This is a genomic window from Embleya sp. NPDC056575 (assembly GCF_042793325.1).
Classification (GTDB): Bacteria; Actinomycetota; Actinomycetes; order Streptomycetales; family Streptomycetaceae; genus Embleya.
The window spans coordinates 113,494-162,888 of record NZ_JBHTVA010000018.1 but is presented as its reverse complement, the minus strand read 5'-3'; the positions used below and the strand labels follow the sequence as shown (position 1 = coordinate 162,888).

The following is a 49,395-nucleotide window of genomic DNA, read 5'->3' as shown; positions in this document are numbered from 1 at the left end:
GATATTATCCGGTATTAGCTCCGGTTTCCCGAAGTTATCCCAGAGTGCAGGGCAGGTTGCCCACGTGTTACTCACCCGTTCGCCACTCATCCACCCCGAAGGGCTTCAGCGTTCGACTTGCATGTGTTAAGCACGCCGCCAGCGTTCGTCCTGAGCCAGGATCAAACTCTCCATTGATGTTCACCGGTAATCCGGTGGAACACAATAAGTGAGCGGCGACTCTCCCGAAGGAATGATCCGGGTATGCCGCCAGCGTCCTTGCTGTGACCTGGGCCCACTGACAGGACCCAGGATTTTCTTCAAAGGAACCACCAACACTGACCGCGACTCCCCGAATGAGGAGACGTTCAGCGCCGGGGGTGTTTCTTTGGCGTTGACTTTTGGCACGCTGTTGAGTTCTCAAGGAACGGACGCTTCCTTCGGTGCGGAATCAACCGCGCCCTCCGGGCGTTTGACGTTCAGTTTGTGTTGCTTTGTGTTTCTCTTTCGCGTCTCCAGCTTAGCACACCGTTTCGGCCGCTTCGCTTTCCTCGCTTTCGGCGTCCGGCGCGTTCCCGCGCTTTCCGCCTTTCAGACTCTAGCAGATCTTCCGACCCGCTTTTCGTCCGTTTGCTTTCCGCCTTCGAAACTTTCGTTCCTTCGGCTTCGGCCCTTCGAGCCTAGCAGGTCTTCCGACCCGCTTCGCCCACCGCTTCGGCTTCGGAAATTTGTTCTTCCCGCTGCTTTCCGCGACCCCCGAACATTAGCGGATCGCATTTCCCACCGTCTAATCGGCGGCAATTCGCGTTCCGGCAATCCGCGGGGGCACCCGAGCACGGAACTACGCGTGTGACGCGCAGGGCGCGGCACACTTCGTTCGAATGATCGGATTCGCCGCCCCGGGACCAGCCAGCGCGAGCATCTGGGCTCGCGTCTGTCTCAGGTCTCCCTGTCGGGCAACTTGGAGGACCTTACCGGTGCCCGGTCCCGACCGCAAACCGGCGCGCACAGGCTCCGTTTCGGGTGTTCGAACGCGAGCAGACTCCCCGCATGGTGACCTCCCGAGCACGACGAGCGAACCCGATCGTGACCGTCATACGCGCCGTGGTCACAGTGATCGTGGTCATCATCGTCCTGCACATCGTTCTGTTCGTCTTCGAGGCCAATCCCGCCAACGACGCGGTGGACACGATCGCCGACTGGTCGGACTGGCTCACCCGCTGGGCGAAGGACTTCTTCACCCCCGACAACCCCAAGGTCCGGGTCACGGTGAACTGCGGTCTGGCCGTTCTCGTGTACCTCGGGGCCGCCGCGCTGCTGGAGCGCCTGGCCCGCCGGGTCTGAGCGCGATCACGATCGGCTCGATACTTCCGTACGGTGGCGGCGCACCAGTCGCGATGATGGGTGCAAGGACCGCATCGCACCGCCACCGACCGGAGGGCCCCATGTCGCTGCTCACCCCGGACAGCCTGGGTGACCTCCTGGGCTTGTTCGACTTCGGGAACGGGTGTGTCACCCGCGTCCACATCGAGGATCCGTTCAGTCCGAACGGCGCCACCGCCCGCGTCCTGGTCGATGCCAGGGATCGCGAACACGGCTGGCCGTGGATTCCCGTGGAGTTCACTCTTGCGGGGCTTCGGGACTACCGGGTCGAACACGGCAAGGGTTTCTCCGGAATGCTCTATTTCGACCCGGTGCTCTCGCGATTCACCGACGAGACCTACGGCGATCTGTTCTATCTGGACTTCGATCCGGTCGACGGGCCCGGAGCCTACGAGCCGGTCGACGCGGGCGACGTCGTCGGTCGGTCGCAGTGCTTCTTCGCCGCGGAGAGCTGTTCGTGGCAGGCCCTGCCGCCCGCGGAGAGCCCTCGACTGAAGCTCATCGGTAACGTTTAGATCTCAAACCTTTCACTCGCTAGGTTCAGCTTCTACGTTCACTCGCACCCGAATCGGCGGCGAGTGTTCGAGTCGTGCACACTCGCCGACCGATTCCTCCGTATTCGGTACGAAGTCGAGTCGAGGACCCATGAAGCTCCAGCGGAAGCGCATCGCCGCCCTGCCCGCCGCCCTCGGCGCGGGCGCCCTGCTCCTGGCCCTGACCGGGAGTGCCGACGCCGCCCCGAAGCACGGTGACCACCGCCGTTCCGTAGCCGGCATGCGGATCCTGCTGAGCAACGACGACTCGATGCAGAACGCCAGGCCGGACGGCGCCGACGGCCGTGGGGTCTACGAAGTACGCCGGGCGCTGTGTGCCGCCGGGGCCGACGTCGTGGTGATGGCGCCGTGGCAGTACATGAGCGGTTTCGGTACCGCGGCCACCGGCGGCGGCGCGCTCACCGTGTCCAGGCGCACCGCGCTGCCGGCCGGCTTCGAGGGCGACTGTGCCGAAGCGCCGAGCAAGGGGGCCGTCTTCGGCGTGTGCAAGGGCGACGCCCCGTGCGGCCCGACGACCCCGAGCGCGACACCGGTGGACACCGTGCGACTGGCCCTGCGCGGCGGTCTCGCCGCCAAGGTCGGCTGGCACGACGGTCCCGACCTGGTGCTCACCGGCATCAACTCCGGGCCCAACGTCGCCTCGGTCACCAACGACTCGGGCACGCTGGGCGCCGCCATCGCCGCGAACGACAACGGCAAGCCGGCCATCGCGCTCAGCGGCGGCTTCGACATGGAGACGTTCAAGGTGACCCCGGCCACCTACCGGGCGTTCGCCGACTTCCTGCCCTCGTACGTGGCACAGCTGAAGGACCGCAACGTGCTGTCGGACCGGTACGTGGTCAACATCAACCACCCGAACGTGGTGCCGGGCGAGCGGATCGGCCGACCGGTCTGGACCGAGATCGGGACCGAGACCGTGGTCGCGATCCGATACACGGCCGAGGCCGACGGCGACACGTTCGCGATCGGCCAGGGCGACTGCGCGTCGCCCGGCACCTTCTGCCGTCCGGAGACCAAGCGGCGGGCCGACTGGACCGAACTGAACAAGGGGAACATCACCGTCTCCGCCGTGACCGGCGACCGGACTCTGCGCGGCGGCGAGGACGACCGCCTGGAGCGATTCGTCACCACCGGCCGCTGACACCGACCGCCCTGCCACGGGGGCGGGGCGCCCGGCGGCTCGATACTGGACCGATGGCAGACAAGCAGCGTCGACGCGGTCGCGCCCCCGAGCCGGTCCGGGCAGAGGTGGCGTCCGGCAGTGTGGAGCTCGAACCCGATCCGGATCGGGCCGGGGCCTGGACGCTGCGGCTGCACGGTTCGCCGCAGTCGCACGTGGATCTGGACGACCCGACCTGGCTGGAGTTCGAGTACGTGCGCCGGCTCGGCCACCTGGTCGACCTGATCGCGGACGCCGGCAAGCCGCTGCGGGTCCTCCACCTCGGTGGCGGCGGGCTGACCCTGCCCCGCTACGTGGCCGCCACCCGGCCGCGTTCGCGGCAGCAGGTGGTGGAGTTGGACGGGGAACTCGTCGAATTCGTTCGGCGCGCGTTGCCGTGGGATCGCACCTGGCAGATCCGGGTGCGCACCGGTGACGCCCGCGAGGTGGCCGCCCGGGCGCCGGGGGCCGCGTTCGATCTGGCCGTGGTGGACGTGTTCGCCGACTCGCGCGTGCCCGCGCATCTGACCTCGGCCGAGTTCGTCGGCGAGGTGGCCCGGACGTTGGCCCCCGGCGGGGTGTACGCGGTGAATCTGGCCGACGGCGGGCCGCTTTCCTTCGTTCGCACGCAGGTGGCCACGATCCGGTCGGTCTTTTCGAACCTGCTGCTCGTCGCCGATCCGGCGGTGTTGCGCGGGCGGCGGTTCGGCAATGTCGTGCTGGTCGCCTCGCACGGCGAACTGCCGATCGCCGAGTTGGCCCGGCGTACCGCCGCCGATCCCTTCCCCGGCCGGGTCGAGCACGGTCCGGCGCTGACCGACTTCACCGGCGGCGCGGCCGTGGTCCACGACACCACGGCGGTCGCGTCGCCGGCCCCGCCCGCGCGTACGTTCGGCAAGAACTGAGCGATGGGCCGGCCCGGACCCGCTACCGTCGCCGCCGGCGCTCCTCCACCCGGCCCTTCAGCAGGCCGACGACCATGAGCACGACCAGGGTCGCGACCAGCAGCACCACGGTGACCGCGGAGCCGAGGAGCACCTTGCCCCGGTCGGTGAGGGTGAAGATCGACACCGGCAGGGTGCGCCACTCCGCCGGGTAGACCATGATCGTCGCGCCCACCTCGCCCATGGACAGGGCGATCGCCAGGCTGGCCGCCGCGGTGATCGAGGGCAGCAACATCGGCAGTCGCACCCGCAGCAGCACCCGAGTCGGGCTCGCCCCGAGCGAGGCGGCGACCTCGGCGAAGGCCGCGTCGGTGCGGTCCAGGCCCGCCGACACCGTCGAGTAGGCGAAGGTCACCACGAGCACCGCGTGCGCCGCGATGACGATCCATTTCGTGCCGTTGAGCAGGATCGGCCCGTCGCTGAAGGCCACCAGCATGCCGAGTCCGACCACCACCGAGGGCACCGCGACCGGCAGGTGGAACACCGCGTCGGTGAGCCGGCGTACCGAGCGCGGCGCACCGCGCGCGGCGATCGCCGCCCACGTGCCGACCACGATCGCGATCAGCGAGGCGCCGAGCGCGGTCTCGATGCTCACCACGAGGCTGTCGTAGTTGGTGCCCGCGGTGGCCTCGCGGATGTTCTCGCTCGTCCAGGACGCCGGCAGCACGCTGTTCCAGTCGCCGGCGAAGGCGGCGATGCCCAGGATCGCCAGCGGGGCGAGCACGAGGGGGGCGAAGACGAGTGCGAACAGCGCCCAGACGAGGGCACGTCCGCTACGCGACCAGACCAGCACGGCCGGCTCCTGTCCGGGAGAAGACGAATCGGTACACGGTGTAGAGCGTCAGCGACAGCGCGACCTCGACCACCGCGACCACACACGCGCCCGGGTAGTCGAAGGTGACCGCGCCCTTGGCGTGCACCAGCATCGGCAGCGTGGTGACGTCCTTGGCGCCGATGAACAGCACGATCCCGAACTCGTTGAGGGTGAGCAGCAGGGTCAGGCTGCCGCCGGCCGCGAGCGCGGGCCATGCCTCGGGCAGCAGCACCTGCCGGATCACCCGCAGCGGGCCCGCGCCGAGCGAGGCCGCCACGTCGAGGCGCTCCCGGGGCACCAGCGCGAAGGCCGCGAGCAGCGGGCGCATCACGAACGGGGTGTAGAAGGTGATCTCGGCCAGCACCACGCACCACGGCGAGTACAGGAAGCCGACCAGCGGCTCGCCCAGGCCGAGCTTGTCCGCCGCCGCGTTGACCACGCCCGCCGTGCCGTACAGGAAGGTGAAGGCGAGCGCGATCAGGAAGGACGGGAAGGCCAGCACGGTGTCCACGATCCTGCTCACCGCGCGCGAGCCGGGGAAGGGCACGAAGGACAACACCAGGGCCAGGAAGAAGCCCACCACCAGGCAGCCGAGCGTGGACAGCACGGCGATCTCGACCGTGTTCCACAGCGCGTCGCCGAACGAGGGCGAGTTCAGTACGTCGCGCCACACGTCGAGACCGACGTTCTCGTTCTTGTCGACGAAGGACTGCTTGACCACGAGCGCGAGCGGATAGAGGAAGAACCCGGCGGCGAGCACGAGCGGCGGGAGCACCCACAACGCGCGGGTCGCGCCGCCGCGGCCCCGCCGCTCGCGGACCGGGGCCGGGGCCGGGGCCGGCTTCGTCGCGATCGGCGGATCGGTCAGCGTCGCGGTCATCCGCCCGCTCCCGCCGGAACCAGGACGCACGGCTCGGCGGGCAGCGCGACGCCCAACCGCTCGCCGAGCGCGGGCACCGCAGCCAGGTCGGTGACGTCGATCCGGATCTCCCGCTCGGCGTCGCCTTCCAACACGCAGGTCAGCCGGTAGTCCGCGCCGCGCCACTGGGTCGCGACCAGTCGCGCGGGCAGCGTGTCCGCCCGGTCGGCCTCGGTCACCCCCAGGGTGTGCGGGCGGGCCACGAGCAGCGCCCGCGCGCCCTCGGCGAACGCCCCGGTCGGGTCGGCCGCGACGGTCAGTCCGCCCACCGCCACCCGCACCGCGTCGTCCCCGGCCGTGCAATGCGCCAGCACCCGCGCGTCGAGCAGGTTGGCCGCGCCCAGGAAGGACGCGGTGAACTCGCTCGGCGGCCGGCGGTACAGCCGGTCCGTCGCGTCGAGGTCGACCAGGCGCGCGTCCCGCATCACCGCGATCCGGTCGGCGAGCGCCAGCGCCTCGGTCTGGTCGTGCGTCACGTACATGATCGCCACGTCGGGCAACTCCCCGCGCAGCCGCTGCAGTTCGCCGAGCAGATCGGCGCGCAGCGTGGCGTCGAGCGCGGACAGCGGCTCGTCGAGCAGCAGTACGGGCGGGCGGATGGCCAACGCCCGTGCGATCGCCACCCGTTGCTGCTGCCCACCGGACAACTCGCGGGGATAGCGCCGCGCGTAGCCGGCCATCCCCACCATGTCCAGCGCCTCGGTGACCCGGCGGCCCACCTCGGCGCGCGAGACCCGGCGGGCCCTGAGCCCGAACGCCACGTTGTCGGCGACCCGCATGTGCGGGAACAGCGCGTAGTTCTGCACCACGACGCCGATGCCGCGCTTGTTCGGCGGCTCGTACGTGACGTCGCGGCCGGCCAGGGTGATCCGGCCCGAGGCGGGCCGGAGGAAACCCGCGACCGCCTTGAGCGCGGTGGACTTGCCCGAGCCCGAGGGCCCGAGCAGGGCCACCGTCTCGCCTCGGGCGACCTCCAGGGTCAGCCCCTCCAGGGCCGTGACGGATCCGTAACGGACCGTCAGGTCCTGGATGCCGATCGCCGATTCGGTCGGCGCGGCACTCGCGACGGCGGACGCGGTGCGCTCGATGGCTGGTGCGGTCATGCGGGTTCCCTCCCTGTCCGCGGTTGATTCCGGACGTGTGCGCCGGCGGTTCAGCGACCGACGGCCTTGTTGTAGGCGGCCAGGTCGGCGTCCAGGTCCTTGAGGACGGTGTCCCACTCCGGCGCCCAGATCTCCACGCCCTCCAGGGCCTTGGTGATCTCGGCGGCGTTCGCGTCGGTCGGCTTGACGTCCTCGCGGACCGGCAGGCCGAGCGCGTCGGCGGAGACCGAGGTCTGCGCCTCGGTGGAGAGCAGGTAGTCCATCAGCTTGCGGCCGTTGTCGGCGTGCGGGGCGCCCGAGGACAGGCCCATGAAGTAGGGCAGCGCGAACGTCGAGGGCTTGCCCGCGTCGTCGGCCGGGAACCAGACCTTGAAGTTGGACTTGTCGTTGTGGATCGACGCCAGGTTCATCTGCAAGTCGCCGTTGGCCACGCTGAGTTCGCCCTTGCCGACCTTGGGCTGGAGCTTGCCGGTGGACGAGGACGGGCCGACGTTGTTGGATTCGAGCCGCTTGAGGTAGTCGAGCGCGCCCTGCTTGCCGTACAGGTGCTGGAGCTGGATCAGTACGGCGGTGCCGTCGCCGGCCTGACCGGGCGTGGAGTACTGGAGCTTGGACTTGAACCGGCCGTCGGTCAGCTCGGCCCACTTGGTCGGCGCGGGCTTGGCGGTGTCCGGGTTGTAGATCCAGGAGGCGTAGTTGTTCACCACGGCGGTGAACCGGCCCTGGGCGTCCTTGCCGGTGGCGGGCACCTTGTCGGAGCCGGCCGGGGTGTAGGCGGTGAGCAGGTTGGCCTGGGCGGCGCGCTGGATGAACGGCGGCAGCGTGATCGCCACGTCGGCCTGCGGGTTGCCCTTCTCCTTCTCCATGCGCGTGACCACCTCGCCGGAGCCGGACTCGACCAGGTTGACCTTGACCCCGGTCTTCTTCTCGAAGTCCGCGAAACGCTTGGTGTACCAGTCGGCGAGGCCGTCCACCGAGTAGACGGTGACACTGCCGGAGCCCTTGGCGGGCGCGCCGCCGGGGGCGGCGTTGGCGGCCGGCTTGGTGTCGTCCGAGCCGCTCCCGCCGGTCCCGCCGCAGGCGCTCGCGCCGAGCACGACCACGGTGGCGGCGGCGGTGAGGCCGAGGATGCGTCGCATGGAGAATCGCCCTTTCGAGACGTCGAATCAGCCCTGGAGCAGGGCGGGAAGATCGCGGATGGAACCGAGTACGTGGGTGGCGCCGGCCGCTTCGAGCGCGGCGCGGTCGTGCGCGCCGGTGAGCACACCGGCGGCGATGGAGGCACCGGAGCGCAGTCCGGTGAGTACGTCGAACGCGGTGTCGCCGACCACGGCGACCGCGCGCAGGTCGTCCACGCCCAGGCGCAGCACCGCGGTGAGCACCATGTCGGGGTGGGGTCGCCCGCGCCCGGCCTCGGCCGGGCACAGGGTGAGGTCGGCGAGGTCGGCCCAGCCGAGCGCGGCCAGGATCGCGTCCTGGGTGGGGCGGCCGAAGCCGGTGGTCAGCGCGACCTTGACGCCGGCCGCGCGCAGGGCGCGGATGGTGTCCTCCGCGCCCTCGATCGGCGCGCAGCGGCCCTCGGCGACCAGGTCGGCGTAGGCGTCCTCGAACGCGAGGTTGGCCGCCCGGGCGCGTTCCTCGTCGCCGTCGAGCAGGGCCCGGAAGACGGTGATCTTGCTTTCGCCCATGGTGTCGTGGACGTAGCCGAGCTTGCGCTCGAAGTCGGCCGTGCCGGGCTCGACGCCGACCGCGCCGATCGCCCGGGTGAACGCCTCGACCACGAGGCCGTCGTCCGCGACGGTGGTGCCGGCCATGTCCAGGACGGCGAGCTGATAGTTCGTCATGAGTGGTGCTCCGGGGGGGCTTTGGACCAGGAGTGGGGCAGGAAGGGGCGGGCGGGTCACAGGCCGACGGTGTCGGCGGTGCGTTCCGCGATCGCGGGCGAGCAGGTCATCCCGCGCCCGCCGGGGCCGGTCACCAGCCAGGTGCCGGGGGCCACCTGTTCGCGGTGCACGACGCGGGTGGTGTCGACGGTCTGCGCGTACACCCCGGCCCAGCGGCGGCGCACGGCCGGCAGTGGTCGGCCGAGCAGGGCCTCGGCCACCTCGACCAGGTGTGCGTAGGGCGCGGAGTCGACGTCGAACGTGAACGGCTCGTCGTACTCGTGGGTGTCGCCGATGGTCAGCCCGCCGTCGAGGCGCTGGACCATCAGCAGCTGCATGCGGTGCTCGGTGGGCACCGGCGCCTGCGGGCGGGCGGCGCGCAGCGCCTCGAGGGCGGTGCCGGCGTAGGCCGGGTAGTAGCGGAAGCTGTCGCCGTCGGCGACCGAGGTGGTCAGCGCCTCGTCGAGCGGGTCGGTCTGCATCATCTGCAGGCGCACCCGGCGCACCGGCAGTGCGGGGGCCAGCTCGCGGACCAGGCCGCTCAGCCACGCGCCGGTGCACAGCACCACCAGGTCGCCCTCGTGCGTGTGCCCGTGGTCGTCGCGCACCCCGGTGCCGGCGGGGAGCAGGTCGCGCACCTCACGCCCGGGCAGCCAGGTGTACCGACCGGAGCCGGCCATCCGGCCGCGCAGCGCGGGCAGCGCGACGCGGGACTCGACCGCGCCGTCGCGCTCGCACCACAGCGCGGCGTCGAAGGCACCGCGCAGGGCCGGGTTGTGGCCGCGCGCCTCCTCCGGGGTGAGCAGCTTCAGGCCGCGTTCGGCGGCGTCCGGCAGGGCGAGCGCCGCCTCGGCGACCGCGACCTCCTCGGCGCCGCGGCACACGGTCAGCGAGCCGTTGGGGCGAAAGCCGATGCCGGGCACGTCGGCGCCGATGCGCTCCCACATCTCGCGGGCCCGCAGCGCGGTGTCCAGTTCGTCGCCGCCGGCGCGGCCACCGATCCACACCAGGCCGAAGTTGCGCACCGACGCACCGCGCGCCTCGCGCTCGCGCTCGATGTGCACGACCTCGTGGCCTCGCTCGATGGCCTGCCAGGCGTGCATGGTGCCCAGCACGCCACCTCCGACGACAATGACTCGCACCGGCTTCCTCCGTGTTCTCGGGGGCGAATGCGACCAGCTTGGGAGTGGCCGATGCCGAGCACACGGAGGCGGTATGTCGTCCGGGTGAACAGTCCGTTAAGGTCCGAACCTGTTACCTCGTCGTTATCAAAGTCGGTCGGTCAGGCCCGCATGCGCGTCGCGAATCCCATCCGATCACCACGAAACAGCGCCCGCACCCGCTCGATGGGCACCCCCTGCGGGTCGTAGGAGGTGCGCATGACCAGCAACATCGGCAGCGCCGGGTTGGTCTCCAGGAGCAGCGCCTCGCGCGGCGCGGCCAGGACGGTCTCCACCGTCTCGTGCATCTCCGCGAAGACCACCCCGAGGTCGTCCTGCAGGCACCTGTACAACGACCCCTCCGGGCGCAGCACGTCCAGGATCGTGGGGAACCGGTCCAGCGGCAGGTAGGTGCTCTCCAGGCCGATCGGCTCGTCGTCGGCGAGCAGCACCCGCTCCACGTGCACGGTCAGGTCGCCGGCCCGGATCCGCAGCCGTTCGGCCAGGTCGGGCTTGGCGACGTGGTGTTCGAGGGTGACCACACGTCGGCTGGGGGTCAGCCCCATCGAGCGCACCGCCTCGGTGTAGCTGCCCATGCTCACCGGCTGCATCAGCTTCGGCGGCGCGACGTAGGTGCCGCGCCCCCGCGCCGAGCGCAGTCGGCCCTCCATCACCAACTCGCCGATCGCCGCGCGCAGCGTGGAGCGGGCGACGCCGTAGTCGGCGGCGAGTTCGCGTTCGGAGGGCAGCAGGGCGTCCTCGCCCAACTCGTCCATGAGTTGGAGCAGGCGCATCTTCACCGTGTGCGACTTGGGCACGCGGCCGTGTTCGGGAACGCCGTCGCGATAGGGACGGGCTGTGGAGTCCGGTCTGGGCACGAAGGGAGCCTATTCGGCCGGCGCCGGGTACGTTCGACCCTTCCACGCAGCACCGCGCCCACGCGCGTGCCGCACCGCCGAGTGCACGGTCATCCCGAGGTAGAGCGTGGCCGCCGCCGGCAACAACACCGCCTCCGCCGCGGGCCGTCCGTAATAGCGCACCATCGGCACATAGGTCGCGGTCATCAGCGCCCACACCGCGAGCCCGAGCAGCGCGAGCGGCACATCGCCGACGACGAGCCCGACGACCAGCGCCACCGGCGCGGCCAGATAGACCAGCGCCAGTCCCACCACGGTGCCGACGAGCAGCAGCCACGAGTGCCGGAGCTGGGCGAACGCGCTGCGCGCGACCATGTTCCACAGGTCGGCCAGCCCCGGATAGGGCCGCACGCTGTCCACGTGCCGCGCCGGACCGTCCGCGAGCACCAGCCGGATCCGGCCGCCGGAGCGCTTGAGCGCAGTGCCGAGGGACACGTCGTCGATCACCGCGTCCCGAATCGCCGCCACCCCGCCGGCCCGCTCCAGCGAGGTGCGCCGCACCAGCACACATCCGCCGGCGGCGGCGGCCACACGGGACGTCGGCCGATTCACCCGGCGGAACGGGAAGAGCTTGCCGAAGAAGTACACGAAGGCCGGCACGATCAACTTCTCCCACCGGGTGTGCGAGCGCAGCCGGGCCATCACCGACAGCAGGTCGAGCCGGTCCCGCTCGGCCTCGCCGACCAGCCGGGCCAGCGAATCGGGCGCGTGCGCGATGTCCGCGTCGGTGAACAGGATCCAGTCCACCTCGCCGACCGACTCCACGCCGTGCCGCAGCGCCCACAGCTTGCCGGTCCAGCCCGAGGGCGGCTCCCCGGGCGAGGTCACGGTCAGCGGCACCCGGGCATCGGCCCCCAGCCGGCGGGCCACCTCGGCGGTCGTGTCGGTACTGCCGTCGTCGACCAGCACCACCCGCGCCCGGCCGGGGAAATCCTGCGCGAGCAGCGTGGGCAGGCTCTCCCCGAGCACTGCGGCCTCGTCGCGCGCGGGCACGATCACCGCCACCGAGGCGCTGCCCGAGGGTGGCGCGGCGGGCCGCGCCAGGCGCACGTCGGTGCGCCAGAACCAGCCGTGAAACAGGGTCAGGTAGACCCAGGCGAGACCGGAAACGGCGGTGATCCACAACAAGACGTCCACATCGGAAGCCTGCCGGCTCCGTCGCGCCACCCGGGCGCTCCTTCCGGGTGAAGTCCGCGCGCGAACGGAGTCCTCCGGTCAAGCGGGCGAGCGCCGGGGCCGATATCGGGTAGGGGAGTTGTCTCGACAGTCGAGGAACTACCCATCGGCAGAAGGGCGGTGCCCGTCATGGGCGACGCGACGACGAAAGATCGGGAGCAGATTCTCGGGGGCGGGGCGACCCGCTGGCAGGGATTCGAGGTCGGCACCCGGGTGCGGGTGCAGGTGGGCCTGAGCACCGGGCACATCGGCGAGGTCTGCGAGGTGTTCGCGGACGCGCACCGGCCGCCGCTGTCCCCGTATCAGTGGTATTCGGTGCGTTTCGCGGACGGCCTGCGCCCGCTGTACCGCCACGACGAGCTGGTCGCGCTTTCGTAGGTCGTCTTCCGCCCGTCCCCCGGCCCCGGCCGGCCGGCCCGCGGCCACCGCGTGCGCCCGCACCCCGACGGCGGGCGCGCGCGGCATGCGGCGGGCCGCGCACGTGCCGCCCGAACGACCCCCTCGGCCGCGTGTCCAACGACACCGTCGGTCGGGTCTTGCGCTCGCACGCCCGCCGGGGCAGGGTGCGGGCACGGGATCTGAAAGGGCGTCAGAATGACGATCAAGCTGGGCGTGATGGCGCCTTTCGCGGACGGTCTGATCACCTCCGGCGGTTTCCTGCGCGACTTCGCCGGCACGCTGGAGGAGTGCGGCGTGGAGTCCGTGTGGACCGTCGAACACGTCGTGGTCGCCGAGGACTACGAACCCCTGTACCCGTATTCGGATTCCGGCCGCACCCCCAGCGCGGCGGGTGTGGTGCCGATGCCCGACCCGCTGGAGACCATCGCCTTCCTCGCGGGCGCCTCGCGCACGCTGCGCTTCGGCACCGCGATGGTGGTCGCGCCGCTGCACAGCCCGGTGGTGCTGGCCAAGCGGGCCGCCACCATCGATCGGCACTCGGACGGCCGGTTGTTGCTCGGCCTGGGCATCGGCTGGCAGAAGGAGGAGTACGCCGCGGTCGGCGCGGCGTACTCCGAGCGCGGCGCCCGGCTCGAGGAGTGTGTAGGCGCGATGCGCGCGCTGTGGGCCGACGCGCCCGCCACCTTCCGCGGCAGGTTCACCACCTTCGAGCGGGTGCACTGTCTGCCGCGCCCCGAACGCGGGGCGGTACCGGTGGTGCTGGGCGGCAACAGCGAGCCGGCGGTACGCCGGGCGGGCCGGATCGGCGACGGCTGGTTCCCGTACACGATCACCCCCGACGAGTTCGAGGCGCGCGCCGAGTTGCTGCGCGCGAGCACGGCCGCGGCCGGTCGGGCCCCGGACACGGTGGAGATCACCGCGTGGCCCGGCTCGTGCGATCGCGACCTCCAGTACGACCCGAACTGGGTGCGCCGGTTCACCGACGCGGGCGCGAGCCGCCTGGTGTTCGCCCCCAACCCGACCGAACTGGCCGGGCCGCGGGGGTTGCGGGTGTTGCGCGAGCGGATCGCGCACTACCGCGAGACCGTCGCGGACAAGCTGTGAACACCCCCGCGGCGCCCGTCCCACAGACCGTGAGCATCCTCGACCACGTGACCCTGACGAACGATCAGGTCGCCTGGTGGCTGGGCCAGTTCCATGATCGTTACCTGCCGGGCGCGCAACGCCGCGGGATGCGCCTGGAGCGGGTCTGGCGCTCGCCCGCGGGTCGGGACGCGACCACCGTGCACATCCTGTGGATCCTGCCGGGGATCCGCGCGTTCTACGCGATGCGCGGCGCCGCGGCGGCCGATCCGGAGGTGGCGGCGTTCTGGGCGGCCACCGACGGTTACGCGCTGGAGCGGCAGCGGCGGGCGCTGCAACCGGCCGAGGGCGGCTCGGGGGTGTCCGCGTGAGGCGGTGGGTGGTCCGGGCGGACGGGCCGCCCGCTCCCGGGTCTTCGGTACTCGCGGCCGAGGGTCTGTCGGCGGGGCCGGATCTGCCCGGCAGCGTCGGCGGCCTCGGCTGGTCGTGGGATCTGCGCGCCGATGCCCGGCCCGAACTGCCCGCGTCCGCCGACGCGATCGTTTTGCGGCCGGTGCGCGCCGGGTTCGTGCCGCTGACCGGTCCGCGGATCAAGCGCACCCTGCTGCTGACCGTGCGCGCGGGTACTCCCGCCGACGTGCTCGCGGAGTTCGAGTCGGATCTGATCGCGATGCCGGAGCACATCGGGACCATCCGCTCCTGGGCGCTGTCCCGGGTGGACCCGGTCGGAGGCGGCACCGCGTGGACCCACGCGTGGGAACAGGAGTACGCCACGATCGAGGGGTTGACCGGCGAATATCTGCTGAACCCGTATCACTGGGCGCACGTGGATCGCTGGTTCGACGGCGAGATACCCGGGGCGATCGTGGAACCCGTACTGGCTCACGTCTTCCGCTGGAGCGAATCCCCGGTGCTCACCGACGATCTGCCCGGAGAGTGACCTGACCGGTCGTCAAATCCGGTGCGAGACAAGGGCAACCAACAGGTGGGTCCACTCACGGTCGGTGAACCGCAGGACCGCGCAGGCCCGTTGCTTGGAATCGCGCACCGCGACCTCGCTGGGCCGCCGGTTCACCACTTCGACGCAGTTTCCCTGCACGCTGCTGTAGGAACTCCGTCGCCACGTCGGTGCGTAGGTTTCCTGCGACCAGGTCGCCATCGGCCCGTCACCCCTGACTTGTCGAGGTCCCGCCGCCGGGCGACACGAACCCCTCCCCCAGGTGGGAGCCGACCTCCATGTGAGGGTCAGGGACATCGCCCGAGCGGGTGAACCGTGTACACGCGGACACCGAAGTGGCGGCGAGAGTTGCACCGCCGGGTTTCGTGGAGCATCCTACCGAGCACCCTCACTTTACGCGCTTACAAGATCACTTAAAGCGACGGAACGGGGCGGGGCCGCTTGCGGGGGCAAACGCAGCCCACGCAACAGGAGGTAGCCGCATGACCACCCTGGCCGATCCGGAAGTGGCGGACGAGGCGGACGAGGTCAGCCCGACCATCACGCTGCCGGCGATGCCCGCGTGCGTGTCCGCCGTGCGGGAGCATGTCCGCGTGGCGCTGCGGGTCTGGGATCTCGACTCCTTGTCCGACACCGCCGTACTCCTCGCCTCCGAACTGGCGACCAACGCCGTGCGTCACGCGGGTCTCGGACGCCCGTTCAGCGTCGTGGTCCGCCGGGATCGCGCGCCCGGCGGGGCCGCCTGCGTGTGGATCGAGGTGCACGACACGGACGCCCGTGCACCCCAGGTGATCGAGGCGGCCGACGACGACACCACGGGCCGCGGCCTGATACTGGTCGAATCGTTGTCCGACGGCTGGGAATCGGTGCCCGAGCCCGGCGGCAAGTGTGTGCGCTTTCGGCTCGCGATGACCGCCTGACCCGCCGCCGGTCCCCGCGTCGGCCCGCGCCGCCGGGTCACTCCCCCGGTACGCCCGCCCGGGACGGCGGGACGTGGACCGGCAGTTCGTGCACGTGCGCCCGGCCCGGCACGAGCGTGTCCACGGCCAGCCGGCCCAGGTGCGGGTGGTGGGTGAAGACCACCACCTGGAACCGGTCGGCCATCGCGTCCAGCACCGCGAGCATCGCCCGGGTGCGGCCGTCGTCGAAGGTCATCGCCACGTCGTCGAGCACGATCGGCATCGCCCGCCCGGCATCGGCGTAGGTGTCGAGCGAGGCCAGCCGCAGCGCCAGGTAGAGCTGATCGCGGGTGCCCTCGCTCATCTCGTCCACCCCGAGCACATCGGCCCCGGACCCGGCGCCCGCGCGCCGCGCGCGCAACACCGGCGCGCCCTTGCGCCCCTCGGTCTCCACCACGAGCCGGTCGAAGCGACCCCCGGTGAGCGCGGTGAAGACCTCCTCCGCCCGGGCCAGGACCGGGGCCTGGTTCTCCTTGCGGTAGTCCTCCATGCACCGCAGCAGCACCTCGCGGGCCAGCCGCAGCCGGACGAACTCCTCGGTGTCCTCGGCGATCGCGGCGACCGTGCCGGCCACCTCCTCCTGCGCCTGTGCGGCGGCCACCGACTCGCGCTCCAGGTCGAGCACGCGCTGCCGGCGTCGGCCCAGCGTCTCGCCGGCTTGCGCGTAGGCGGCGTCGGCCTCCTCGACGCGGCGTGCGGCGTCCTCGATCTCCACGTCGAGTTCGTCGGGGGCGTAGCGTGCGGCCTCCTGTTCGACCTCGGGCGACAGCAACGCGCGGTGCTCGGCCAGCGCGGCTTCCAGGTCGCGCACCCGGGCCGAACGCTCCACCGCGGCGCGCAGGTCGCCGAGGTCGGCGGCACCGGACGCGGCGACCAGCGCGCCGAGTTCGGCCTCGACGCGGGCCGCGGTGTCGCGGCCCGCGCGCAACGCCCGGTCCAGGTCCGCGATGCGCTCGGCGAGTCCGGTACGGGCCGCCTCCACGCCGCGCGCCGCGGTCAGCTCGCGATGCAGGTCGAGGACCGCCGCGAAGGAGGGTCGGCCGGTGGGCTCGCTCGGCGCCGGGCGCCCGCACGCGAGGAACGCCTCGGCCGCGCGGGCGCCGAATCCGGCCACCCGGTCGGCCGCGCGGATGCGCCGTCGGTCCGCCTCGTCGGCTCGTCCGACCGCCGCCGCCACCTCGGCCAGCGTGGCCACCGCGGCGGCGATCGTGTCCGGGCCGCCCTCGGGCAGGTCCAGCTCGCTCGCCAGTTCGTGCCGCCGCCGCTCCCAGGCCGCCCGCTCGCCCTCGGCCCGCTCCGACTCGGCGACCGCCTCGGCGAGTTCGGCCTCGGCCTCGCGCACCGTCGCGATCGCCGCCTCCCGCTCGCGCACCGCGTCGGCCAGCGCGTCGCGGCGCGCGTCGGCCTGCGCGATCAACGCGGGCAGCGTGCTCGTCCCGGTGGGCGCGCCGGACTCGGCCAGCGCGGTGCGGAAATCGGCCACCAGCGCGGCGACCCGGGCCCGCCCGGCGGCCAGCCGGTCGCGCACGCCCCGCGCCTCGACCTCGACCCGGGCCAGTTCGCCGATCGCGTCCAGGACGGCGACGGCGTCGTGCGGGTCGGGCGCGGGCAGGCCGCTGGGCGCCCACGCGCGGGCCCAGTCCGCGTCGAGCTCGGCCGCCCGTTCGGTCGCCGCCGCCCGTTGCTCGGCCAGCCGGGCCAGCGTGCGCTCGTCGTGGGCGAGGTCGGCCTCCAGGCGGCCGCGCCGCACCGCCTCCTCGGCCCGTCGCGCGATGTGTCCGGCGATCTCGTCCGCCGCGGCCACCGCGCGCTCGTAGGCGTCGATCCGGTCGTCGGTCAGCGGCGGGCTCGCACAGATCAGCGTCCACAGCCGGTCGCGCTCGGCCCGGGCCGCCGTCCAGTCGTCGGGGGTGGGCGGCGGGTCGGCCAGGGACGACTCGGCCAGTTCGCGAAGGCGCCGGTCGTGCTCGCTCAGCAGCGCCCGCTCGGCCGCCGTCGTCTCCTCCAGCTCGGCCCGGACCCGCTGCAGCCGGCCCAGCCGGTCGGCGACCCACTCGCGCCCGGGCAACCGCAGCCGCGCCGGGTGCTCGTCGGCGCGCACGTCCAGGTCGGCGAGGCCGTGTCGGCCCCGCAGATCGGCCGCCTCGTGGTCGAGTTCGGCCAGCCGACGCTCGTCGCGCGCGACGTCCTCGACCGGATCGCCCGGCACCGACCGCAACAGCGCGCGCAGCACGGCCGGGTCGGCGGGCTCGGGGATCGCCGCACAGGCCGCGCGCGCCGCGTCGAGCCGGGTCCGGCGGTGCGCGACCTGCTCGACGGCGCCGGCGAGTCGGGCCTCGCACACCGTCAGGTCGTCGCGCAGCGCGGTGACCCGCGCGGCCACGCCCGCGGGCAGCTCGTAGGCGGTCGGGTCGTCGAGGGCGCGGTCCGGGCGCACCCGGGCCAGCAGTTCGGCCGCCACGCCCCGGGCCTCGGTGGCCTCGGCGTCGGCGTAGTCGGCCTGTTCGACCGCGTCGCGGATCGCCGCGACGTCGGCGTGCAGCGCGTCCACGGCGACACCGGCCGCCAACAGGTCACGATCCGCCCCCGGTTCGGCCCACTCGGCGCGGGCCCGGGCCGACTCCCGCTCGATCCGGGCCAGTTCCGCCGCCGCCTCCGCGGCCCGCGCGTCGAGCGCGGTCAGCGTCGCCGCCACGTCGGCGCCCACCGGCGGCCCGCCCGCACTCGTCTCGGCCAGCGCGGCGTCCAGTTCGGCCCGCTTGGCCAGCACCGGCAGCGCCTGGCGGACCCGGTCGAGGCGTTCGAACCGGACCCGCGCGTCGCTGCGGTCGCGGCCCAGCCGGTCGCGTTCCTCCTCGGCGCGCCGGCTCTCCTTGACCGCCTCGCCGAAGACCGCAGGGGCCAGGCCGTCGTCCTGCACCCGCTTGCGCAGCCGGCCGAGTTCGACCAGGCCCGCGTTGATCCGCTGGTTCTTGCCGCGGATCTTGTACAACTGCGCGGCACGTTCCTCGAGGCGGGTCAGCACCTCGCCGAGCCGGGCCGAGGAACGCGATTCGAACAGGGCCCGGCCCACGTCGCCCTCGCCGCGCAGCAGTTCGGCCCCGCCCGCGCGCAGCCCGGCGTGGTCGAGCGCGAACACCCGGCGGAAGTCGTCGCGGCCCACGCCCGCCAGCATCCGGGTCAGCTCGGCCTCGGCCAGGACCGATCCGTCGGCGCGGGTGAGCGGGTCCCGGTCGCGCTTGTGCCGCACCACGTCGAGCACCCGCCCGTGCTCGTCGCGCACCAGCGCGCCGAGCTTGAGGTCGCGCATCGCGTGGACGAAGTCGTACGAGGTCTGTCGGTCCATCCCGTAGAGCAGTTGGTCCAGGGCGTGCCGCACGGTGGACTTGCCGGCCTCGTTCGGGCCGCTGATCACGTGCACGCCCGGGGCGCCGAGTTCGATGTGGCGGTCGGTGAAGCAGCCGAACGCGATCAGGTCGAGCCGGTCGATCCTCACGCGTGCTCCCCGTCGGTCCCGGTGACCAGCGCCGTGAGCAGTTCCACGGCCTGATCGAAGATGTCGGCGCGCCAGGCCGCGTCGGCGGGGGTTATGCCCTCCTCGGCGACCTTCGGGTCGAGCGTGCGCATCCCGGGCACGGTCCGGACCAGTTGCTCCAGCGCGGTCGGGTCGGCGCGCAGCGCCCTGGCCGTCCGGGCCAGGTCCTCCACCAGCGTCGGCACCTCGAACCCGGCGTCGGCCAGGTCGGCGTGCCGGGTCTCGAGGCGGATCTTCTCCAGCCACACCCCGGAGAACTCGGCGGCCAGCGCCCGGGTCTCGAACACGAATCGGCGCTCGTCGCGCCACAGCGCCTCGTGCGCGTCGGTGGCGCCGGTGATCCGCACCCGGCCGGCGAGGAGGCGGTCGCCGGCCGCGCCGCGCTGCTCGGCCAGGGCGCGCCGGACCAGGTCGAGCACGTCGTCGACACCGCCGGCGGTCGAGGCGTCGACGTCCAGGCGGGCCCAGCGCACCACATCCAGGTCGCGGTGCTCGACGGCGGCCCGGCCGTGGTCGTCGACGGTGATCAGCGTCGCGCCCTTGGGCCCGGTCTCGCGCGCGTGTCGGCCCTGGATGTTGCCCGGGAAGACGATCCACGGCTCGCGCTCGTGCACCACCTCGCGCGCGTGCACGTGGCCGAGCGCCCAGTAGTCGTAGCCGCGCGAGACCAGGTCGCCGACGCTGCACGGCGCGTAGGTGGCGTGCCCCTCGGCGCCGGTCAGCGCGGTGTGCAGCAGGCCGACGTTGAACATCCCCCCGCGCGGCGCGGGATAGGCGAGCGCGAGGTTGTCGGTCACGTCCCGGACCGCGAAGCCCTGACCGTGCACGGCCAGACCCAGGTCCTCGAAGGCGACCGTCTCGGGGCGCGCGGTGGAGAAGCGGTGCACGTTGGCCGGCAGCCGCAGCTCCCGGGTGATCCGGCTGTCCGCGTCGTGGTTGCCCGCGACCAGCAGGACGCGGATGCCCGCCTCCTCCAGGCGGCGCATCTGCACGCCGAAGAACAACCCCGTGTGGTAGTCCTTCCAGTCGCCGTCGTAGATGTCGCCGGCGAGCAGCACCGCGTCGACCGCCTCGGCGAGCGCCAGGTCGACGAGGTTGACCACGGCCCGCCGCGCCGCGCCGCGGATCTGTGCCGCGGGGGCGCCCTCGTAGCCGGAGAGGCCGCGGAGGGGGCTGTCGATGTGCAGGTCGGCGGCGTGCAACAGCTTCATGAAGCGGGGCGCCTCCGGTCGGCGATCACGGGCAGCCAGGATAGGCACACGGCACCGACACGGTGGCGGTTTCGGCGGGACCCGGCGCGGGGTGGGGCTGGCCCCACCCCCGATCGGCCAGGCACCTACCTGGTCGCCCGGCGGCCGTCCGGCCAGGCTGGAGGAAACGCGCCAAGCCCGTCCGGGAGTTCACCGTGACAGCTCGACAGACCGACCGCAGGCACCCGATTTCGACCCCGCTCGTCACCTGCGCGCTCTGTGCGGTGGCCGGCGCCGTGTTGTGCCTGGCGGCGGTCCATCGGTCCGGGCTCCCGGCGAATCCGAACCTGATCGGGCTGCTGCGGCAACCGGCGCCACTGGCCACGCTGGTGTTCGGTCTGTCCGGTCTGCTGGTGGCGCTGCGCGGCCGGACCGGGCGCGGAAATCCGGTTGAATCGACCCCGCCGAAGGCCGCACCCTGGAGTCCGCGCCACCCGGCGGTGAGTACGGGTGGGCCGCCCCGTCACGGGGAGGGGGCGACCCACTCACCCGGGGCCGGTTAACCCCGGCGCCACTACTGGTTAAGATGGGCACGCAACTACGCACGCTCGCGTAGCTCAGCGGGAGAGCGCCTCGTTCACACCGAGGAAGTCACTGGTTCGATCCCAGTCGTGAGCACCGATCACTTCGTGATCCTGATCAATCGAGGGCCGCTCCTGCGAGCGGCCTTCGGCACGTTCAGGACCGTGCCCGGCACCAGGTGCTCCGGGTCCGGGCCGATCACGTCCAGGTTCGCCGCGTAGAGCGCCTGCCAACCGCCGATCACGCCGAGGTCGCGCGCGATCGAGGAGAGCGTGTCGCCCGCCTTGACCGTGTACCGCGAGCCGAGCATGCCGATCTGTCGGGCGCACTGCGGCCAGGCCTCCCAGCCCTGCATGCTCAGGATCTGCTCGGCGACGACGATCTGTTCCTCGCGGGTGGCCCGGTCCGGCCGGTCGGCGTACTCCTGTCCGCCCGCCTCGTCCCACGTGCTCGGCAGGATCTGGAGTCCGCCGTAGTAGCCGTTTCCGGAGTCGAGACTCCAGCGGCCGCTGCTCTCGCACTCGGCGAGTTGGTCCCAGACCTCGTCCGAGACCGCCTCGGCGGGTGCGGCCGGCCCCACGACGAGTCCGGCGCCCAGGACGCCGGTGAGCAGGACAACCACGGACGATCGGATGATCAGCTTGGCCATGTCAGCCGACTGTAGGCATCCCGCGTGCCGATCCGGGGACCCCACCGGGGGCGGGCCGCGGAATCACCCGGCTGTCGCAACGCCCGCACCACACCGGGCGGTCGGGCCGTCCCGACCGAGGTCGCTTGCAAAAACGGCCCGTCGATCCGCCCGACCGGGCCTACGGCAGGTCCGGCAGCAGGCCGGTGGGGATGTCGATGTCCGAGGGCAACAACCCGCTCGGCAACACCCCCGAGGGCAGGCCCGGCTGCTTGGGTCCCTGGGTCGAGGGGGTCTTCTTCGGGCCGTCGTCGTCACTGTCCCCGCGGCTGATCAGGATGACGGCGGTCACCACGCCCGCCACCAGCACGAGCGCGATCACCAGCATGATCAGCGGGTTGCCGCGACGACCGCCGCCCTGCGTCGGCGGCGGTCGGTGCGGCTGCTGCGGATACGGCGGCGGTTCGTGGTGCGACACGGGCTTCGACCCCCAAGGCGACCGGTGCCGGGGGCGAACTGTCCCCGAACATCCATGCTGTCACGATCCGGACGTGCCGGAGCCGGTCCACCGAAGTCCGGGCAAAGTGAGCACCGATTCGAGGGAATCCCCACCCCGACCGCCACCGATGCGCGGGCCACCGGACGAACGCGCCGCACCGAACGCCCGGCCGCGTCCCGCCGCGCGGCTCACAGGTCCTTGGTCAGCTCCTCGAACTCGAGGTCGTCGCGCAGCGGCCTGCCGAACCGCTCGTTGCCGTAGGGGAACGGGGTGCGCACCCCGGTGCGGGCGAAGCCGCGCCGCTCGTACCAGGCGATCAGCTCCTCGCGCTGGCGGATGACGGTCATCCGCATGCGCTTGGCGTCCCACCGCCGTACCGCGACCCGCTCCGCCTCGGCGAGCAGCGCTCGGCCCAGGCCGCCGCCCTGGCGACCTGGTCGCACGGCGAACATGCCGAAGTACACGACCGAGTCCGGATGCCGTTCCAACTGGCAGCAGCCGAGCAGTACGCCGTCCCGCTCGGCGATCCACATCACACTGTCCGAGCCCTCGACCACCGCCGCGACGCCGTCCGCGTCGGTGCGCTGCCCTTCCAGGAGTTCGGCCTCGGTGGTCCAGCCCACGCGGCTCGCCTCGCCGCGGTAGGCGGATTCGACCAGTTCGAGCAGGGCAGGGATATCCGCCGGTCCGGCCTGCCGGAAGCCGACGGCGACGACCTCGTCGGGGGACTCCTGCGTTCGGGTCGACGTGTCCTGCGGCACCATGGTTGTCTCTCGCCCCTCGTCGATTCGGCAATGTGTTCCAAGCCGTCCCCGAGCGTACGGCGTGGGTCCCGAGAGGGGCCCTCCGCTTTCGGTCGCGGTCGGGCGGTGACAAGGTGTCCGGAAGCCGGCAACCGCATGGCCCCGCCATGAATCGGGGGTCATCGGGCGAACAACCCGGATCAAACCCGGGAAACACAGAAACTCCAGGAAAACGGGAGAAGCCGTACATGGTGAGGGCAGGCGTTCGCCGGCTGCTGGACATACGGAGGACCAGGCTCTCCCTGGCCCTGGTGGGTCTGTGGCTGCTCGCCGCATGCGTCGCCGTCCGACAGGCCAACGAAGTACTCGACCGACCCGAGGACCGCAGGCTGCCGGACCTGGACGCGTGGCTCGGCCCCGACGGCGTACTGCACCTGCCGGGCTCGCTCTACGACGCCGACGCGCGCGGCAGCACCTTCAATGGCACACCCTTCGCCGGCTGGGTGCTGCGCCCGCTCACCCGGGCGGCGGAGCACACACTGGGCGTCGCCTGGACGGTGGCCACCCTGCTCATCGTGGCCGCGATCGCGGTGGTGGTCGCAGGGGCGGTGCCCGGCCTGCGCACCCGCCGCGCCCGGCTGCTCGCGACGCCGCTGATCATCACCCTGCTCGTGGTGTCCCTGCCGGTGCGCGGCAACCTGTCGCTCGGCCAGCTCAGCCTGCTCCCGGTCCTGCTCGCGCTGCCCGTGATGCTCAGGGCCGCCCCGGGCCGGGCCGCCTCGATCGCGATGGGCGTCGCCGCCGCGCTGCATCCGGCGATGTTGCTGTTCGCCGTCTACCTGTGGCTGACCGGCAAGCAGCGCGCGGCCGCGAACGCGACGGCCACCTTCCTCGGCTGCACCGCGCTGGCCTGGGTCACCATGCCGCACGACTCCTTCACGTACTGGGTGCACCACGTCGCCGGCGCGGGCCTGGGCGGCGACGCCGACGCGCTGTCCAACCAGTCGCTGCACGGTCTGCTGCTGCGGGTCGGCCTGTCCGGGCCGCTGGAGATCGTGCTCGTGGTACTGCTGTCCGCCGCCGTGTTGTGGTTCGGCGTGCCGCGCGCGGTGTCCTACGCCAAGGACGGACAGGCGCTGCTCGGCGCCGCACTGGCCGGCTGTGTGATGGTCGCGGTCTCCCCCGTGTCCTGGCAGCACCAGCAGTTGTGGATCCTGCTCGTCGCGGTCGCCCGGCTCGGCGCCAGGCAGACGGACCGCATGGTGTGGCCGGTCGCGGTCTTCATGATCATGACCTTCGACAGCAAGACGCTGGTCTGGGGCAAGCTGGCCGCCGTCCGCACGATCGCCGACAACGGGCCGCTGCTGCTCGCGATCGCCTCGGCGTGCGCGGTGCCCTTCATCACCAAGGCGTCGGCCGAGTGGAGCCCGCGGGCGGTGCCGCAGGGGGTCGCGGCCAAGGGCCGGTTCGCCTGGATCCCGGCGCTGCCGTTCGGCTGGCGTCCGTTGTCCCGGCCGAACCTGCTGCTCGAACTGCTGATGATCCGGGTCGGCTACCAGGTCTACTCGTTCATCCGGGCGTCGGTGCCCGACCAGCGCCAAGTGGCCGAGGAGCACGGGCAGCAGATCATCGACCTGGAGAAGTTCCTGCACATCGACGTCGAGCGCGGCCTGAACCACTTCGTGGCCCGGATCGGCTGGCTGCAGAGCAGCATGAACTTCTTCTACGAGACGTTCCACTTCATCGTGCCGCTGACCATCCTGGCCATCCTGTACGTGCGCAAGCCCGCCGCCTATCGCTCGGCGCGCACGGTGCTGAGCGTGGCCACCCTCACCGGCCTGGTCGGGTTCTGGCTCTACCCGCTCGCGCCGCCGCGGCTGATGCCGGGCTACGACTACATCGACACCGTGCACGGCGTGCAGGACCTGAACAACCCGGACTTCGGCGCGCTGACCAAGATCTCCAACCAGTACGCGGCGATGCCCTCGCTGCATGTGGGCTGGTCGTTGTGGTGCGGGTTGATGATCCTGGCCATCGCGCCGAAGGGCTGGCGCTGGCTGGGTCTGCTCTACCCGCTGTCCACCACGGTCGTGGTGATGGGCACCGCCAACCACTGGATCATGGACGCGGTCGGCGGCGCCGCGGTGGTCACCCTGGGCTTCGTGGTCCAGTACCTGCTGACCGGCCGCTCGGCCTTCTCGGTCGACCCGGTCGCCGCGCCCGTCGTCGAGCCGGTCGCCGTCGCGGCGGGGTCCGGCCCCGGGGCCGGGGTCGGGGCCGGGGTCGCCGACGCGATTAGCACACCGGTGACGGACGGGGCGGGTGAGTCGGATGTGATCACTCGTTTGCCGGAGTCAAAGCAGGATGATCCCGATTCGCGGGATGATCCCGACAAACAGCCGGTCAGCCGCAAATAGTGACGACACGCCTGCTCATTGCCAACACTTTGCCAACAGCGCCCGCAACCCGATCGTGCTTCGAGCGGTAGTCAGTGTGGTCGGTGCCGGAGGGGCCCGACCTCACCGTGACACCACGAGGAGCACCATGACGCACATCTCGCGCCGCGTAGCCCAGGCCGCCCTGCTGATCGCCGCCGGCGCCGCGCCGATCCTGGGTGCGTCCGCCGCGCACGCGGCGGAACTGCCCACGGGTGGCCTCGGCGCGCTGACCCAGCCGGACGTCGGCGGCCTCGCCGACAAGGTCCCCGCGGCCTCCGAGGGCGCGGGCAACGCGGCCGGTGGAACGGCGTCCAAGGCTGTCCCCGCGGCCTCGAAGACCGCAGGTCAAACGGCCGCCACCACCGCGTCGAACGCGAACAGGACGGTCGGCGACGGCGCCGCCGCGGTCGCTCCCGCCGCCGGCCAGACGGTCGGCCAGGCCGCCCCCGCGGCCGGTCAGCTCGCCGGTGGCGGCGCCCCCGCGGCGCCGTCCCTGCCCGCCGTGCCCTCCCTCGGCGGACTCCCGATCGGGGGTTGATCGAGCCGGTTCTCATTCGTTGAGAGCCCGGTGAAACCGGCGGGGCCGGTGCGGCGTGTCCATTGATGCCGCACCGGCCCCGCCGTACGTCCGAAGCGCGCTTGTCCACCGTTGGGATTAGCAAACGATCGGGTATCCCTCCGTGGGATGACGTACCAAAGGGCCATCGTGCGCATCCAAATTACTTCGTGGGTGTCTACGCTGTTCTGCGAGCGTTACGAAGAGTCGCAATTCTGGACATAGGCCACGAGACTCTTCCACCACCCCACAATCGAGGAGCACGGTGTCTGCCACGACGCGGGCCGCCGCGAACGGCCATAACAAGAACGGCACCGGCACCCCGGCCGCCGAGCGCGTGCGCGGGATCTCGGCGGGGGTGCTGATCTGGTACCTGCGGATCGTGGCGGCACTCGACTTCGTGTCGGCCGTCTCGGTGCCGCTGCGCGACCGGGTGCGTCACCACGACACCGGCGAGTACTACACGCCGTTCCTGGTCACGTCCGGTTTCACGTCGGCCGCGCTGGCCGCGTTCCTCGCCATCATGCTCGCCCGCCGCAAGCGGGCCGCCTGGGCGTTCACGGCGATCCTGCTCGTTCCGTCCACCGCGGTCTACATCTGGGCGCTGTGGTTCGACGACCTGCGGCAACACCCGTTCAACTGGTTCTCCACGATCCTCACGTTCGTGATCTGCGTCGCGCTGCTGCTGAGCTTCGCCGAGTTCGGCGCCAAGGGTGACCGGGGCAACGTGCTCAAGGCGGGCCTGGTGCTGGCCGGCGGCGCGGTGGTCGGTGTGGTCCTGGGCTCGACCCTGGTCAACGCCACCGACGACATCGCCGACTCCAGCATGGGCGACCGGATCCTGTACGCGGTGTTGCGCATCTTCACCCTCGCCCCGGACAGCGACCTGGGCAGCGTCTCGGTGCCGCGCTGGGTCGACATCGTGATCAACGTGGCCGGCGTGGTGTTGTTCCTGCTGGTGCTCTACGTGCTCTTCCGCGCGCCCAAGGGTCGCGAACTGCTCACCCCCGACGACGAGGTGCTGCTGCGCGAGCTGCTCGACAAGCAGGGCGAGCGGGACTCGCTCGGCTACTTCGCGCTGCGTCGGGACAAGGCGGTGATGTGGTCGCCGAGCGGCAAGGCGGCGGTGGCCTACCGCGTCGTGGGCGGCGTCTCGCTCGCCTCCGGCGACCCGATCGGCGACCCCGAGGCGTGGCCCGGCGCGATCGACCGCTGGCTCGCCGAGGCCGAGGACCGCGCCTGGGTGCCGGCCGTGATGGGGGCCAGCGAGGAGGCCGGCACGATCTTCGCCCGGCACGGTCTGGACGCGTTGGAGCTGGGCGACGAGGCGATCGTCGAGGTGTCCGAGTTCAGCCTGGAGGGCCGCGCGATGCGCGGCGTCCGGCAGGCGTACAACCGGGTCAAGCGCGCCGGGTACACCACCCGGGTGCGCCGCCACGAGGACATCCCCGAGGGGGAGATGCGCGAACTGCTCGACCTCGCCGACCACTGGCGCGACGGGCAGACCGAACGCGGCTTCTCGATGGCGCTCGGCCGGCTCGGCGACCCCGACGACGGGCGCTGCCTGATGGTCGAGTGCATGGACGACGAGGGACGGCTGCGCGCGGTGCTCAGCTTCGTGCCGTGGGGTGCCAAGGGCGTCTCGCTCGACCTGATGCGCCGCGACCGCGAGTCGGACAACGGGCTGATCGAGTTCATGGTGCTCGACGTCATAGAAGGTGCCAAGGCGTACGCCGCGGCGAACGCGAAGCCCGCCAAGGGCGGCAAGGGCAGGGGCAAGCCGGCCGAGCCGGAGGCCGAGGCCCCCGCCGAGGCGTCCTCGCCGATCGACATCGAGCGCATCTCGCTGAACTTCGCGATGTTCCGCTCGGTGTTCGAGCGCGGCAACAAGCTCGGCGCCGGGCCGGTACTGCGGCTGTGGCGCGCGGTCCTGGTCTTCTTCTCCCGCTGGTGGCAGATCGAGTCGCTGTACCGGGCCAACGAGAAGTACCGCCCGATCTGGGAGCCGCGCTACATCTGCTTCCGCAAGGCGAGCGAGCTGCCGCGGATCGGCATCGCGAGCGCCCGGGCCGAGGGCTTTTTGACCACGCCGACGCTGCCGCAGTTGTTCGGCGCCCGGCACGAGCAGCGGGTGGCCTCGATGACCAAGCGCAAGGCCGCCGAGGCGACGCCGCCGCTGGACGGCTGGACCGCGGAGCAGCGCGAGCCGGCCGAGCACAAGCGGCCCTGATCACCGGGTTCGGCCGCGCCGACCACGCCGAAGGGCGGCACCCTCGCGGGGGTGCCGCCCTTCGGTCGTTCGGGGCTTCGGGGTGGTTCGGGTCTTCGGGGTCGGCTCAGACCAGGCGGCGGATCTCGCCGCGCACCCGGTAGAACCCGCCGCGCTCGGCCGGGCTGACCGCGTCCACCACGTAGCGCGCGCCCGCGACCCGCACGTTCTTCGGGAACTGCACGTTCCAGCCGCTCTCGTAGCCCGCGGTGACCACGTGCACCCGCAGCCGGCCGTTGCCCTGGTCGACGCACTCGACCACCACGCCGGTGCCGGCCTCGGTGGTGGTGGACACCTCGGTGGTCGGCACCACGGCCTCCATCGCGGCCACCTTGACGTCGCGCACCTGCGGCACAGTGCCGTCCTGGGCCGCCGCGATCGCCGCCTCGCTCACGTCGATGCAGGCCAGCGAGCCGTCGGTGGTGACGATGTACAACTTCTCGTCGTGGTACTGCATGGAGAAGGCCGAGCCGCACGTGGTGCCCAGCTTCCACAGCCGCTTGCCGTCCTCGGTGAAGCAGTACACCGTCGAGGAGCTGTCCCCGGCGAAGACGTACTTGCCGTTCTCGGCGGTGGCGCAGGAGAACACCGACGCGTCGCAGTCGTAGGTGGTGCGGATGGCGCCGTCGGACTTGGCGATCCGGTGCACCTTGTTGCCGGTGGTGCCCGCGTACACGTCGTCGCGCTCCTGCCAGCCGAAGAGCACGCCGCCCCTGGTCTTGGTGGTCCACAACTCCTTGCCGTCGCCGGCGGCGAACGCCTGCACCCCGGCGCTGTGTCCGTGGTAGATCGCGTTCTCGTCGCAGCGCACCATCCACGCGCCGGTGCCGTTGGTGGCCGCGGCCCAAAGCGACTCGTCCTCGTGGTCGATCGTGGTGCAGCCGCCGTTGGAGTCGGACACGCCGAGCACGCCGTCGTGGATGTCCAGCCAGTAGATGTCGATGTTGTCGGTGATCTCGTACGCCACGCGCGGGGCCTTGCCGCCGACGTCGTACACGTTGCCGTTGTCGCACCCGGCGTAGATCCACGAGTCGTCCGCGACGATGCACTTGACGCCGTCGGGCAGTTGGTAGCGGCCGGTGACCTCGCCGGCGTGGTCGAGGAACCAGACGTCGCCGCGCTGGTTGCCGACCAGGACCCGCTCGGAGTCGACGAAGATGCCGAACGCGGAGGAGCCGGTGCGGTAGCGCCACAACACCGGCGCCGAGTTGCGGGCCGTACTGGGCCGGGAGACGATCTCGCGGCGGGTGATCGCCCTGGGCTTGCGCACTCCCTGGACGGCCGGCTCGTAGCCCTTGCGCAGCTTCGCGGCGACCTTCTTCTTGCCGTCGGCCTCGGCCTTTTGCGGCGTCGCGTGGGTGGTCGTCCCGGTCTGGCCCTTGGCCCCGATCCGCCCGTACGTGACCGTGACGTCGCAGCCGTCGACGACCACTTCGTAGTACTTGTGCGCGCCGTCGCCTTCCTCGGACAGCTCAAGGTAGGTACGGGTCTCGGGCATGACGACTCCTGGCTCCGCTGGGTGGGTTGGGGGGTGCCGAACCTCCACGACGGGGCGGGAAAACCATGCTGTTGCAAGGGGGCTGATGCCCCGTCATCCCCGGTGGCGACGACTCGAACACTACTCACGTCGGCCGACAGCGTGGGGGCGGGCGGACGGTTGCCCGGGGGCGGTGCCCATTCCCCCGGCCGGGTGGGCCCGTTCACCCGGCCGGCGCATCTCGGGACCGACGGGCTCGTTGTCGGGCAAAGTGCTCCGACGTACTCCCGACCCCTACTCCGCCGGGAGGATCATCGGGGCCGCGACCCCTCCCCGTGGACGACGTTTCAGCCTCGGGCGCGGGGTTAATCTCCACTCGTCCCGATCACCGGTCGCCGGTTCGACCCCAGTACGGTCGGCCGAAGACCCCGCTTGCCCGAGGAGTCCATGTGGCCGGGCACGTGTTCACGTCATTGGCTCCCGCGGCGTTCGGCGCCAGACCCGCCGGCAAGCGCCTGGAGCGTGTCCGCAGATCGCCGCACTTCCGCGACGGCGCGTTCCGAAATCCCGTGCCGACGCGCCGTGGCAGTCCGGGCGCGCTCGGCAAGATGATGCGCGCGCAGCGGGCCGCGTCCGGACTGCGTCGACCGGCCGGGGCGATTCCCCTGGTCACCGCGTCGGCGGCGGACTTCGCACCGGCACCGGCGACCGGGCTGCGGGCGTCGTGGCTGGGGCACGCGACGGTGTTCGTGGAGATCGACGGGGTGCGGGTCCTGTTCGACCCGGTGTGGAGCACCCGGTGTTCGCCGTCGGCGGCGTTCGGCCCGGCCCGGCTGCACGCGGTGCCGGTGCGCTTCGCCGATCTGCCCGATCCCGACGTCGTGGTCGTCTCGCACGACCACTACGACCATCTGGATCTGGCCACCATCGTGGCGCTGGCCCGGCGTGAGCGGGTGTTGTTCGTGGTGCCGTTGGGCATCGGGGCGCATCTGGAGCGCTGGGGCGTCGCCGAGGACCGGATCACCGAGTTGGACTGGCACGAGTCGGCCGAGGTCGCCGGGCTCACCTTCACCGCGACGCCCGCGCGGCACTACTGCAATCGCGGCGCGCGGGTGCTCGGCACCGTGTTGTGGGCGTCGTGGGTGGTCGTCGGGCCCCGACACCGGGTCTTCCACAGCGGGGACAGCGGCTACTTCCCGGGCTTCGCCGACATCGGCCGCGAGCACGGGCCGTTCGACCTGACCATGATTCAGGCCGGGGCGTACGCGGAGGCGTGGCCCGAGGTGCATCTGCACCCGGAGGGCGCGGTGCGGGCACACGCGGATCTGGGCGGCGGGCTGATGTTGCCCATCCACTGGGGCACGTTCGATCTGGCGCCGCACGCGTGGGAGGAGCCGGCCGAGCGGTCGGTGGCGGCGGCTCGGGCGCTGGGCACCGGGCTTGTGGTCCCGCGGCCCGGCGCGCTGTTCGAACCGGCCCTGGTGGACGGGGCCGAGGTGGAGCCGTGGTGGCGCGAGGTGGCGGCGGCGCCGGAGCGCTGGGCACCGGCGGCGCCGGCCGAGCAGGCGGCGGCGCGGCCGGTGGTGATCGCGGCGGTGTCGAGCGGGTCCGCGGTGCCGGCGGGCTGAGGCGCGGAGCGCGGCCGGCCCCCGGGGAGGGCGGGCGCGGTGGGTCAGGGCGTGGACGGGGCGGGTGTCTTCCAGACGTCGGCCCGGACGCCGCGCGGGAGGACCATGACCGGGGTGCGGGCGTTGCGGACGATCTTGTGCGAGACGTCGCCGACGAACACCCGCTTGACCGGGCCGACCGTGCCGGACGCGCAGATCAGCAGGTCGTCGGCCCAGGTGACGGCGTCGAGCGCGGCACGTACGTCGTCGCCCTCGACCGTTTCGCCGTCGACCGCCCCGTCGAGGTCGGCGAGCGCCGCCGCGAGGTCCTGCCGGGCTCGCTCGCGCACGGCGCGCAACACCTGCTGCTCGGCCGCCTGGTGCTGCTTGCCCGAGTAGAGCCGGACCGGTCGCAACACCAGCGTGAGCAACCGCGCGTCGGCGTCCAGGAGCCGGGCGAACGCGACGCCGCAGGCCGCCACTTGGGCCGACTGCGCGGCCCGCTGGTAGGCGATCGTGCAGCGGGCGACGCGCGGCGGCGGATGTTCGGCGAAGCCGCGCGGCGCCAGCACCACCGGCACCGGCGAGCCGTGCAGCAGTTGGTCCGCGGTGCTGCCGAGCGCGACCCTCCCGGTCCGGCCGCCCGGCGCGGGACCGATCACCACGAACGCGGCGTCGTGCTCCTCGGCGATCCGGGCCAGTCCCCGGCCGCTGCCCCGGTTGTCGCCGATCGCGCGCTCGATCGGCAGGTTCGGGTCCCGCTCCCGCAGCCGCCGCTCCGCGTCGTCGAGCAGCCGATCGGTCTCCTCGTGCAGGAACGCGCGCCACTCCGCGTCCACCGCGCCGACCCCGGCACCGGGCTGGGCGGGTGGGCGGATGTGCGCGAGCACGACGCGGGCACCCGCCTGGCGGGCGAGCAGCGCGCCCAGCGCGAGCGCGTCCTGCCCGCGCGGTTCGGGCCGGCAGCCCACCACGATCCGCATGCCCGCGCTCACCGGCCCGCCTCGGCGCCGGATTCGGCGCGCCAGCGCGAGTGGCGGTAGCCGTACAGGAAGTAGATCGCCACGCCGACCGCCATCCAGACCAGGAAGACCTGCCAGGTGGTCCCGGAGAGCCGGGCCATCAGGTAGATGCAAAAGCCCACGCCGAGCAGCGGGGTGATCGGGAAGAACGGCGAGGTGAAGCCGCGCGGCAGGTCGGGGCGGGTGCGGCGGAGCACGATCACCCCGATGTTGACCAGGGTGAAGGCGAACAGGGTGCCGATGCTGGTGGCCTCGGTGAGTTGGCCGAGCGGGACCAGGGCGGCCAGCAGGGCCACCCACGCGCCGGTGATCAGCGTGTTGGCCACCGGACTCTGTGTGCGGCTGTCGACTCTGGCGAAGATCGGCGGGATCAGGCCGTCGCGCGCCATCGCGAACAGGATCCGGGTCTGCCCGTACAGCACGGTGAGCACGACGCTGGCGATCGAGATGATCGCCCCGGCGGACAGGATGGTCGACGCCCACGAACCGCCGGTGACGTCGGTGACGATCTGCGCCAGCGTCGCCTCGCTGCCCTCGAACTGCTCCCACGGCATGGCGCCGAGCGCGGCGAGGGCGACCGCGACGTAGACGATGGTGACGATGCCGAGCGAGATCAGGATCGCGAGCGGCAGGTCGCGGCGCGGGTTCTTGGCCTCCTCGCCGGCGGTGGAGGCGGCGTCGAAGCCGATGTAGGAGAAGAACACCTGGGACGCGCCGGCGCTGATCCCGGCCGCCCCCAGCGGCGCGAACGGGGTCAGGTTGTCGTGCTCGAACGCGGTGAACGCGATGGCGCAGAAGAACGCGAGGGTGATCAGCTTGATGAAGACCATGATCGTGTTGGCCACGGCGCTCTCCGACACCCCACGCACCAGCAGAACGACCGCGAGCAGCACGACGACGACCGCGGGCACGTTGAACGTGCCGCCGTCGCCCGGGGGTTGGCTGATCACGTCGGGCAGGCGCACTCCGAAGGCCGAGTCGAGCAGTTCGTTGACGTACTGCCCCCAGCCGACGGCGACGGCGGAGATGGACACGCCGTACTCCAGGAGCAGGCACCACCCGCACACCCACGCGATGCCCTCGCCGAGCGTGGCGTACGCGTAGGAGTAGGACGAGCCGGACACCGGGATGGTCCCGGCCAGTTCGGCGTAGGACAGCGCCGAGAACAGCGCGGTGATCGCGGCGAGCACGAACGAGATCACCACCGCCGGGCCGGCCTTGGGCACCGCCTCGGCCAGGATCACGAAGATCCCGGTGCCCAACGTCGCGCCGACGCTGAAGAAGGTCAGTTCGAGCAGCCCCATGGAGCGCCGCAGACCGGCCTCCCCCTCGCCGTGGCCGCTCTCCGCGAGGATGGCGTCCACGGGCTTCGTCCGCAGCACGCCGGAGCGCGGCCGGGGTGCGACATGACTGGCGGGCAAATCCGGCCTCCCTGGAAACACACGGTCCGAGAAGGGAGGGGTGCCCCGACACGGGGCGCTCGAACGGCCTTTCAGCCATTCGGCCCGGGTCCGCCGGCGCCGATCGACGCGCCGGTCGCCGGGGGCTGTCCGGCTTTTGGGCCGAGATCCGCCGGACTGGGCCTAGCCGTGCCGGGCGGGCCCTACGCCGCGGAAGCCGGCGCGGTAGTCCCTGGGGGCCACGCCGAGTCGGCGGGTGAAGTGTTGGCGCAGGGTCAGGGGGGAGCCGAAGCCGCAGTGGCGGGCGATGGCGGCGATCGAGAGGTCGCCGATCTCCAGGAGGCGCTGGGCGGCCAGGACGCGCTGGGTGCACAACCATTGCAGGGGCGAGGTGCCGGTGCCGCGGACGAAGTGGCGGGCGAAGCTGCGTTCGGACATCCCGGCCAGCGCGGCGAGTTCGGTCACCGTCCAGGGGTGGCCCAGGTCGTCGAGCACCCGCCCGCGCAGCCGGTCGAGCGCGTCGCCCGGGTCGGCGGGGGCGGCCGGCACCGGGTTGTCGATGAACTGGGCCTGGCCGCCGGAGCGAAACGGCGCGGTCACCATCGTGCGGGCGATCTCGGCGGCGGCGGCCGCGCCGTGGTCGAGGCGGACCAGGTGCAGGCACAGGTCGATGCCGGCCGCGGAGCCGGCCGAGGTCCAGATCGAACCGTCGCCGACGAACAGCACGTTGGCGTCCACCGCGACGTCCGGGTGGCGTCGGGCCAGGTCCTCGGTGTCCATCCAGTGCGCCGTCGCCCGTCGCCCGTCGAGGAGGCCGGCGGCGGCCAGGACGAAGGCGCCCGAGCACAGGGAGGCGATGGTGGCGCCGCGGGCGTGCGCGGCGCGCAGGGCGGCCAGGACCTCCTCGGGGAATTCCTCGCGGCGTGGCGCGGTCCGGTGTTCGTTGCCCGGGACGACGACGAGGTCGCAGTCGGCCAGGCCGTCGAGGTCGTGTTCGGGCACGCAGACCACTCCCGCGCCCAGTTCGACCGCCGCCCGCCCCGGGCCGCACACGCGCACCTCGAACGGCGGCACGCCCCGGGCGGTGCGGTCGACGCCCCAGACCTCGAAGGCCACCGCGTACTCGAACACTCGAACCGGGTCGAACAGCACGATCCCCACGCGACGCATGGCGGCAACCTATCCCTCACGAAGGTGCGGTGGGTGTGCGCGCCGGCCCGGTGCGAACCGCGAACCGGGGAGGTACACGGTCGCGACCGCGGCCGGCGCGGAGATGCGGGGAACGGCCGCACCTCGATCCGCGACGGCGTGTGTTCGCGGACCCATCCCCTGTGGAGCGCTCTCCTCCAACGACCCCGTGCTCGATGGAGGGAGCGAGCCGATCGGCGTCCTCACCCCGGAGCGCGCCTGCGGTCGGGAGGTGAGCGGGGGGCCTCCGGCTCGCCTCCGATCCTGACCGGTGCGGCGGAGTCGGGGTGAGTGGCGGAAATGCCAACCATGGATGTATTCCCGCCAGGCCCTGTGGACACGAGCGATCACCGATCCGCCGGCCCACCGACAGATCGGGATCCCATCTGTGCATAAGTTATCCACAGGCTGTGGAAATATATGGGGGATGCCGCGCAGCTCCTGTGGACAACGACAGCACCGACAGGACCGCGACCCGCCCGCGTCGGCCGCCGCGCGGGAGTCCCATGGTGGGCCGGGGCGCCGCCGCCGGCGCCGGTGACACGCCGTCAGACGCCCATCCGCGCGGGCACCTCGTCCGGCCCGAGTCGGCGCATGTCGGCGAACCCGTCGCCGGTGGAGTAGCTGTCCTCGCACACCACGAGCGCCTGCTCGTCGAAGGCCCACACGATCGCCATGCGGGTCTCGTACAGGTAGAACGCGTCGGCGTCCGGCACCGACCGACCCATCCCGACCAGGACCCGGCCCGGGTAGGCGATCCGCAGGATCCCCTCGGTGACCACGGTGTCCCGATCCACCGTCAACCGGTCGATGTGGTGGGCGAGTCGGCCGCAGTCGTTCTCGACCACGGCACGATAGAACTCGCGGACCTCGGCGTGGCTCTTGGGGGCCCTGTCCACAACCGACGCGCCCCACTGGTGATAACACGCGTTCGGCGCGACGGTCGCCATCAACGCGTCGAGATCGCCCTCGTGCTCGGCGTGCATGTGCGCGACCAGCGTGGTCAAGATCGCGCGACGGCGCGGATCACGCTCCTCGGCCAGTCGTTTCTCGGCGAGTTCCCAGGTGCGTCGCGCGTCGATCAGCCCCGTCATGTACATACCTTCCGCCGGTCGTCGATTCGCCCGACACCTTGCCCCGAAGTAGTTGACTGTGCAATACAAATCTCCACACGTGTCGCATCCACGGACACGCGGGCAGGACGAGCCACCGCGGTGGCGGACGGGACGGGTGGCCGATGAGTGCCGACACGAGCGAAGTACGGGACGCGAACGCGATGTTCGACCTGAGCGGTCGGGTGGCGATCGTCACGGGGGGCAGTCGGGGCATCGGGCGGGCCATCGCGCACGCCTATGCCGCGGCGGGCGCCTCGGTGGTGATCGCCAGCCGCAAGGCGGACGCCTGCGAGGCGGTGGCGAAGGAGATCACCGACGCCGGCGGCCGGGCGCTCGCGGTGGCCACGCACTGCGGGGAACTGGAGCGGTTGGCCGCTTTGGTGGACACGACCGTCGCGCACTTCGGCGGCATCGACATCGTGGTCAACAACGCGGCGAACGAACTCGCCCAGCCGCTCGGCGCGATCACCCCGCAGGCGTGGGACAAGTCCTTCTCGGTCAACCTGCGCGGACCGGTGTTCCTGGTCCAGTACGCGCTGCCGCACCTGATCGCCTCCGGACGCGGGTCGGTGGTCAACGTGGTCAGTGCGGCCGTGTTCACCCGCGCCGAGGGCAAGGGCCTGTACGCCGCGGGCAAGGCCGGCCTCGTCGCGTTCACCCGCACCATGGCGGGCGAGTTGGCCGCGCACGGCATCCGGGTCAACGCGATGGCCCCGGGCGCGGTGGAGACCGACATGGTCCGCAAGACCGGCCCGGAGACGATGGCCCGGATGCGCGGCGCCGCACCGCTGAACCGGATCGCCGCGCCGGAGGAGATGACCGGCCTGGCCCTGCTGCTCGCGTCCGACGCGGGCAGCTTCATGACCGGCCAGATCGTCAGCATCGACGGTGGGCTGACCGTGCACTGAGCGGGCCCTCGCCTCGCGAACGGCTCCCGCAGACGGGCCCTCGGCCCACCGGCGAGGCCCCGATCACCGGGACCAGCTCCGCCGGCAGCGGATACACCGTCTCGACCGGCGACAACGCGCGGGCGCCGTCGTGATCACCGGCGCGGACCAGGTCGTGCATCCGATGCGCGAGCGCGGTCACGTCGGTGATCCGGCGTGTCCACTCGTCGGCGTAGGCGCGCGTCGCCCACCCGGCCAGCCCGAGTTGCAGCGAACGATGCGCCAACGGCCGCAGGTCGAGGTCACGTTCGGGATCCCACTGGATCCGCACCGCGGTCGCGTGCAGCCGCCGGCCCCACGCGTCGCGGTCGGGGTAGGTGCCGGGCTCGTAGTGGCTCAGGCACGCCCCGGCCAGCGCCGCCTCGAATCCCGCGCGGTCGATCTCCAGGGCGAGCACCCGCTCCTGGCGCGGCTTGCCGGCCCACCCGCAGCGGTACATCATCCACGTGAAGCTGGGCTTGACCCAGGTCATCCGCTCCCGGCTCCAGGTGTCCGGAAATCGCCCGTCCCGGACGGCCGCGTCGGCGATCTGCGGCTTGTACGCCTGGTACACGGTGATCGTGTCCTCGCTCCACAGCGCGCGGATCTGCCGGGCGGGTATGTCCATGCCCGCAAGTGTGGCGGCCCCACCCGAGCCCGAACCACCGGTTTTCCGCGGGCCGGCCGACATCGAAAAAAATGCTTGATATTGACAAGCGATCCCGAGTCGGAGAGATTCGACGTGCCGGGTGACACGCGTTCCCGGTCCGTATCGATGTGCAGCGCGGGGCAGACCCGACCGCGACCCTTCCGTGCCCGGCGGGCGTCGACCCGCGTCGCGACCACGCGATCCACGCACGTGAAGGAGCAGTGACGTGCATCTCGCCCCGACCCCGGCGCAGGACGCTCTGCGGGCAGAGCTGCGGGACTATTTCACCCGGCTGATCACCCCCGACGTCCGCGCGGACCTCGACCGCGAGGGCGAGGCAGGCGGTCCGACCACCCGGCGGGTGCGCCGACGGCTGGGCTCCGACGGCTGGCTCGGCATCGGGTGGCCGACCGAGTACGGCGGGCAGGGCAAGGGCCCGGAGATGCAGTTCATCTTCTTCGACGAGGCGTACCGCGCCGGCGCGCCCGTGTCGATGGTCACCCTCAACACCGTCGGCCCGACCCTGATGAAGTTCGGCACCGAGGCGCAGAAGAGCTACTACCTGCCGCGCATCCTGTCCGGCGAGATCATCTTCGCGATCGGCTACAGCGAACCCTCGGCGGGCACCGACCTGGCCTCGCTGCGCACCCGCGCGGTGCGCGACGGCGACGAGTGGGTGATCAACGGGCAGAAGATCTTCACCTCCACCGCCCAGGGCGCGGACTGGATCTGGCTGGCCTGCCGCACCGACGTGGACGCCCCCAAGCACAAGGGCATCACGATGATCCTGGTGCCGACCACCGACCCGGGCTTCTCCTGGACCCCGATCGTCACCGTCGGGGGGATGACCACCACGGCGACGTACTACGACGACATCCGGGTGCCCTACGACAACCTGGTGTTCGAGGAGAACTCGGGCTGGAAGCTGCTCACCAACCAGCTCAACCACGAGCGGGTCGCGCTCGCCGCGCTCGGCATGCAGGCGGAGGACTTCTTCGCCGAGGTGCTGGCGTGGGCGCGTGAAACCGAGGTCGAGCCCGGCGTCAAGGTGATCGACCAGCCGTGGGTGCGACTCAAGCTGGCCGAGACCTACGCGCGCCTGTCCGCCGTACGCATGTTCAGCTGGCGCCTGGTGCACGACGTCGGCAACAACACGCTCAACCCGGGTGACGCGTCGGGCGTGAAGTTCTTCGGCACCGAAGGTGCCATCGAGGTGTATCGCAACCTGATGGAGATCGTCGGCCCCGACGCGACGTTGCGACCGAGGTCGCCCGGCGCGTTCGGCGACGGACTCCTGGAGGCGATGAACCGCCGCGCCCAGATCAACACCTTCGGCGGCGGCGTCAGCGAGGTCCAGCGGGAGATCGTCGCCATGGTCCGCCTTGGCATGACGCGAGTGAAGCGGTGAAGGACGACATGACGGACACCACCAGCCGGGACAAGGCCGCCTTCCTCGCGGTCGTCAAGAAGTACGAGGGTGTGCACGACCAGTCGGGCGTGCTCGCGCTCGATCCGGTCAACGGGCCGATGATCCGGCACTGGGCCGAGGCCATGGGCGACAAGAACCCGGTCTACACCGATCCCGAGGCCGCCGCGGCGACCCACTTCGGCGAGGTGGTCGCGCCCGCGACCATGCTCCAGGTGTGGATCATGCGCGGGATGGACGCGGGCCTGACGGTCAACACGGTCACCGGCGAGTTGTACAAACACTTCACCGACAACGGCTTCGGCTCGGTCGTGGCGACCAACTGCGAGCAGGAGTACATCCGGCCGCTGCGGCTGGGCGAGGTGGTGCGGTACGACCAGCTGATCGAGACGGTGTCCGAGGAGAAGACCACGGGCCTCGGCGTCGGCCACTTCATCACCACGCTGGTCAACATCTACGTCGAGGGCGAGGCCGGCCGCGAGTTGGTCGGCACGCACCGCTTCCGGATCCTGCGCTACACGCCGCACAGGAAGAAGCCGAAGGCCGCGCCGGCGGAGCGCGCGCTGCGCCCGCGCAAGGTGGTCAACAAGGACAACCGGGCCTACTGGGACGGCGTGGCCGAGGGCAGGCTGCTGTTCCAGAAGTGCACGGCCTGCGCCACCGCGCGCTTCCCGTTCGCGCCCGGCTGCAACCACTGCGCGTCGTTGGAGTGGGAGAGCGTGGAGTCGGCCGGCGCGGGCGTCGTCTACTCGCACGTCACCATGCACTACCCGAAGTTCCCGGCGTTCGACATGCCCTACGCGGTCGGCCTGATCGAACTCGACGAGGGTGTCCGGATGCTCGGCAACGTGCTGGGCGTGGCGCACGACCAGGTGCGGATCGGACAGCGGGTCCAGGTCGAATTCGTGACCCACGACGCCGAGTTGACCGTACCCGCGTTCCGAGTGGTCGGGGAGAACTGATGGACTTCAACCTCACCGAGGACCAGCGGGACCTGGTCTCGCTGGCCGAGCGCATCTTCGCCGACCAGTCCACCGACGAGCGGCTGAAGAAGCTCGCCCAGTCCGGCGCGGACCTGGACGCCGAGTTGTGGGGCCGGGTCGCCGAGGCGGGCCTGGTCGGCGCGCTGATCCCGGAGGAGCACGGCGGCGGCGACCTGGGCCTGGTCGGGCTCGCGTTGCTCGTGGAGCAGCAGGGCCGATTCACCGCGCAGATCCCGCTGTCGGACACGATCGTCTACGGGCTGCTGCCGCTGCTGCGGTTCGGTACGCCGGCGGCGGTCGAGAGCGAACTGCCCGGCCTGCTGGACGGTTCGCGGATCGTGGCCGGAGCCCTCGCCGAGGTCGGCGCGGCGCTGCCGGCGGTGCCGAGGACCACCGCCCGGCGCGACGGGGCGGGTTTTCGGCTCGACGGGGCGAAGCGGGCGGTGCCGTGGCTGACCGTGGCCCACCGGATCCTGGTCACCGCGTCGTTGGACGGCGCGCTCGCGGTGTTCACGGTGGACGCCGACGCGGCGGGCGTCGCGATCGAGGCCGCGCCGACCACCGCGCCGTGGGCGTCGGGCAACCTGACGCTGGCCGACGCGCCGGCCACGCTGCTCGGTACCGCCGAGGCGGGCGCGGAGATCGCCGCCTGGATCGTCGACCGCGCGCGGGTCGCGCTGGCCGCGCAGCAGGTGGGCGTGTGCGAGCGCGGCCTGGCCCGCACGGTGGAACACGTGAACACCCGCGAGCAGTTCGGCAAGCCGCTGGCCACCAAGCAGGGCGTGATGTTGCGCGCCGCCGAGGCGTACATGGACACCGAGGCCATCCGGGTCACCACGCTGGAGGCCGCGTGGCGCATGGACCGCGGCGAGGCGGCCACGGAGCAGGCGCTGGTGGCCCGCTGGTACGCCTCGGAGGCGGGCAAGCGCGTGGTGCACGCGTGCCAACACCTGCACGGCGGCACCGGCTCCGACATCGACCATCCGATCCACCGCCACTTCCTGTGGGGCCGTCAGATCGACGTGACCCTGGGCAGCGGCATCCAGCACCTCGCCGCGCTCGGCGACCTGCTCGCCCACGTGCCCGCCCAGGGAGGCAACCGATGACCACCGCGAACCCGGCGAGCCTGACCCACGCGGAGGTGTCCGTCGGCGACGAACTGCCGCCGCTGGTCATCCCGTTGACCCGCACGCTGATCGTCGCCACGGCCCTGGCGACTCGCGACTTCCAGGACGTGCACCACGATCCGCATCTGGCCGCGGAAAAGGGCTCGCCGGACATCTTCATGAACATCCTGACCAGCAACGGCCTGGTCGGGCGCTACATCACCGACTGGGGAGGTCCCGAGACCGAGTTGCGCAAGGTGGCGATCCGGCTCGGCGCCCCGAACTACCCCGGCGACACCATGACCCTGACCGGCACGGTGACCGCCAAGCCCACCGCCGAGGACGGCACCCCGCTCGTGGAGATCGCGGTCGTCGGCGCCAACAAGCTCGGCAACCACGTCACCGGCACGGTCACGGTGAAGCTGCCGGAAGGAGCCGACGCGTGAGCCTCAAGCACGCCGACAACCTGCGCGGCAAGGCCGCCATCGTCGGAATCGGCGCAACCGAGTTCTCCAAGGAGTCCGGCCGCAGCGAACTGCGCCTGGCCGTCGAGGCGGTGGGCGCCGCGCTCGCCGACGCCGGGATCGCCCCGTCCGAGGTGGACGGCCTGGTCAGCTTCACCATGGACACCAATCCCGAGATCGCGGTCGCCGCCGCGGCCGGGATCGGCGACCTGACCTTCTTCAGCCGGATCCACTACGGCGGCGGCGCGGCCTGCGCCACCGTCGCCCAGGCCGCGATGGCGGTCGCCACGGGCGTCGCCGACGTGGTGGTGTGCTACCGCGCGTTCAACGAGCGCTCCGGCCGCCGCTTCGGCTCCGGCGTGCTCCAGCGCGACCCCACCGTCGAGGGGGTGGGCCTGGGCTGGAACATGCCGCACGGCCTGCTCACCCCGGCCTCGTGGGTGGCCATGTTCGCGCAGCGCTACCTGCACGTCTACGGCGCGACCACCGAGGCGTTCGGCCACGTCGCGGTCGCCGACCGCAAGCACGCGGCGAACAACCCGAAGGCGTACTTCCACGGCAAGCCGATCACCCTCGAAGACCACCAGAACTCGCGGTGGATCGTCGAGCCGATGCGCCTGCTCGACTGCTGCCAGGAGACCGACGGCGCGCAGGCGATCGTGGTGGTCAGCGCCGAGCGGGCGAAGGACCTGGAGCAAAAGCCCGCGATCATCAACGCGGCGGCGCAGGGCGCGGGTCGCCTCCAGGACCAGATGACCAGCTTCTACCGGGACGAGATGACCGGTCTGGCCGAGATGGGCGTGGTCGCCAAGCAGCTGTGGCAGACGTCCGGGCTCACCCCCGACGACATCCAGACCGCGGTGCTCTACGACCACTTCACCCCGTTCGTGCTGATGCAGCTGGAGGAGTTCGGCTTCTGCGGGCGCGGCGAGGCGCCGGCGTTCGTCGCGAACGGCGGCCTGGAGCTGGGCGGCAAGCTGCCGACGAACACGCACGGCGGGCAGCTGGGCGAGGCGTACCTGCACGGGATGAACGGCATCGCCGAGGGCGTGCGGCAGATCCGCGGCAGCTCGGTCAACCAGGTCGAGAACGTGCACAACGTGCTGGTGACCGCGGGCACCGGGGTGCCGACGTCCGGGCTGGTGCTGGGCGTGGAGTAGCGGCAGGCCCGCCGCCACTGGGCCGTCCGGGTGACGCTTCGGCGCGTCACCCGGGCGGTCCGTCGTTTTCGCCGCCGGCCATGCCCAGCGTGGTGGGAGCCCGTTCCCGCCACGCCAGGAGGTCTCGTGCGTCCTCTGCTCACTCGTCGATTCGCCTCGACCGTGTTGCTCATCGCCGTACTCGGCCTGTTGCCCGCGGGGCTCGCCGAGGGTGCCGCCGCACGGTCGGGGCAGCCCTTCCTCGTCTCCGGCCTGGGCTTCGACACCTGCGAGACCCCCACCGTGGAGACCATGCAGGCCTGGCGCGAGTCGCCGTACAAGGTGGTCGGCATCTATGTCGCGGGCGACAACCGGGCCTGCAAGAGCACCCGGCTCACCCGCGACTGGGTCACCGCCGTGCACGACCAGGGCTGGGACTTCCTGCCCATCCAGGTCGGCCCGCAGGCGCCGTGCTCGCAGGCGCGCAAGCCGGACCGAATCGATCCGGCGCAGGCCGCGCGGCAGGGTGTCGCGGAGGCGGACGACATGGTGGACCGCAGCACCGCGCTCGGCTTTCGGCGGGGCAGCGCGGTCTGGTTCGACATGGAGGCGTACGACAACACCGACGCCGCGTGCCGCACCGCCGTGCTCGACTTCGTCTCGGCGTGGTCCGACCGGGTCCGCGAGCGCGGCTTCGTGGCCGGCTACTACAGCAGCCTGGACTCCGGCGTCGCCGACCTGGTCCGGGCGGTCGGCAGCCGCTCGATCCCGGACGCGATCTGGTACGCCCGCTGGGACGACAAGGCGGTGACCAGCGGCGACGGCGCGCTGCCCGACGGGCACTGGCACGGCAACCGGGTGCACCAGTACAGCGGCAACGTCACCGAGACGTACGGCGGCCGGACCCTGTCCGTCGACCGCAACGCGGTGGACGGGCCGGTCGGGGTGTTCTGAGCACCACCGGGCCGTCGGCCGGGCCCCTGGCGGGTCCGGCCGACGAATGCCCCGGGTCAGCCGCGGTCGACCTCGCTGACCTCCAACGTGCCCTCCGCGTACTGCCGGCGGATCACCTTCTTGTCGAACTTGCCGACGCTCGTCTTCGGCACGGCGGCGATCAGGCTCCACCGCTCGGGCACCTGCCAGCGGGCCACCTGCCCGGCGAGGTAGTCGCGCAGCTGCTCGACGGTGGTCTCCGCGCCCTCGCGCAACACGACCGTCGCCAGCGGGCGTTCGCCCCACTTGTCGTCGGGCACGCCCACCACGGCCGCCTCGACCACGTCCTCGTGGCCCATCAGCGTGTTCTCCAACTCGACCGACGAGATCCATTCGCCGCCCGACTTGATCACGTCCTTGGCCCGGTCGGTCAGCCGCAGGAAGCCGTCGGCGGTGATCGTGCCGACGTCGCCGGTGTACAGCCAGCCGTCCTTGAACCGGCCGCCGCCACTGGCGTCCGCCGAGCCCTCGTCGCCGATGTACGCGCCCGCGATCCACGGTCCGCGCACCAGCAGTTCGCCCACCGCCTCGCCGTCGAACGGCATGTCGGCGCCGTCCGGGCCGACCAGGCGGGCCCGCACCGACGCGGGCAGGCGGCCCTGCGAGATCCGGTACGGGAACGCCTCGTCGCCGGTCAGCCCGGCCGGCGGGCGAGCCACCGTCCCCAGCGGCGAGGTCTCGGTCATCCCCCACGCGTGGATGATCCGGACCCCGTGCCGCTCCTCGAACGCGTGCATCAGGCCGGGCGGGCAGGCCGAACCGCCGACCACGACCTCCTTGAGCGAGGACACGTCGGTCTTGTGTACGTCGAGGTGGTCGAGCAGCCCGGTCCAGATGGTCGGCACCGCGGCGGCGAACGTCGGCTTCTCCGCGGCGATCATCGTGGCCAGCGGCTCCGGCTGGAGGAACCGGTCCGGCATCAGGATCGACGCGCCGCACAACATCGCCGCGTACGGCAGACCCCACGCGTTGACGTGGAACATCGGTACGACCGGCAGGAGCAGGTCCCCGGGGCCCAGGCCGAAGCCCTCCATCGTGCACACCTGCATGCTGTGCAGGTAGGTCGACCGGTGGCTGTAGACGACGCCCTTGGGGTTGCCGGTGGTGCCGGAGGTGTAACACATCGCGGCGCCCTGGCGCTCGTCGATGTCCTCGGCCCAGTCGAACTCGGTCGGCCGGCCCGCGAGCAGGTCGTCGTAGCGGTGCACCCGCTTGCCGCAGTCGGCGAGCGGGGCCAGGTCGGTGTCCGCGCCGGTGACCACCACGTGTTCGACCGTGCTCAGCATGGGCAGCAGCGGGGCGGCGAGCGCGGCCAGCGAGCCGTCCAGGACCAGGACCCGGTCGTCGGCGTGGTTCGCGATGTAGACCAGTTGCTCGGGTGGCAGCCGCAGGTTGAGCGTGTGCAGCACCGCGCCCATCGACGGGATCGCCAGGTAGCACTCCAGGTGTTCCTGGTTGTTCCACAGGAACGTGGCGACCCGCTCGTCGCCGGTGACGCCGAGTTCGCGCAGGGCGTGCGCCAGTTGCGCGGAGCGTCGGCCGACCTCGGCGTAGGAGGCCCGGCGCGGCGCGCCGCCGGTCCAGGTCACCACCTCCGAGCCACCGTGCACCGTGGTGCCGTGTCGCATGATGCGAGCGATCGTCAGCGGCACGTCCTGCATCGTGCTCAGCACAGTGGAGCCTCCCTGCGTTCGCCGGACGGGGACCGGTCGAGGTGTAGGGGATTCTTTCTCGCCGATCGGGTCGTTGTCAGCCCTTTGAACGGCGCGTTTCGGTTTCCGGACCGGGCGGCTCGGTTTCCGGACCGAGGCCGGATCACGCGCCGATCCACGCGCCCGTCGCGACCCGCTATGCGCCCGTACGGGTGAACCAGGCGTGGCGATCGGCCGATCGGGCTAGCCGGACGGAAGAATGCGACGGTGTCCCGGTTGCTCCGGATGGCACATCGTTTTCGACGGAACGCGGCGAGCATTCCGTAACTCCCGTTTTCCGCTCTTCCGGAGGGGGACCGGCGAGCCCTCGACGTCCCCCTGGAGGGCACTTCGTGTACCCGTTGGAGGTCCGACCCGAATCGCACCCGCCGTACGACGTCGTGCTGCCGGACGCGTTGGGCCACCCCGTGCTCGGCTTCCGAAACGGCTACTGGTTCCACATCGGCCGGGACGGGCCGGCCCGGCCGTTGTGCGCGCGCACCGCGATCATCGGACATCCGGAGTCCGCCGGGCCTATCGTGCAGGTCATGTGTTGGTGGATGCGCGAACACCACGATCACCCGCAGGCGATCGACCTCGGTACCGAACTGGCGCTGACCGTCGGTGAGATGAGTCGCCGGCTGCACGCACGGGGGCCGGCGGCATGGTGAGGCGTTGCGGGTCGGTGCGGATAAGGCGGGTGCCGTGCGGGCCGCGGGTGCCGGCGATCCGGGTGCGGACGTGCACGATTCCGCGCCGCCGGGCCGGGATGTCGGGGCGGCGGTGCGGGTGATCGGGCGGGGCGGTTCGGCCGGCTTGCTCGGTTTGCTCGGCCTACCCGGTTTGCTCGCCTTGCTCGGCCGGGGCGGGCGTGGTGCGCGGGGTCGTCCCCTACTTGGGTGAGGCGATCTTGCCGAGCAGGTCGACGATGCGCTGTTGTACGTCGTCGCGGGTCGAGCGCTCGGCCAGGAACAGCACGGTCTCGCCGGTCTGGAGCCGGTGCAGGTCGTGTTCGACGAGGTCGAGCGTGGTGTAGACGACGATCGGCGTCGAGTGCAGCCGCGCGTTGTTGCGCAGCCAGTCGACCACGCCCATCCGGCGCCGGCGCACCAGCATCAGGTCGAGCACGACGAGGTTGGGCTCGACGCTGGACGCCTTGGACACCGCCTCGCTCTCCGAGGCCGCGTGCACGACGTCCATCCCGCGCCGCTCCAGCGACGCGGTGAACGCGGCCGCGATGTCCGGGTCGGCCTCGACGAGCAGCACCCGCGAGGCGTGTCCGGCGCTGTCCGCGGGGGCGAGCGAGCGCAGCAGTACGGCCGGGTCGGCGCCGAACGCGGCGTCGCGGGTGGCCTGCATCAGGCCGGCGGTGACCAGGACCGGGATCTGCGCGGCGGTCGCGGCGGTGCGCAGCGACTGGAGCGCGGTACGGGTGATCGGGCCGGTGAGCGGGTCCACGAACAGCGCGGCCGGCTGCACGGGGACGCTCGCGTCGACCTCCTCGCGCGAGCGCACCAGGAGCGGACTCCAGCCGCGCGCGGTCAGCGCGCCGGCGGTCGCGGCGTCCGGCTCGGGCCAGACCAGGAGACGGCGCGGTTGGCCGTCCGGCGCCGGGCTGACCATCGTCGGCAGGTCGGCGCCGGACATCGCCTCGGCGTCGCCGGGCGGGCCGGCCGGGAATCCGGGCCGTCGACCCTGGAACGGGATCGGCTGGTCCGGCGCGGCCGGGATCGGCGGCAACACCTCGGTCGGCATGTCGGCGGCGGCCGGGCGGCCGGGGCGGTCCTGCACGCTGGTGGTGCGCCCGGTCGGGTCGGCCGCGCGGTTTTGCGCCGGGATCGGCGCGGGCGGCGTGGACAGGCGGCGGCGGGTCTGGGCGCCCTGCGGGGTGTGCGCGCCGTTGAGCCGGCCGCCGGCGGCGGGGGCGGCCGGGGTCGCCGGGGTCGCGGGTTGCCGGCCCGGGGTGGCGGACGGGTCCTGGTGGGTGGCGCCGCGGTGCGAACCGGATGCTCCGGCGGGGTTGTCGGCGGCCTCGGGCAGCTCGCGGGCGGCGCGGCCGCGGCGGGAACGGGGCGGGTAGACCGCCTCGAACGCGCCGCTGTTGTTGCGCGCGGCCTCCTCGGCCTCGTCGTACGCGTCGGTGTCGGGCCGCTCGTGCCGGCCCTCGTCGGAGCCGGCGCTCGCGGGCACCAGGGGCACCGGTGCGACGGTGCCGGCGGGCAGGGCGAAGGGGCCCTGCGGCGCGGGGGCGACCGAGCCGGGTGGCGGGGGCGCGGGTACGGGCGGGGTGGACGAGCCGGCCGGCTCCAGGCGGGCCCGTGGGGGCTGGGCGCCGCGGCCGCGGACGGCGAGTTCGACGCCGGCGCCGGGGGCGGGGCGGTCCTCGGGGTCGTGGTCGGCGCTCTCGCGGTCGGCGGCGGCCGGTGCGGCGGGGACCGCGGGCGGGCGCGGGGTGACGGCCGCGCCGATGCGGCGCTTGGGGGCGGCGGGGCGGTCGGCGGTCGCCGTCTGCTTCGCCGGGGTCGATGCGGTCGCGGTGTCCGCATCCGTGTCCGTGTCCGCGTCGGAGTCGGCGGAGTCGGGAGATTCGTCCGCGGCGGGCGTGGAGCCGTCGGGTTCGTCGGCCTGCTTCGGGGCGCCGTCGGCGGCCTTGCCCGGCTTCGCCGCCTCGTCGGCGTCCGCGTCCTGCTCGTCCTTCGTCGCCTTGCCGGCCTCATCCGTCTTGTCGTTCTTGCCGGCCTTGCCGGTCTTGTCGGCGCCCGGGTCGGGGCGGCCCGACTGGCGGGCGCGGCGGCCCTTGGCCGCGCGGTGTTCGCCGGAGCTGACCACCAGTTCGGCGGCCTCCTCGTCGGCGGGCAGTTCGACGACGTACGTGCTGCCCCGGCCGGCCACGGTGTGCGACTCGACCGTGCCGCCGTGCGCCTCGACCACGGCGCGGGCGAGCGGCACGCGGACACCGCTGTTGCGGCTCTCGGGGCCGCGTACCTCGATCCGGGCGAGGTTGCCGCGCTGGGCCGCCGCGACCACGACGGTGGAGCCCTCGGGGCCGGCCGCGACCACATCCGCCAGCAGGTGGCCCAGGGCGCGGGTCATCGCGTCGACGTCCACCCGTACGCCGACGGGGGACGCGTTGACCGCGAACTCCACACCCGCGCCGCGGGCGAGATAGGTCACCGTCTCCATGGCGCGGTCGACCAGGTCGTCCACCGTGGTCGGCATGCGCTCGGGTTCGGCCGGGGTGTCCGCGTCGTCCGCCGCGGGGGTCGGGTCGGCGTCGACCGCCTGGTGGGCGAGCACCTCGCTCGCGAGTTCCTCCAGGCTTTCCAACTCGCCCGCGACCTGACGCACCATCCGGCGGGCGCCGTGGCCGACCTCGCCGGCGCCGCCGTCGGCCACCTTCTTCAGTCGACCGCGTACCGCTTCGAGTCGGCCCAGTATCTCCGTGTCGACCAACTCGGCCAGTTGGGCCCGGCGTTCGCCGAGCGACTTCTCGCGCGCGGTGTCGCTGAAGGTCATCACGGCGCCGACCACGGCACCGCCGAGCAGGATCGGCGCGGTGATCATGTCCACCGTCACGAAGCCCTCGTCGCCGCGCCACAACACCTGGTCGCGCAGCCGCTGCCGGCGGCCGTTGCCCAGGGTCACCAGCGGCGGGCACTCCTCGGGGGGCAGCGGGGAGCCGTCGGCGCGGGCGTGCATGAGCAGTTCGTGCACGTTCCGGCCGCCGAGGTCGCTGGCCCGGTGGCGGAGGATCCGGGCGGCGGCCGGGTTGGCCAGCACGATGTCGCCCTCGGCGTCGATGCCGATGATGCCCTCGCAGGCCGCGCGCAGGATCATCTCGGTCTGCCGTTGTTGGCGCGCGAGTTCGGCCTCGACGTCGACCTTGCCGGTGAGGTCGCGCACGACGATCATCAGCAGCTCGTCGTCGTATCCGGCCGGCAGGTTGGCACTGGTCACCTCGACCGGGAAGACCCCGCCGTCGGTGCGGTGCGCGGACATCCGGGTCGGCTTGGTCCGGGTGTCGCGGGTGTCGTTGGTGGCCCGTACCGATCCCGGGATGCGCCGGTGGTCGAACGACGGGAGCAGGTCGAGGAGACCGCGACCCACCACGGGAGTGCCCGGCGCCTCCAGGACCTCCAGTGCCATGGCGTTCGCGTTGACGACGGTGCCGTTGCGATTCACCAGCAGGAGGGCGTCCGGCAGGGCGTCGAGTATGGCGGCGAGGCGAGCAGCGCCTCGGGATGGCCTGCTGCTCACGAAGCGCGTACCTCCTCCGGTCCTCGGACTGCGCGACGGCCATCTTGCCCGTCGCCGCCGGGGCATGTCACGACCGACTATCCCATTGTTTTTGCAGTCACGTTGACGAGCCTAGTAATCTG

At 72.1% G+C, this 49,395-nt stretch carries 44 protein-coding genes, 1 tRNA gene and 1 rRNA gene; 23 read left to right on the top strand and 23 right to left on the bottom strand.

The window, feature by feature from the left end; all coding sequences use genetic code 11:
* A 16S ribosomal RNA gene (locus ACFRCG_RS17070) occupies nucleotides 1–177 on the bottom strand; the annotation flags it as partial.
* An 888-nt stretch (nucleotides 178–1,065) separates the two neighbouring features.
* Here ACFRCG_RS17070 and ACFRCG_RS17065 point away from each other — a divergent pair.
* The 4 genes from ACFRCG_RS17065 (at nucleotide 1,066) to ACFRCG_RS17050 (ending at nucleotide 3,980) form a co-directional block, all read left to right on the top strand.
* Nucleotides 1,066–1,323, top strand: coding sequence for a hypothetical protein (locus tag ACFRCG_RS17065; RefSeq protein WP_380003164.1), 258 nt, complete (start codon nucleotides 1,066–1,068; stop codon nucleotides 1,321–1,323).
* Nucleotides 1,324–1,424: 101 nt separating this feature from the next.
* Nucleotides 1,425–1,877, top strand: a complete 453-nt coding sequence (locus ACFRCG_RS17060) for a hypothetical protein (protein WP_380032234.1) — start codon at nucleotides 1,425–1,427, stop codon at nucleotides 1,875–1,877.
* A 130-nt stretch (nucleotides 1,878–2,007) separates the two neighbouring features.
* Complete coding sequence (locus ACFRCG_RS17055) at nucleotides 2,008–3,057, top strand: 5'/3'-nucleotidase SurE (protein WP_380032233.1); 1,050 nt, start codon at nucleotides 2,008–2,010, stop codon at nucleotides 3,055–3,057.
* Nucleotides 3,058–3,110: 53 nt separating this feature from the next.
* A complete protein-coding gene (locus ACFRCG_RS17050) occupies nucleotides 3,111–3,980 on the top strand; it encodes a spermidine synthase (protein ID WP_380032231.1) in 870 nt (289 codons plus the stop codon).
* A gap of 22 nt (nucleotides 3,981–4,002) precedes the next feature.
* Here the strand turns inward: ACFRCG_RS17050 and ACFRCG_RS17045 are convergent, their stop codons facing one another.
* The 8 genes from ACFRCG_RS17045 to ACFRCG_RS17010 all read right to left on the bottom strand — a co-directional run bounded on the left by ACFRCG_RS17045 (nucleotide 4,003) and on the right by ACFRCG_RS17010 (nucleotide 11,952).
* Nucleotides 4,003–4,812 carry an ABC transporter permease gene (locus ACFRCG_RS17045; RefSeq protein ID WP_380032229.1) on the bottom strand — a complete coding sequence of 270 codons (810 nt, stop codon included), beginning with the start codon at nucleotides 4,810–4,812 and terminating at the stop codon, nucleotides 4,003–4,005.
* Nucleotides 4,793–5,713: a 2-aminoethylphosphonate ABC transporter permease subunit gene (locus ACFRCG_RS17040; RefSeq protein ID WP_380032227.1), complete on the bottom strand. Its 921-nt coding sequence runs from the start codon at nucleotides 5,711–5,713 to the stop codon at nucleotides 4,793–4,795. Before ACFRCG_RS17040 ends, ACFRCG_RS17045 begins: the two co-directional genes overlap by 20 nt.
* Nucleotides 5,710–6,855 carry an ABC transporter ATP-binding protein gene (locus ACFRCG_RS17035; protein ID WP_380032225.1) on the bottom strand — a complete coding sequence of 382 codons (1,146 nt, stop codon included), beginning with the start codon at nucleotides 6,853–6,855 and terminating at the stop codon, nucleotides 5,710–5,712. Before ACFRCG_RS17035 ends, ACFRCG_RS17040 begins: the two co-directional genes overlap by 4 nt.
* A gap of 50 nt (nucleotides 6,856–6,905) precedes the next feature.
* Entirely contained in the window at nucleotides 6,906–7,994 is a 1,089-nt protein-coding gene (locus ACFRCG_RS17030; RefSeq protein WP_380003171.1) for a 2-aminoethylphosphonate ABC transporter substrate-binding protein, read from the bottom strand.
* A gap of 27 nt (nucleotides 7,995–8,021) precedes the next feature.
* Entirely contained in the window at nucleotides 8,022–8,699 is a 678-nt protein-coding gene (locus ACFRCG_RS17025) for a phosphonatase-like hydrolase (RefSeq protein WP_380032223.1), read from the bottom strand.
* A gap of 56 nt (nucleotides 8,700–8,755) precedes the next feature.
* Nucleotides 8,756–9,880: a TIGR03364 family FAD-dependent oxidoreductase gene (locus ACFRCG_RS17020; RefSeq protein ID WP_380032221.1), complete on the bottom strand. Its 1,125-nt coding sequence runs from the start codon at nucleotides 9,878–9,880 to the stop codon at nucleotides 8,756–8,758.
* Nucleotides 9,881–10,020: 140 nt separating this feature from the next.
* A complete protein-coding gene (locus tag ACFRCG_RS17015) occupies nucleotides 10,021–10,698 on the bottom strand; it encodes a GntR family transcriptional regulator (RefSeq protein WP_371863057.1) in 678 nt (225 codons plus the stop codon).
* Nucleotides 10,699–10,785: 87 nt separating this feature from the next.
* Entirely contained in the window at nucleotides 10,786–11,952 is a 1,167-nt protein-coding gene (locus ACFRCG_RS17010; protein WP_380032248.1) for a glycosyltransferase, read from the bottom strand.
* Between the two features lie 168 nt (nucleotides 11,953–12,120).
* On the opposite strand from ACFRCG_RS17010, the gene ACFRCG_RS17005 reads away from it, so the two are divergent.
* The 4 genes from ACFRCG_RS17005 to ACFRCG_RS16990 all read left to right on the top strand — a co-directional run bounded on the left by ACFRCG_RS17005 (nucleotide 12,121) and on the right by ACFRCG_RS16990 (nucleotide 14,413).
* Complete coding sequence (locus ACFRCG_RS17005) at nucleotides 12,121–12,369, top strand: hypothetical protein (protein WP_380032219.1); 249 nt, start codon at nucleotides 12,121–12,123, stop codon at nucleotides 12,367–12,369.
* Nucleotides 12,370–12,585: 216 nt separating this feature from the next.
* Entirely contained in the window at nucleotides 12,586–13,494 is a 909-nt protein-coding gene (locus ACFRCG_RS17000) for a TIGR03619 family F420-dependent LLM class oxidoreductase (protein WP_380032217.1), read from the top strand.
* Between the two features lie 47 nt (nucleotides 13,495–13,541).
* Nucleotides 13,542–13,844 carry an NIPSNAP family protein gene (locus ACFRCG_RS16995; RefSeq protein WP_380003178.1) on the top strand — a complete coding sequence of 101 codons (303 nt, stop codon included), beginning with the start codon at nucleotides 13,542–13,544 and terminating at the stop codon, nucleotides 13,842–13,844.
* Nucleotides 13,841–14,413: a Dabb family protein gene (locus ACFRCG_RS16990; protein ID WP_380032215.1), complete on the top strand. Its 573-nt coding sequence runs from the start codon at nucleotides 13,841–13,843 to the stop codon at nucleotides 14,411–14,413. Before ACFRCG_RS16995 ends, ACFRCG_RS16990 begins: the two co-directional genes overlap by 4 nt.
* A 12-nt stretch (nucleotides 14,414–14,425) precedes the next feature.
* Here ACFRCG_RS16990 and ACFRCG_RS16985 read toward each other — a convergent pair whose 3' ends face one another.
* Nucleotides 14,426–14,632 (bottom strand): DUF397 domain-containing protein, encoded by a 207-nt coding sequence (locus tag ACFRCG_RS16985; protein WP_380032214.1) that lies wholly within the window; start codon nucleotides 14,630–14,632, stop codon nucleotides 14,426–14,428.
* Between the two features lie 281 nt (nucleotides 14,633–14,913).
* Between ACFRCG_RS16985 and ACFRCG_RS16980 the strand changes: the two genes are divergently transcribed.
* On the top strand, nucleotides 14,914–15,351 hold the full coding sequence (locus tag ACFRCG_RS16980) for an ATP-binding protein (protein ID WP_380032213.1): 438 nt from the start codon (nucleotides 14,914–14,916) through the stop codon (nucleotides 15,349–15,351).
* 37 nt (nucleotides 15,352–15,388) lie between these two features.
* Here the strand turns inward: ACFRCG_RS16980 and ACFRCG_RS16975 are convergent, their stop codons facing one another.
* Nucleotides 15,389–18,886 carry an AAA family ATPase gene (locus ACFRCG_RS16975; RefSeq protein WP_380032212.1) on the bottom strand — a complete coding sequence of 1,166 codons (3,498 nt, stop codon included), beginning with the start codon at nucleotides 18,884–18,886 and terminating at the stop codon, nucleotides 15,389–15,391.
* Nucleotides 18,883–20,136 carry an exonuclease SbcCD subunit D gene (locus tag ACFRCG_RS16970; RefSeq protein WP_380032211.1) on the bottom strand — a complete coding sequence of 418 codons (1,254 nt, stop codon included), beginning with the start codon at nucleotides 20,134–20,136 and terminating at the stop codon, nucleotides 18,883–18,885. Before ACFRCG_RS16970 ends, ACFRCG_RS16975 begins: the two co-directional genes overlap by 4 nt.
* 194 nt (nucleotides 20,137–20,330) lie before the next feature.
* Between ACFRCG_RS16970 and ACFRCG_RS16965 the strand changes: the two genes are divergently transcribed.
* Both ACFRCG_RS16965 and ACFRCG_RS16960 read left to right on the top strand, forming a co-directional pair.
* Complete coding sequence (locus tag ACFRCG_RS16965) at nucleotides 20,331–20,678, top strand: hypothetical protein (protein WP_380032209.1); 348 nt, start codon at nucleotides 20,331–20,333, stop codon at nucleotides 20,676–20,678.
* A gap of 43 nt (nucleotides 20,679–20,721) precedes the next feature.
* Nucleotides 20,722–20,793, top strand: a tRNA-Val gene (locus tag ACFRCG_RS16960).
* A 4-nt stretch (nucleotides 20,794–20,797) separates the two neighbouring features.
* Here ACFRCG_RS16960 and ACFRCG_RS16955 read toward each other — a convergent pair.
* The 3 genes from ACFRCG_RS16955 to ACFRCG_RS16945 all read right to left on the bottom strand — a co-directional run bounded on the left by ACFRCG_RS16955 (nucleotide 20,798) and on the right by ACFRCG_RS16945 (nucleotide 22,588).
* On the bottom strand, nucleotides 20,798–21,346 hold the full coding sequence (locus ACFRCG_RS16955; protein ID WP_380032207.1) for a transglycosylase family protein: 549 nt from the start codon (nucleotides 21,344–21,346) through the stop codon (nucleotides 20,798–20,800).
* Between the two features lie 160 nt (nucleotides 21,347–21,506).
* Complete coding sequence (locus tag ACFRCG_RS16950; protein ID WP_380032205.1) at nucleotides 21,507–21,803, bottom strand: hypothetical protein; 297 nt, start codon at nucleotides 21,801–21,803, stop codon at nucleotides 21,507–21,509.
* Nucleotides 21,804–22,012: 209 nt separating this feature from the next.
* Complete coding sequence (locus ACFRCG_RS16945) at nucleotides 22,013–22,588, bottom strand: GNAT family N-acetyltransferase (protein ID WP_380032203.1); 576 nt, start codon at nucleotides 22,586–22,588, stop codon at nucleotides 22,013–22,015.
* 227 nt (nucleotides 22,589–22,815) lie between these two features.
* Between ACFRCG_RS16945 and ACFRCG_RS16940 the strand changes: the two genes are divergently transcribed.
* From ACFRCG_RS16940 to ACFRCG_RS16930, 3 genes are all read left to right on the top strand, one after another.
* The gene (locus tag ACFRCG_RS16940) at nucleotides 22,816–24,984 is read left to right on the top strand and encodes a bifunctional glycosyltransferase 87/phosphatase PAP2 family protein (RefSeq protein ID WP_380032201.1); all 2,169 of its coding nucleotides are present in this window, start codon (nucleotides 22,816–22,818) and stop codon (nucleotides 24,982–24,984) included.
* A gap of 127 nt (nucleotides 24,985–25,111) precedes the next feature.
* On the top strand, nucleotides 25,112–25,543 hold the full coding sequence (locus ACFRCG_RS16935) for an ATP-binding protein (RefSeq protein WP_380032199.1): 432 nt from the start codon (nucleotides 25,112–25,114) through the stop codon (nucleotides 25,541–25,543).
* Between the two features lie 283 nt (nucleotides 25,544–25,826).
* Nucleotides 25,827–27,791, top strand: a complete 1,965-nt coding sequence (locus ACFRCG_RS16930; RefSeq protein WP_380032198.1) for a phosphatidylglycerol lysyltransferase domain-containing protein — start codon at nucleotides 25,827–25,829, stop codon at nucleotides 27,789–27,791.
* Between the two features lie 106 nt (nucleotides 27,792–27,897).
* On the opposite strand, the gene ACFRCG_RS16925 is transcribed toward ACFRCG_RS16930, so the two are convergent.
* On the bottom strand, nucleotides 27,898–29,328 hold the full coding sequence (locus tag ACFRCG_RS16925) for a PQQ-binding-like beta-propeller repeat protein (RefSeq protein ID WP_380032196.1): 1,431 nt from the start codon (nucleotides 29,326–29,328) through the stop codon (nucleotides 27,898–27,900).
* Nucleotides 29,329–29,756: 428 nt separating this feature from the next.
* Between ACFRCG_RS16925 and ACFRCG_RS16920 the strand changes: the two genes are divergently transcribed.
* Complete coding sequence (locus ACFRCG_RS16920) at nucleotides 29,757–30,935, top strand: MBL fold metallo-hydrolase (protein WP_380032194.1); 1,179 nt, start codon at nucleotides 29,757–29,759, stop codon at nucleotides 30,933–30,935.
* Between the two features lie 44 nt (nucleotides 30,936–30,979).
* Here ACFRCG_RS16920 and ACFRCG_RS16915 read toward each other — a convergent pair whose 3' ends face one another.
* The 4 genes from ACFRCG_RS16915 to ACFRCG_RS16900 all read right to left on the bottom strand — a co-directional run bounded on the left by ACFRCG_RS16915 (nucleotide 30,980) and on the right by ACFRCG_RS16900 (nucleotide 35,618).
* On the bottom strand, nucleotides 30,980–31,909 hold the full coding sequence (locus tag ACFRCG_RS16915) for a universal stress protein (RefSeq protein ID WP_380032192.1): 930 nt from the start codon (nucleotides 31,907–31,909) through the stop codon (nucleotides 30,980–30,982).
* The gene (locus ACFRCG_RS16910) at nucleotides 31,906–33,357 is read right to left on the bottom strand and encodes an amino acid permease (protein ID WP_380032191.1); all 1,452 of its coding nucleotides are present in this window, start codon (nucleotides 33,355–33,357) and stop codon (nucleotides 31,906–31,908) included. Before ACFRCG_RS16910 ends, ACFRCG_RS16915 begins: the two co-directional genes overlap by 4 nt.
* Nucleotides 33,358–33,519: 162 nt before the next feature.
* Nucleotides 33,520–34,506 carry a GlxA family transcriptional regulator gene (locus ACFRCG_RS16905; protein WP_380032189.1) on the bottom strand — a complete coding sequence of 329 codons (987 nt, stop codon included), beginning with the start codon at nucleotides 34,504–34,506 and terminating at the stop codon, nucleotides 33,520–33,522.
* Nucleotides 34,507–35,072: 566 nt separating this feature from the next.
* Nucleotides 35,073–35,618 carry a nuclear transport factor 2 family protein gene (locus ACFRCG_RS16900; protein WP_380032187.1) on the bottom strand — a complete coding sequence of 182 codons (546 nt, stop codon included), beginning with the start codon at nucleotides 35,616–35,618 and terminating at the stop codon, nucleotides 35,073–35,075.
* 143 nt (nucleotides 35,619–35,761) lie between these two features.
* On the opposite strand from ACFRCG_RS16900, the gene ACFRCG_RS16895 reads away from it, so the two are divergent.
* Entirely contained in the window at nucleotides 35,762–36,547 is a 786-nt protein-coding gene (locus ACFRCG_RS16895; protein WP_380032185.1) for an SDR family NAD(P)-dependent oxidoreductase, read from the top strand.
* On the opposite strand, the gene ACFRCG_RS16890 is transcribed toward ACFRCG_RS16895, so the two are convergent.
* On the bottom strand, nucleotides 36,516–37,193 hold the full coding sequence (locus ACFRCG_RS16890) for a DUF4291 domain-containing protein (protein ID WP_380032183.1): 678 nt from the start codon (nucleotides 37,191–37,193) through the stop codon (nucleotides 36,516–36,518). The two genes, ACFRCG_RS16895 and ACFRCG_RS16890, sit on opposite strands and share 32 nt — an antisense overlap.
* 247 nt (nucleotides 37,194–37,440) lie before the next feature.
* Between ACFRCG_RS16890 and ACFRCG_RS16885 the strand changes: the two genes are divergently transcribed.
* The 6 genes from ACFRCG_RS16885 (at nucleotide 37,441) to ACFRCG_RS16860 (ending at nucleotide 43,286) form a co-directional block, all read left to right on the top strand.
* Nucleotides 37,441–38,622 (top strand): acyl-CoA dehydrogenase family protein, encoded by a 1,182-nt coding sequence (locus ACFRCG_RS16885; protein ID WP_126640156.1) that lies wholly within the window; start codon nucleotides 37,441–37,443, stop codon nucleotides 38,620–38,622.
* An 8-nt stretch (nucleotides 38,623–38,630) separates the two neighbouring features.
* On the top strand, nucleotides 38,631–39,602 hold the full coding sequence (locus ACFRCG_RS16880; protein WP_380032181.1) for a bifunctional MaoC family dehydratase N-terminal/OB-fold nucleic acid binding domain-containing protein: 972 nt from the start codon (nucleotides 38,631–38,633) through the stop codon (nucleotides 39,600–39,602).
* A complete protein-coding gene (locus ACFRCG_RS16875) occupies nucleotides 39,602–40,729 on the top strand; it encodes an acyl-CoA dehydrogenase family protein (protein ID WP_380032179.1) in 1,128 nt (375 codons plus the stop codon). The genes ACFRCG_RS16880 and ACFRCG_RS16875 overlap by 1 nt, the downstream gene beginning before the upstream one ends.
* On the top strand, nucleotides 40,726–41,175 hold the full coding sequence (locus ACFRCG_RS16870; RefSeq protein ID WP_380032177.1) for a MaoC family dehydratase: 450 nt from the start codon (nucleotides 40,726–40,728) through the stop codon (nucleotides 41,173–41,175). The genes ACFRCG_RS16875 and ACFRCG_RS16870 overlap by 4 nt, the downstream gene beginning before the upstream one ends.
* On the top strand, nucleotides 41,172–42,353 hold the full coding sequence (locus ACFRCG_RS16865; RefSeq protein ID WP_380032176.1) for a lipid-transfer protein: 1,182 nt from the start codon (nucleotides 41,172–41,174) through the stop codon (nucleotides 42,351–42,353). Before ACFRCG_RS16870 ends, ACFRCG_RS16865 begins: the two co-directional genes overlap by 4 nt.
* 126 nt (nucleotides 42,354–42,479) lie before the next feature.
* A complete protein-coding gene (locus ACFRCG_RS16860) occupies nucleotides 42,480–43,286 on the top strand; it encodes a DUF1906 domain-containing protein (RefSeq protein ID WP_380032174.1) in 807 nt (268 codons plus the stop codon).
* Nucleotides 43,287–43,342: 56 nt separating this feature from the next.
* On the opposite strand, the gene ACFRCG_RS16855 is transcribed toward ACFRCG_RS16860, so the two are convergent.
* Nucleotides 43,343–44,998, bottom strand: a complete 1,656-nt coding sequence (locus tag ACFRCG_RS16855; RefSeq protein WP_380032173.1) for a long-chain fatty acid--CoA ligase — start codon at nucleotides 44,996–44,998, stop codon at nucleotides 43,343–43,345.
* A gap of 371 nt (nucleotides 44,999–45,369) precedes the next feature.
* Between ACFRCG_RS16855 and ACFRCG_RS16850 the strand changes: the two genes are divergently transcribed.
* Nucleotides 45,370–45,687, top strand: coding sequence for a hypothetical protein (locus ACFRCG_RS16850; RefSeq protein ID WP_380032171.1), 318 nt, complete (start codon nucleotides 45,370–45,372; stop codon nucleotides 45,685–45,687).
* A 220-nt stretch (nucleotides 45,688–45,907) separates the two neighbouring features.
* On the opposite strand, the gene ACFRCG_RS16845 is transcribed toward ACFRCG_RS16850, so the two are convergent.
* Nucleotides 45,908–49,273: a PAS domain-containing protein gene (locus ACFRCG_RS16845; protein ID WP_380032169.1), complete on the bottom strand. Its 3,366-nt coding sequence runs from the start codon at nucleotides 49,271–49,273 to the stop codon at nucleotides 45,908–45,910.
* Between the last annotated feature and the right edge of the window lie 122 nt (nucleotides 49,274–49,395).

Excerpts from the sequence above, each read along its gene's own strand:
- ACFRCG_RS17060 (WP_380032234.1), top strand. The coding sequence starts at position 1,425 with ATGTCGCTGCTCACCCCGGACAGCCTGGGTGACCTCCTGGGCTTGTTC.
- ACFRCG_RS17055 (WP_380032233.1), top strand. The coding sequence starts at position 2,008 with ATGAAGCTCCAGCGGAAGCGCATCGCCGCCCTGCCCGCCGCCCTCGGC.
- ACFRCG_RS17050 (WP_380032231.1), top strand. The coding sequence starts at position 3,111 with ATGGCAGACAAGCAGCGTCGACGCGGTCGCGCCCCCGAGCCGGTCCGG.
- ACFRCG_RS17040 (WP_380032227.1), bottom strand. The coding sequence starts at position 5,713 with ATGACCGCGACGCTGACCGATCCGCCGATCGCGACGAAGCCGGCCCCG.
- ACFRCG_RS17035 (WP_380032225.1), bottom strand. The coding sequence starts at position 6,855 with ATGACCGCACCAGCCATCGAGCGCACCGCGTCCGCCGTCGCGAGTGCC.
- ACFRCG_RS17030 (WP_380003171.1), bottom strand. The coding sequence starts at position 7,994 with ATGCGACGCATCCTCGGCCTCACCGCCGCCGCCACCGTGGTCGTGCTC.
- ACFRCG_RS17025 (WP_380032223.1), bottom strand. The coding sequence starts at position 8,699 with ATGACGAACTATCAGCTCGCCGTCCTGGACATGGCCGGCACCACCGTC.
- ACFRCG_RS17005 (WP_380032219.1), top strand. The coding sequence starts at position 12,121 with ATGGGCGACGCGACGACGAAAGATCGGGAGCAGATTCTCGGGGGCGGG.
- ACFRCG_RS17000 (WP_380032217.1), top strand. The coding sequence starts at position 12,586 with ATGACGATCAAGCTGGGCGTGATGGCGCCTTTCGCGGACGGTCTGATC.
- ACFRCG_RS16985 (WP_380032214.1), bottom strand. The coding sequence starts at position 14,632 with ATGGCGACCTGGTCGCAGGAAACCTACGCACCGACGTGGCGACGGAGT.
- ACFRCG_RS16980 (WP_380032213.1), top strand. The coding sequence starts at position 14,914 with ATGACCACCCTGGCCGATCCGGAAGTGGCGGACGAGGCGGACGAGGTC.
- ACFRCG_RS16970 (WP_380032211.1), bottom strand. The coding sequence starts at position 20,136 with ATGAAGCTGTTGCACGCCGCCGACCTGCACATCGACAGCCCCCTCCGC.
- ACFRCG_RS16955 (WP_380032207.1), bottom strand. The coding sequence starts at position 21,346 with ATGGCCAAGCTGATCATCCGATCGTCCGTGGTTGTCCTGCTCACCGGC.
- ACFRCG_RS16945 (WP_380032203.1), bottom strand. The coding sequence starts at position 22,588 with ATGGTGCCGCAGGACACGTCGACCCGAACGCAGGAGTCCCCCGACGAG.
- ACFRCG_RS16940 (WP_380032201.1), top strand. The coding sequence starts at position 22,816 with ATGGTGAGGGCAGGCGTTCGCCGGCTGCTGGACATACGGAGGACCAGG.
- ACFRCG_RS16935 (WP_380032199.1), top strand. The coding sequence starts at position 25,112 with ATGACGCACATCTCGCGCCGCGTAGCCCAGGCCGCCCTGCTGATCGCC.
- ACFRCG_RS16925 (WP_380032196.1), bottom strand. The coding sequence starts at position 29,328 with ATGCCCGAGACCCGTACCTACCTTGAGCTGTCCGAGGAAGGCGACGGC.
- ACFRCG_RS16905 (WP_380032189.1), bottom strand. The coding sequence starts at position 34,506 with ATGCGTCGCGTGGGGATCGTGCTGTTCGACCCGGTTCGAGTGTTCGAG.
- ACFRCG_RS16900 (WP_380032187.1), bottom strand. The coding sequence starts at position 35,618 with ATGACGGGGCTGATCGACGCGCGACGCACCTGGGAACTCGCCGAGAAA.
- ACFRCG_RS16895 (WP_380032185.1), top strand. The coding sequence starts at position 35,762 with ATGAGTGCCGACACGAGCGAAGTACGGGACGCGAACGCGATGTTCGAC.
- ACFRCG_RS16890 (WP_380032183.1), bottom strand. The coding sequence starts at position 37,193 with ATGGACATACCCGCCCGGCAGATCCGCGCGCTGTGGAGCGAGGACACG.
- ACFRCG_RS16880 (WP_380032181.1), top strand. The coding sequence starts at position 38,631 with ATGACGGACACCACCAGCCGGGACAAGGCCGCCTTCCTCGCGGTCGTC.
- ACFRCG_RS16875 (WP_380032179.1), top strand. The coding sequence starts at position 39,602 with ATGGACTTCAACCTCACCGAGGACCAGCGGGACCTGGTCTCGCTGGCC.
- ACFRCG_RS16870 (WP_380032177.1), top strand. The coding sequence starts at position 40,726 with ATGACCACCGCGAACCCGGCGAGCCTGACCCACGCGGAGGTGTCCGTC.